55 protein-coding genes and 1 tRNA gene (2 of these 56 cut by a window edge) are annotated in these 57054 nt (G+C 63.0%); 38 read left to right on the top strand and 18 right to left on the bottom strand.

The features are described 5' to 3' along the window. The 10 genes from G7025_RS07315 to G7025_RS07360 form a co-directional block, all read left to right on the top strand. Positions 1-96: the 3' portion of a hypothetical protein gene (locus G7025_RS07315; protein ID WP_181077731.1), read on the top strand. Its footprint begins 72 nt before the window's first position; 96 of the gene's 168 nt are visible here — the last part of the coding sequence; its start codon lies beyond the left edge, outside the window; the stop codon is at positions 94-96. A 4-nt stretch (positions 97-100) separates the two neighbouring features. After that, on the top strand, positions 101-766 hold the full coding sequence (gene alkB / locus G7025_RS07320) for a DNA oxidative demethylase AlkB (RefSeq protein ID WP_181077733.1): 666 nt from the start codon (positions 101-103) through the stop codon (positions 764-766). Between the two features lie 75 nt (positions 767-841). After that, positions 842-1894, top strand: coding sequence for a bifunctional DNA-binding transcriptional regulator/O6-methylguanine-DNA methyltransferase Ada (gene ada / locus G7025_RS07325; RefSeq protein WP_181077736.1), 1053 nt, complete (start codon positions 842-844; stop codon positions 1892-1894). 109 nt (positions 1895-2003) lie between these two features. After that, a complete protein-coding gene (locus G7025_RS07330) occupies positions 2004-3062 on the top strand; it encodes an NAD(P)H-dependent flavin oxidoreductase (RefSeq protein ID WP_181077738.1) in 1059 nt (352 codons plus the stop codon). Positions 3063-3166: 104 nt separating this feature from the next. Next, positions 3167-3919, top strand: coding sequence for a molybdate ABC transporter substrate-binding protein (modA, locus tag G7025_RS07335; RefSeq protein WP_181077740.1), 753 nt, complete (start codon positions 3167-3169; stop codon positions 3917-3919). Continuing rightward, the gene (modB, locus tag G7025_RS07340) at positions 3920-4600 is read left to right on the top strand and encodes a molybdate ABC transporter permease subunit (RefSeq protein ID WP_181077742.1); all 681 of its coding nucleotides are present in this window, start codon (positions 3920-3922) and stop codon (positions 4598-4600) included. It begins immediately after the preceding gene. Between the two features lie 5 nt (positions 4601-4605). Beyond that, positions 4606-5685 carry a molybdenum ABC transporter ATP-binding protein gene (gene modC / locus G7025_RS07345; protein WP_181077744.1) on the top strand — a complete coding sequence of 360 codons (1080 nt, stop codon included), beginning with the start codon at positions 4606-4608 and terminating at the stop codon, positions 5683-5685. 78 nt (positions 5686-5763) lie between these two features. Continuing rightward, complete coding sequence (locus G7025_RS07350) at positions 5764-6813, top strand: DNA topoisomerase IB (RefSeq protein ID WP_181077746.1); 1050 nt, start codon at positions 5764-5766, stop codon at positions 6811-6813. Between the two features lie 123 nt (positions 6814-6936). Beyond that, positions 6937-8559: an ABC-F family ATP-binding cassette domain-containing protein gene (locus G7025_RS07355; protein ID WP_181077747.1), complete on the top strand. Its 1623-nt coding sequence runs from the start codon at positions 6937-6939 to the stop codon at positions 8557-8559. Positions 8560-8625: 66 nt separating this feature from the next. Continuing rightward, positions 8626-9330, top strand: a complete 705-nt coding sequence (locus G7025_RS07360; RefSeq protein ID WP_181077749.1) for a YoaK family protein — start codon at positions 8626-8628, stop codon at positions 9328-9330. A gap of 145 nt (positions 9331-9475) precedes the next feature. Here G7025_RS07360 and G7025_RS07365 read toward each other — a convergent pair whose 3' ends face one another. The 4 genes from G7025_RS07365 to G7025_RS07380 all read right to left on the bottom strand — a co-directional run bounded on the left by G7025_RS07365 (position 9476) and on the right by G7025_RS07380 (position 11292). Continuing rightward, a complete protein-coding gene (locus tag G7025_RS07365; RefSeq protein ID WP_181077751.1) occupies positions 9476-9829 on the bottom strand; it encodes a hypothetical protein in 354 nt (117 codons plus the stop codon). A gap of 172 nt (positions 9830-10001) precedes the next feature. Next, complete coding sequence (locus G7025_RS07370) at positions 10002-10313, bottom strand: AzlD domain-containing protein (protein WP_181077752.1); 312 nt, start codon at positions 10311-10313, stop codon at positions 10002-10004. After that, the gene (locus G7025_RS07375; protein WP_181077753.1) at positions 10310-11005 is read right to left on the bottom strand and encodes an AzlC family ABC transporter permease; all 696 of its coding nucleotides are present in this window, start codon (positions 11003-11005) and stop codon (positions 10310-10312) included. Before G7025_RS07375 ends, G7025_RS07370 begins: the two co-directional genes overlap by 4 nt. Before the next feature lie 71 nt (positions 11006-11076). After that, a complete protein-coding gene (locus G7025_RS07380) occupies positions 11077-11292 on the bottom strand; it encodes a hypothetical protein (protein ID WP_005788169.1) in 216 nt (71 codons plus the stop codon). A gap of 175 nt (positions 11293-11467) precedes the next feature. Here G7025_RS07380 and G7025_RS07385 point away from each other — a divergent pair, with 175 nt between their 5' ends. From G7025_RS07385 to G7025_RS07400, 4 genes are all read left to right on the top strand, one after another. Beyond that, a complete protein-coding gene (locus tag G7025_RS07385; protein WP_181077754.1) occupies positions 11468-11824 on the top strand; it encodes a metalloregulator ArsR/SmtB family transcription factor in 357 nt (118 codons plus the stop codon). Between the two features lie 19 nt (positions 11825-11843). Then, on the top strand, positions 11844-13127 hold the full coding sequence (locus G7025_RS07390) for an arsenic transporter (protein WP_181077755.1): 1284 nt from the start codon (positions 11844-11846) through the stop codon (positions 13125-13127). 12 nt (positions 13128-13139) lie between these two features. Next, positions 13140-13610 (top strand): arsenate reductase ArsC, encoded by a 471-nt coding sequence (locus G7025_RS07395; protein WP_181077756.1) that lies wholly within the window; start codon positions 13140-13142, stop codon positions 13608-13610. Positions 13611-13685: 75 nt separating this feature from the next. After that, positions 13686-14297, top strand: a complete 612-nt coding sequence (locus G7025_RS07400) for a LysE family transporter (protein WP_181077757.1) — start codon at positions 13686-13688, stop codon at positions 14295-14297. On the opposite strand, the gene G7025_RS07405 is transcribed toward G7025_RS07400, so the two are convergent. The 4 genes from G7025_RS07405 to G7025_RS07420 are packed head-to-tail and all read right to left on the bottom strand — an operon-like array spanning position 14264 to position 16730. Continuing rightward, entirely contained in the window at positions 14264-14656 is a 393-nt protein-coding gene (locus G7025_RS07405; RefSeq protein WP_181077759.1) for a hypothetical protein, read from the bottom strand. The genes G7025_RS07400 and G7025_RS07405 overlap by 34 nt on opposite strands. Before the next feature lie 20 nt (positions 14657-14676). Continuing rightward, the gene (locus G7025_RS07410) at positions 14677-14886 is read right to left on the bottom strand and encodes a hypothetical protein (RefSeq protein WP_181077760.1); all 210 of its coding nucleotides are present in this window, start codon (positions 14884-14886) and stop codon (positions 14677-14679) included. A 24-nt stretch (positions 14887-14910) separates the two neighbouring features. Beyond that, a complete protein-coding gene (locus G7025_RS07415; RefSeq protein WP_181077762.1) occupies positions 14911-15987 on the bottom strand; it encodes an ATP-binding protein in 1077 nt (358 codons plus the stop codon). Then, complete coding sequence (locus tag G7025_RS07420; protein ID WP_181077763.1) at positions 15984-16730, bottom strand: response regulator; 747 nt, start codon at positions 16728-16730, stop codon at positions 15984-15986. Before G7025_RS07420 ends, G7025_RS07415 begins: the two co-directional genes overlap by 4 nt. 532 nt (positions 16731-17262) lie before the next feature. Here G7025_RS07420 and G7025_RS07425 point away from each other — a divergent pair. After that, positions 17263-18819 (top strand): methyl-accepting chemotaxis protein, encoded by a 1557-nt coding sequence (locus G7025_RS07425; RefSeq protein WP_409521095.1) that lies wholly within the window; start codon positions 17263-17265, stop codon positions 18817-18819. 244 nt (positions 18820-19063) lie between these two features. Here the strand turns inward: G7025_RS07425 and treS are convergent, their stop codons facing one another. Further along, complete coding sequence (gene treS / locus G7025_RS07430; protein WP_181077766.1) at positions 19064-21127, bottom strand: maltose alpha-D-glucosyltransferase; 2064 nt, start codon at positions 21125-21127, stop codon at positions 19064-19066. A gap of 75 nt (positions 21128-21202) precedes the next feature. Then, entirely contained in the window at positions 21203-21991 is a 789-nt protein-coding gene (locus tag G7025_RS07435; protein WP_181077768.1) for an AraC family transcriptional regulator, read from the bottom strand. A gap of 184 nt (positions 21992-22175) precedes the next feature. On the opposite strand from G7025_RS07435, the gene G7025_RS07440 reads away from it, so the two are divergent. The 5 genes from G7025_RS07440 to G7025_RS07460 are packed head-to-tail and all read left to right on the top strand — an operon-like array spanning position 22176 to position 28602. Further along, positions 22176-23801, top strand: coding sequence for an APC family permease (locus tag G7025_RS07440; RefSeq protein WP_181077770.1), 1626 nt, complete (start codon positions 22176-22178; stop codon positions 23799-23801). A 12-nt stretch (positions 23802-23813) separates the two neighbouring features. Continuing rightward, positions 23814-24740: a 4-hydroxyproline epimerase gene (locus tag G7025_RS07445; RefSeq protein WP_181077772.1), complete on the top strand. Its 927-nt coding sequence runs from the start codon at positions 23814-23816 to the stop codon at positions 24738-24740. A gap of 30 nt (positions 24741-24770) precedes the next feature. Next, positions 24771-25718 carry a dihydrodipicolinate synthase family protein gene (locus G7025_RS07450; RefSeq protein ID WP_181077774.1) on the top strand — a complete coding sequence of 316 codons (948 nt, stop codon included), beginning with the start codon at positions 24771-24773 and terminating at the stop codon, positions 25716-25718. A 58-nt stretch (positions 25719-25776) separates the two neighbouring features. Then, a complete protein-coding gene (locus tag G7025_RS07455) occupies positions 25777-27348 on the top strand; it encodes an aldehyde dehydrogenase (NADP(+)) (protein ID WP_181077776.1) in 1572 nt (523 codons plus the stop codon). Positions 27349-27351: 3 nt separating this feature from the next. Next, entirely contained in the window at positions 27352-28602 is a 1251-nt protein-coding gene (locus tag G7025_RS07460) for an NAD(P)/FAD-dependent oxidoreductase (RefSeq protein WP_181077777.1), read from the top strand. A 9-nt stretch (positions 28603-28611) separates the two neighbouring features. Here G7025_RS07460 and G7025_RS07465 read toward each other — a convergent pair whose 3' ends face one another. The 3 genes from G7025_RS07465 to G7025_RS07475 form a co-directional block, all read right to left on the bottom strand. Further along, positions 28612-29526 carry an ADP-ribosylglycohydrolase family protein gene (locus G7025_RS07465; RefSeq protein ID WP_181077779.1) on the bottom strand — a complete coding sequence of 305 codons (915 nt, stop codon included), beginning with the start codon at positions 29524-29526 and terminating at the stop codon, positions 28612-28614. A gap of 36 nt (positions 29527-29562) precedes the next feature. Beyond that, on the bottom strand, positions 29563-30546 hold the full coding sequence (locus G7025_RS07470) for a GlxA family transcriptional regulator (RefSeq protein WP_181077969.1): 984 nt from the start codon (positions 30544-30546) through the stop codon (positions 29563-29565). 345 nt (positions 30547-30891) lie between these two features. After that, positions 30892-31500 carry a LysE family translocator gene (locus tag G7025_RS07475; protein WP_181077781.1) on the bottom strand — a complete coding sequence of 203 codons (609 nt, stop codon included), beginning with the start codon at positions 31498-31500 and terminating at the stop codon, positions 30892-30894. A 258-nt stretch (positions 31501-31758) separates the two neighbouring features. On the opposite strand from G7025_RS07475, the gene G7025_RS07480 reads away from it, so the two are divergent. Further along, positions 31759-32019: a hypothetical protein gene (locus G7025_RS07480; RefSeq protein ID WP_181077783.1), complete on the top strand. Its 261-nt coding sequence runs from the start codon at positions 31759-31761 to the stop codon at positions 32017-32019. A 157-nt stretch (positions 32020-32176) separates the two neighbouring features. Beyond that, on the top strand, positions 32177-32557 hold the full coding sequence (locus tag G7025_RS07485) for a DUF1090 family protein (RefSeq protein WP_181077785.1): 381 nt from the start codon (positions 32177-32179) through the stop codon (positions 32555-32557). An 86-nt stretch (positions 32558-32643) separates the two neighbouring features. Here the strand turns inward: G7025_RS07485 and G7025_RS07490 are convergent, their stop codons facing one another. From G7025_RS07490 to pvdQ, 3 genes are all read right to left on the bottom strand, one after another. Further along, a complete protein-coding gene (locus G7025_RS07490; protein WP_308811960.1) occupies positions 32644-32910 on the bottom strand; it encodes a hypothetical protein in 267 nt (88 codons plus the stop codon). A 151-nt stretch (positions 32911-33061) separates the two neighbouring features. Beyond that, a tRNA-Cys gene (locus G7025_RS07495) sits at positions 33062-33135 on the bottom strand. Positions 33136-33327: 192 nt separating this feature from the next. Then, on the bottom strand, positions 33328-35631 hold the full coding sequence (gene pvdQ / locus G7025_RS07500) for a bifunctional acylase PvdQ (protein WP_181077786.1): 2304 nt from the start codon (positions 35629-35631) through the stop codon (positions 33328-33330). A 213-nt stretch (positions 35632-35844) separates the two neighbouring features. Between pvdQ and G7025_RS07505 the strand changes: the two genes are divergently transcribed. Further along, the gene (locus G7025_RS07505) at positions 35845-36225 is read left to right on the top strand and encodes a fe2+ zn2+ uptake regulation protein (RefSeq protein WP_181077788.1); all 381 of its coding nucleotides are present in this window, start codon (positions 35845-35847) and stop codon (positions 36223-36225) included. Position 36226: 1 nt separating this feature from the next. Here G7025_RS07505 and G7025_RS07510 read toward each other — a convergent pair whose 3' ends face one another. Next, a complete protein-coding gene (locus G7025_RS07510; protein ID WP_181077789.1) occupies positions 36227-36415 on the bottom strand; it encodes a hypothetical protein in 189 nt (62 codons plus the stop codon). A gap of 65 nt (positions 36416-36480) precedes the next feature. After that, complete coding sequence (locus G7025_RS07515) at positions 36481-37428, bottom strand: LysR family transcriptional regulator (RefSeq protein WP_181077791.1); 948 nt, start codon at positions 37426-37428, stop codon at positions 36481-36483. A gap of 115 nt (positions 37429-37543) precedes the next feature. Here G7025_RS07515 and G7025_RS07520 point away from each other — a divergent pair, with 115 nt between their 5' ends. The 15 genes from G7025_RS07520 to G7025_RS07590 form a co-directional block, all read left to right on the top strand. Continuing rightward, the gene (locus G7025_RS07520) at positions 37544-38539 is read left to right on the top strand and encodes an aldo/keto reductase (RefSeq protein ID WP_181077793.1); all 996 of its coding nucleotides are present in this window, start codon (positions 37544-37546) and stop codon (positions 38537-38539) included. 146 nt (positions 38540-38685) lie between these two features. Further along, positions 38686-40680 carry a methyl-accepting chemotaxis protein gene (locus G7025_RS07525; protein ID WP_181077794.1) on the top strand — a complete coding sequence of 665 codons (1995 nt, stop codon included), beginning with the start codon at positions 38686-38688 and terminating at the stop codon, positions 40678-40680. Positions 40681-40769: 89 nt separating this feature from the next. After that, positions 40770-41228 (top strand): SRPBCC family protein, encoded by a 459-nt coding sequence (locus G7025_RS07530; protein WP_181077796.1) that lies wholly within the window; start codon positions 40770-40772, stop codon positions 41226-41228. A gap of 103 nt (positions 41229-41331) precedes the next feature. Beyond that, positions 41332-41778 carry a DUF411 domain-containing protein gene (locus tag G7025_RS07535; protein WP_181077798.1) on the top strand — a complete coding sequence of 149 codons (447 nt, stop codon included), beginning with the start codon at positions 41332-41334 and terminating at the stop codon, positions 41776-41778. Between the two features lie 3 nt (positions 41779-41781). Next, on the top strand, positions 41782-42225 hold the full coding sequence (locus tag G7025_RS07540) for a YqaA family protein (RefSeq protein WP_181077800.1): 444 nt from the start codon (positions 41782-41784) through the stop codon (positions 42223-42225). 44 nt (positions 42226-42269) lie between these two features. After that, a complete protein-coding gene (locus tag G7025_RS07545) occupies positions 42270-43271 on the top strand; it encodes an alpha/beta fold hydrolase (RefSeq protein ID WP_181077802.1) in 1002 nt (333 codons plus the stop codon). Between the two features lie 26 nt (positions 43272-43297). Continuing rightward, complete coding sequence (locus tag G7025_RS07550) at positions 43298-44251, top strand: D-2-hydroxyacid dehydrogenase family protein (RefSeq protein ID WP_181077804.1); 954 nt, start codon at positions 43298-43300, stop codon at positions 44249-44251. Between the two features lie 516 nt (positions 44252-44767). Then, the gene (gene glgA / locus G7025_RS07555; protein WP_181077806.1) at positions 44768-46321 is read left to right on the top strand and encodes a glycogen synthase GlgA; all 1554 of its coding nucleotides are present in this window, start codon (positions 44768-44770) and stop codon (positions 46319-46321) included. Between the two features lie 19 nt (positions 46322-46340). Continuing rightward, entirely contained in the window at positions 46341-48086 is a 1746-nt protein-coding gene (treZ, locus tag G7025_RS07560) for a malto-oligosyltrehalose trehalohydrolase (protein WP_181077808.1), read from the top strand. Continuing rightward, entirely contained in the window at positions 48083-50167 is a 2085-nt protein-coding gene (malQ, locus tag G7025_RS07565; RefSeq protein ID WP_181077810.1) for a 4-alpha-glucanotransferase, read from the top strand. The genes treZ and malQ overlap by 4 nt, the downstream gene beginning before the upstream one ends. Continuing rightward, positions 50164-52920: a malto-oligosyltrehalose synthase gene (locus G7025_RS07570; protein WP_181077812.1), complete on the top strand. Its 2757-nt coding sequence runs from the start codon at positions 50164-50166 to the stop codon at positions 52918-52920. The genes malQ and G7025_RS07570 overlap by 4 nt, the downstream gene beginning before the upstream one ends. A 24-nt stretch (positions 52921-52944) precedes the next feature. Beyond that, complete coding sequence (locus tag G7025_RS07575; protein ID WP_181077814.1) at positions 52945-53211, top strand: DUF2934 domain-containing protein; 267 nt, start codon at positions 52945-52947, stop codon at positions 53209-53211. A gap of 134 nt (positions 53212-53345) precedes the next feature. Continuing rightward, positions 53346-55505 (top strand): glycogen debranching protein GlgX, encoded by a 2160-nt coding sequence (glgX, locus tag G7025_RS07580; RefSeq protein ID WP_181077816.1) that lies wholly within the window; start codon positions 53346-53348, stop codon positions 55503-55505. Position 55506: 1 nt separating this feature from the next. Beyond that, positions 55507-56505 (top strand): acyl-CoA dehydrogenase family protein, encoded by a 999-nt coding sequence (locus G7025_RS07585; RefSeq protein WP_181077818.1) that lies wholly within the window; start codon positions 55507-55509, stop codon positions 56503-56505. Next, on the top strand, positions 56502-57054 hold the 5' portion of the coding sequence (locus tag G7025_RS07590) for a PIG-L deacetylase family protein (protein WP_181077820.1). Its footprint extends 206 nt past the window's final position; 553 of the gene's 759 nt are visible here — the first part of the coding sequence; the start codon lies at positions 56502-56504; the stop codon falls past the right edge of the window. The genes G7025_RS07585 and G7025_RS07590 overlap by 4 nt, the downstream gene beginning before the upstream one ends.

A 57054-nucleotide genomic window follows, 5' to 3' on the forward strand; every position in this document is an offset into this window, starting at 1 on the left:
CACAGCGACGACGTGGAAGAAGCCAAGCAAGCCTTGGCGAAAATTCACGATGAGAATGATCGCATCACCGACATCAGCGTGAGCAAGGCGCTGTAAGACCATGTCCGGTCCCACTTCTGACCTGTTCGCCGAAGACGCGCTGCAACAGCCCAGCGGGCGCGAGCAGATCGGTGAACAGTCCTACGTGCTAAGGGGCTATGCCCTGCCCTGGATTGAGCGCCTTCTGCCCGAACTGCGGCACGTGCTGGCCCAAGCCCCCTTTCGGCAAATGGTCACGCCGGGGGGCTTTACCATGTCGGCGGCGTTGACCAGTTGCGGCGAGTTGGGCTGGACCACGGACGCCTCCGGCTATCGGTACTCGCACCTGGACCCGCGCAGCCAGCAACCCTGGCCGGCCTTGCCCGATGCCTTGCGCGAATTGGCGGTCCAGGCAGCGGCAGACGCCGGTTTCGCCGACTTTGCTCCGGACGCTTGCCTGATCAACCGCTATGTCCCCGGAGCCAAGATGTCGCTGCATCAGGACAAAAACGAGCGCGACTACGGCGCACCGGTGGTATCGGTATCGTTGGGCCTGCCGGCGATCTTCCTGTTCGGCGGCCACGCTCGATCGGACAAGCCGCAGAAAATCTCGCTGTTCCATGGCGATGTGGTGGTCTGGGGTGGGGTGGACCGCCTGCGCTTTCACGGGGTTATGCCGGTCAAGGAAGGCGTGCACCCGGTGATGGGCCCGCAACGCATCAACCTGACCCTGCGCACCGCCGGATGATTTGACCGCAAGCTTCGGGGTGTCAGGCCGTCGCGGCACGGCTAATCTGCCATAAAGCCGTCAAGAGTGCCGACCATGCTGACTGAACAAGACCCTCGTTGGGCCGCTGTCCTGGCCCGCGATGCCAGCGCCGACGGACTGTTTGTCTACGGTGTCAAAACCACCGGCGTGTATTGCCGCCCCAGCAGCGCGTCACGACTGCCGCGCCTGGAAAATATCGAGTTCTTTGACACCCCGGCGCAGGCCGAGGCCGCCGGTTATCGTGCCAGCCGGCGCGCGGCCGGCGACCAGACGCAACGCGCCGCGCACCATGCGCAATTGGTGGCCGATGCGTGTCGCCTCATCGAACAGAGCGTTGCGCCGCCGTCCCTGGCCACCCTCGCGGCCCAGTCCGGCCTGAGCCCTTATCATTTTCACCGGGTGTTCAAGGCGGTGACCGGCCTGACGCCCAAGGGCTACGCCACCGCGCATCGCTCTCGCAAAGTGCGCAATGGGCTCAAAGATCAACACTCGGTCACGGCGGCCCTTTATGACGCGGGCTTCAATTCCAGCAGTCGCTTTTACGAGTCAGCCGACCAACTGCTCGGCATGACCGCCAGCGACTATAAAGCCGGCGGCGCCCACAACGTCATTCGGTTCGCGGTAGGTCAGTGTTCGCTGGGCGCGATCCTGGTCGCGCGCAGCAACCGTGGCGTGTGTGCGATCCTGCTCGGGGACGACCCGGACACCCTGGTGCGCAACCTGCAGGACCAGTTTCCCAAGGCCGAGCTGGTCGGCGCCGACTCGAGTTTCGAGCAGTGGGTTGCCCAGGTCGTCGGCTTTATCGAAGCGCCCGCGCTGGGCCTCGACCTGCCGCTGGATGTGCGCGGCACTGCATTCGAGCAGCGCGTGTGGCAAGCCTTGCGCGATATCCCCGTGGGCAGCACGGCCAGCTATGCACAGATCGCCGAGCGGATCGGGGCACCCAAGTCATATCGCGCGGTGGCCCAGGCGTGCGGCGCTAACCGTCTGGCGGTGGCAATCCCCTGCCATCGCGTGGTGCGCAGCGATGGTGAGCTGTCAGGCTATCGTTGGGGCGTTGCGCGCAAGCAGGCGTTGCTGGAGCGCGAGCGTAACAACGAAGGCTGACAGAGCTGCACGAAATGTCCGCTGCGTCCAGTGAATAAAACAGACTGGCCGCGTGCCATACGCCCTGCTAAAAACAGCGAAACCCCTGACCTTCGCTGGAGACCCTCCCATGAGCACCTGGCCTGACACCCGTATTCTCGACTTGCTCGGCATCGAGTTACCCATCATCCAGGCGCCCATGGCCGTAGGCACCACACCCGCCATGGTCATTGCCGCTAACCAGGCGGGAGCGTTGGGCTCATTGCCCGCCGCCACGCTGAGCATCGAACAACTGCGCGAAGACCTGCGCACCCTGCGCGCGGCCAGCAGCCGTCCGATCAACGTGAATTTCTTCTGCCATCAGCCACCGGTCCCGGACGACGCCCGCGACCACCACTGGAAGGCATTGCTGCAACCCTATTACCGCGAACTGGGTGTCGATTTCGAGGCGCCGACTCCGGTGTCCAACCGCGCGCCGTTCAACGACGAGGCCTGCCAGGTGGTGGAAGCGTTCCGCCCCGAGGTCGTCAGCTTTCACTTCGGGCTGCCGGAAAAAGCACTGCTGGATCGGGTCAAGGCCACCGGAGCCAAGGTGCTGTCGTCGGCCACCACGGTCGAAGAAGCCATCTGGCTGCAGGCCAACGGCTGCGATGCAATCATCGCCATGGGCATCGAGGCTGGCGGTCATCGTGGCATGTTCCTCAGTGATGACCTCAACACCCAGATCGGCCTGATGGCGCTGGTGCCGCAGATCGTCGACGCGGTCACCGTGCCGGTGATCGCCGCCGGCGGTATTGGCGATGCGCGAGGTATCGTCGCGGCGTTCGCCCTCGGCGCCTCGGCGGTGCAGATCGGCACGGCGTACCTGTCTACCCCCGAAGCCAACGTGAGCGCGGCTCATCACCACGCGCTGCGCCATGCCCAGGCCAGCGAAACTGCGTTGACCAACCTGTTCACCGGACGCCCGGCGCGGGGCATCGTCAACCGAGTCATGCGCGAACTGGGCGCAATGAACCCGGCAGCGCCTGCGTTTCCCCGGGCCGGCGGCGCGCTGATGCCGCTCAAGGCCAAGGATGAGGGCGGTTTCAGCAACCTGTGGTCGGGCCAGGCGTTACGGCTGGGCCGCGACATTGGCACTTACGAGCTGACGCGCCAATTGGCCCAGCAGGCGCTGGCCAGGCTCAGATAACCCTGGCTGTTGCGGCAACGTTGCACTGTACCGGCAGTGGTGGAGCGCTATATATTCGCGTACATAGCGATTAACCCATGCCGTGCATTCCAAGGAGCTGCTTCATGCTGATTCATGCCTCACGTCTGGCCGTCCTGGCTAGCGCCCTCGTTTTCGGCGCGGCCCACGCCGATGAAGTGCAGGTGGCGGTGGCCGCCAACTTCACCGCGCCGATCCAGGCGATTGCCACCGATTTCGAGCAGGACACCGGGCATAAACTGGTCGCATCCTACGGTGCCACCGGGCAGTTCTACACTCAGATCAAGAACGGCGCGCCATTCCAAGTATTCCTCAGCGCCGACGACACCACCCCGCAGAAGCTCGAAAACGAAGGCGATACCGTCAAAGGTTCGCGCTTCACTTACGCCGTGGGCACCCTCGCGCTGTGGTCGGCCCAGGCCGGTTATGTCGACGCAGGCGGTGAGGTGTTAAAGCGCAACCAGTTCAAACATTTGTCCATCGCCAACCCGAAAGCCGCGCCTTATGGCCTGGCCGCCACCCAGGTCCTGGCCAAGCAGGGTCTGAGCGAACAGCTCAAGAGCAAGCTCGTCGAAGGCCAGAACATTACCCAGGCCTATCAGTTCGTTTCCACCGGCAACGCCGAGCTGGGTTTCGTGGCCTTGTCGCAGATCTATAAAGACGGCAAAGTCGCCAGCGGTTCGGCCTGGATTGTCCCCGCGTCCTTGCACGACCCCATCAAGCAGGACGCGGTGATCCTTAACAAAGGCAAAGACAGCGCCGCAGCCAAAGCGCTGGTCGAATACCTCAAAGGGCCGAAAGCCGCTGCCGTTATCAAATCCTACGGTTACGAGCTGTAAATGCCCTTATCGAGTGCCGATTTTTCCGCGATCTGGTTGACCGTCAAACTCGCGACACTGACCACCGTGATCCTGCTGGTCATCGGCACTCCGATTGCCCTGTGGCTGTCGCGCACGCGCTCCTGGTGGCGCGGCCCCGTGGGCGCGATCGTCGCCCTGCCGCTGGTGCTGCCGCCGACGGTCATTGGTTTCTACCTGCTGCTGACCATGGGTCCCAACGGCTATTTCGGCCAGCTCACGCAGTGGTTGGGCCTGGGCACCCTCACGTTCAGCTTCACCGGCCTGGTCATCGGTTCGGTGATCTACTCCATGCCATTTGTGGTGCAGCCATTGCAGAACGCCTTTTCGGCCATCGGTACGCGGCCTTTGGAAGTCGCGGCGACACTGCGCGCCGGACCTTGGGACACGTTCTTCAGCGTGATCCTGCCCCTGGCGCGCCCGGGTTTTATCACCGCGTCCATCCTGGGCTTTGCCCACACTGTCGGTGAGTTCGGCGTGGTGCTGATGATCGGCGGCAATATCCCGGACAAGACCCGCGTGGTCTCGGTGCAGATCTACGACCATGTCGAAGCCATGGAATATGCCCAGGCCCATTGGCTGGCGGGCGCCATGGTAGTGTTCGCGTTTTTTGTGTTGCTGGCGCTCTACTCCAGCCGTAAAACCAGACTGGGCTGGAGCTGATGTCGATGATGGAGATACGCCTGCACCTGCAATATTCCGGCTTTGCCCTCGATGTGGACCTGCAACTGCCCGGCCGTGGCGTCACCGCGTTGTACGGGCATTCAGGCTCCGGCAAGACCACCTGCCTGCGCTGCATCGCCGGTCTGGAACGGGCCAGGCATGGCTTAATCCGGATCAACGACGAGGTCTGGCAGGACAGCCGCAGCGGGGTGTTCATGCCGCCGCACCAACGCGCGTTAGGGTACGTGTTCCAGGAAGCTAGCCTGTTCGCGCATTTATCGGTGCGCGCCAATCTGGAATTCGGCCTCAAGCGCACGCCGCGCGCGCAACGGCAGGTGGACATGGCCCAGGCCACCGAGCTGCTGGGCATCGGCCATCTGCTCGAACGCCGGCCCCAGCACCTGTCCGGCGGCGAGCGCCAGCGCATCGGCATCGCCCGCGCACTGCTCACCAGCCCCCGCTTACTGTTGATGGACGAGCCCCTCGCGGCCCTCGACAGCCAGCGCAAAAGCGAGATACTGCCGTACCTGGAACGCCTGCACGACGAGCTGGAGATTCCGGTGCTGTATGTCAGCCATGCACAGGACGAAGTCGCGCGCCTGGCTGACCACATCGTGCTGCTCAGCGAAGGCAAAGCCTTGGCCTGCGGCCCCATTGGCGACACACTGGCGCGCCTGGACCTGCCGCTGGCGCGCGGTGATGACGCCGGCGTGGTGATCAATGGTGTGGTCAATGCCTACGATGCCCACTACCAGTTGCTCACGCTGCAGTTGCCGGGCAGCGCGTTGACCGTGCGCGTGGCCCACGCGCCGCTGGACATTGGCAAGGCGCTGCGGGTCAAGGTGCAGGCGCGGGACGTCAGCCTCAGCCTGCAGGCCGAGGAACCCAGCAGCATCCTCAACCGTCTGCCGGTCACTGTGATCGAGGAGGTCGCTGCGGATAACAGTGCCCACGTGCTGGTGCGCCTGGACGCTGACGGCACGCCGCTGTTGGCGCGCATCACGCGTTTTTCCCGCGACCAGTTGCAGCTGCATCCCGGAAAAGGGCTGTGGGCGCAGATCAAAGCCGTGGCGGTGCTGGCCTAGCAAACCTTTTGGCACGTCCGCACACGGCTGCGGTCAATCAGACATACCGGCCTGACTGATTGCCAAGGAACCTGAGCCATGCCCGACTCCGCGCTGCCCGCCGACCTGCCCCGCGACCTGCATTACGTTGATGACACCCAGCCCGGCATCCGCCGCAAAAAAGTGCGCGGCAAATTCCAGTACTTCAACCCCAAGGGCGAGCGCATCACCGATGCCGACGAGATCAAGCGTCTCAACGCCCTGGCGGTGCCACCGGCCTACACCGATGTATGGATCTGCGCCGATCCGCGCGGTCATCTGCAAGCCACCGGCCGCGATGCCCGCGGACGCAAGCAATACCGCTACCACACGCGCTGGCGCGAAGTGCGCGACAGCGACAAATATGCGCGTCTGCAGGCCTTCGGCAACGCCTTGCCAAAACTGCGCAAGCAATTGGAAGCGCAACTGGCCGAACCCGGATTCACCCGCGAAAAAGTCCTGGCTACCGTGGTGATGCTGCTGGACGCCACGCTGATCCGCGTCGGCAATACTCAGTACGCGCGCGATAATAAATCCTACGGCCTGACCACGCTGCGCAACCGACATGTGGACGTCAAGGGCAGCGAGATTCAGTTCCAGTTTCGCGGCAAGAGCGGCGTGGAGCATCAGGTGAGCGTCAAGGATCGACGCCTGGCCAGCGTGGTGAAACGCTGCATGGAATTGCCGGGGCAGAATCTGTTCCAGTACCTGGACGAGGACGGTGAGCGCCACACGGTCAGTTCTCATGATGTGAATGCCTACCTGCACAGCCTCACGGGTGAGGATTTTACTGCCAAGGATTATCGCACGTGGGCTGGCACCGCCATGGCGCTGGCAGTGCTGCGCGAATTGCAGTGGCAGCCCGAATCCGATGCCAAGCGGCATGTCGTGTCGATGGTCAAGGATGTCGCCAAGCAGTTGGGTAATACCCCGGCGGTGTGCCGCAAGTGCTACATCCACCCGGCCGTACTTGAGCATTTCAGCCTGGGGGAATTGTCGAAGCTGCCCAAGCCGCGGGTGCGCAAGGGCCTGAAAGCCGAAGAAGTCGCTCTGGCGATGTTCCTCGAACGCCTGGCCGCTGACTTGCCGCAGAACGCCAAGGCGGGTTAGGCTCTGTCTCCCTTCTGACCCTCGGGACGACCGCCGACGTGAGCCACTAAGCCTTCCAAAATGTATCCGCAACCAGCGCCTGGCGCGCTTGTTGGCCTGTTCGACATTTTTATGGAGGTGCTGATGACTCACGTCACACGGCTGCCCGCATTGATCTCCCTGCAACACGTAACCTTCCAGTTCGCCAATGGCGAAACCCTGCTGGACGACCTGAACCTGTCCATCGATCACACGCCCACCGGCATTGTGGGCCGCAACGGCAGCGGCAAAAGCCTCCTCGCCCAACTGATCGCCGGAGTGCTCGCGCCGTCATCCGGCGCCATCACACGATCGGCCAGCGTGGCCTTCGTTCCGCAAAACGTGGTGGTTACGCCCGGCGCCAGCGTCGCCGATCTCACCGGCAGCGCCCCGGCCCTGGAAGCATTGCAACGCATGGCCGCAGGCGCGGCGCGTGTCGACGACCTTGAGCTGATCGACGACCGCTGGGATCTTGCCGAGCGCCTGCGTACGGCGCTGGATGAGGCGGGCCTGGCATCACTGACGCTCGAATCGCCGGCCGATCAACTCAGTGGCGGCCAACTGGCGCGGGTGGCGTTGATCAGCGCGTTCCTGACCACGCCCGAGTTGCTGGTGCTCGACGAACCCACCAACCACCTCGACAGCAGCGGGCGCGCCTGGCTGCTCCAGGCCCTGGGCCAGTGGCGCGGCGGCTTGGTGGTCGTCAGTCATGACCGGGCGCTGCTCAATACCCTGGCACGAATCATCGAACTGTCCCCTCTGGGCCCCAAGGTCTACGGTGGTAACTACGAAGCCTATCGACGACAGCGCGACATCGAGCAGCACGCTGCGATTGCCGCTTTGGACCATTCGCGCCTGGAGCGCACGCGCGAGCGCCGTCGCCTGCAAAAGGACCACGACACGCTGCAACGCAAGGCTGCCCGTGCCCACAAACACGCGCAAAGCGCCAATGTGGACCGGTTTACCCAGGCCCGCTGGAAAAGCACAGCCCGTGAAGTGGTCAGCAGCGTGCGCAGCGATCAACATGCGCGTAAACAGCAACTGGACCATCAGGTGCGCCAGGCCCATGAGGGCGTGGCGCAACAGCCCCCGACCTTACTGGCCTTGCCGGATTCGGCGGTGCCCAAGGGGCGCCTGGTGCTGAAGCTGGTCGATGTGTGCTTACCGTGGCTGGATACCCCGGCGCTGACCCTCAGCTTGATGGGCCCGGCGCGGGTGGCCGTGCAAGGGCCTAACGGTTGCGGTAAATCCACCTTGCTCAAAGTGCTGGCGGGCCAGTGGCAACCGGTCAGCGGAGAGTGTCGCGTGCCGCTGCCTGCGGCCTGCATCGACCAGCACCTGGGCTTTCTGGACGAACAACGCTCGGTAATCGAGCACCTCAACCTGCTCGACACGCCACTGGTCGAAGGCGAACTGCGCACGCGCCTGGCCTTGCTGCAGTTGGACGCGGTGCGCGTGACCCAACCGGTCGCACAGCTCAGCGGTGGTGAGCGTTTGAAGGCCGCGATGGCGATTGCCTTGTGGGGTGACGTCCCGGCGCAATTGCTGTTGCTGGACGAGCCTACCAACCACCTGGACCTGGCGTCGGTCATTGCCTTCGAGCAGGCGTTGCAGGGGTTTGCCGGAGCGATGGTGGTGGTGTCCCATGATCAGGCGTTTATCCAGGCTATCGGCCCCACCCATCATCTGAGTTGGACGCCTTCGGGCTGGCGCCTGCAAACTGCCTGACGTCATTGCGCGCGGGCGCAAAGCGCCCTACCGTAGTGGCCGGATAATCTCACCGAGGCCCCGCCCATGCTGCCGCTGCCCCGCAAGCCTTACGCCAATGCCGCTTTGGCCCAACGACGCCGATGGCGCGGGCGCGTCGGCATGACGCTGGTGGCCAGCCTTTCGGTGCTGGCGGGGATGACCGATGCCATAGGCTTTATGGCCAGCGGCGATTTTGTTTCGTTCATGAGCGGCAATACCACGCGCCTGGCAGTGGCCATCGGCGCGGGCGACCACAGCCTGACCGGGCGTCTGCTGTTGCTGGTTGCCACGTTCATTCTGGGGAACGCGCTGGGCATTGTGGTCAGCCGACTGAGCCGGCGCCACGCCCTGCCCCTCCTGCTGTATATCGCCGCGCTGTTGTGCTGCGGCGCGTTCTGGCCCTTCGAGGACCTGTTACCCGCGCTGTTGGCGGCAATCGTGGCCATGGGCATGCTCAATGCGGCGGTCGAAGAAGTGAACGGCTTGCCGGTGGGCTTGACCTACGTGACCGGTGCGCTGTCGCGGTTCGGTCGCGGCCTGGGCCGCTGGTTACTGGGCGAGCGCCGCGACGGCTGGCGCGTGCAACTGGTGCCGTGGGCCGGCATGTTTGTCGGTGCGGTGATCGGGGCGGTACTGGAGCACCATATGGGGTTGCGCGCGCTGTGGGTCAGCGGCGCCCTGGCGGCCGTGTTGGGTTTGGTGTCGCTGAAGATTCCACGGCGTTGGCACTTGGGCTACATGCCGCGTTGAACAGAAAAGGATGCTCGCCCGGCGTGTCGACCTCGACGTCCGTGTACTGGTAAAGAGCCATCACCCCGGACGAGCGAGGTGAATCATAAGGCAATGCCCGAGCGCTGTCCCGCCGGGCATTTCCGAAGATCGCTAAGGCAAGGGATTACAGACAGGTCGCCAGCGCAGCCAGACGACGCTTGGCCAGCATGTTGTCTTCGGCGGCGTAGTACTTGATGCTGGAACCGGCGCCCGCACTCTGGATGTCGACGAAGTAATCGCCCGCCGTGGTGTACACGGTGAAGCCACCCGACCCGGTCGGTTCCTTGAAGCCGCCGGCGTCGACACCGAACACGCTTTCATCCTGCCAGCCGAACTGCACGCATTCAGCCACCACCAGCGTGGCTTTGTCAGACGCCAGGGTCTTGTAAGGCGTGCCGGCGCGCGCCTCTTTCATCTTCGAGCCCGCGCAGCCGGCCAGTACCGCCAGCGCCAATGCGCCAATCACCACGTTCCGCATGCCATCACTTCCTTGAAAAAAACGCGACTCTACCATTGCCGCGCACCTGCCTGACGCTTGCATGAACTTTGTTTCACGGTAAAACCTGCTTTCGCCGCCTACACTGGCCGTGCTCATTTTTTTGAAGTCTTCCTTCCGCCCGCCCTCCCGCGGGCTTTTTTTCGACTGCGTTTCAGAGCCACCAGCGAAACAGATAGAACACCGCCATGCTCAGCAGCACTGTGATCAACACGTTGCGCGTCCAGAACATCAACCCCACCGCGCAGAGGCCGGCGAGCAGATACGGGTTGGTCGGGCTGAGGTTGAGCTGATGGTCGGTCAGGAAAATAATCGGTCCGCAGATCGCCGTGAGCATGCCGGGCACCGCAAATCCCAGGAACTCCCGCGCGCCACGGTTAAGGCGTACCGGCAGGCGCGGTTCGATAAACAGGTTGCGGTTGAAGAACACCGCCAGGCCCATGGTCACAATCATCAGGTAAATCATGGTTGCCCGACTCCCAATCGCTTGCAGATAAACCCAGCGCTCATGCCCAGCAGGCCCGACACCACCACCGCCGATTCCCAGTGTAGAAAACTCAGCCACACCGAACACAGCAATGCTACCGCCACGCACACCACCGTCGGTACGTCGCGCACCACCGGGGTAATCAACGCGATGAAGGTGGCAGCGATCGAAAATTCCAGCCCCAGTTGATCAAGCCCCGGAATGCTTTTGCCGAGCACAATGCCGGCCAGGGTGAACAGGTTCCAGATGATGTAAAAGCTCAGCCCCACGCCGAGGGCGTACCAGCGATTGAACGTCTGGCGGTCGTAGTGGCTGACCAGCGCGAAAAATTCATCGGTGAGCAAAAAACCCAGGCTCAAACGCCAGCGGGTATTCAACGGTGAAAGCACCGGCCGCAGGTGCATGCCGTAGAGCAAATGTTGCGAAGTCAACAGCAAGGTAGTGAGCACAATCGATATCAGGCTGGCGCCACTTTTGACCATCCCGATAGCCACCAGCTGCGCGGCACCGGCGAACACAATGGCCGACAGGCCCTGGGCTTGCAGTGGGGTCAATTGCGCGTCGATGGCCATGGAGCCGGCGAGCAGCCCCCAGGGAGCGCAGGCCAGGGATAACGGCAGAACGGCGATCGCACCGCGGGCAAAGGCGTGATAAGGCAAGGCGGCAGGCATGGAAACGGCTCATCGACAGACAGTCGCCAAGCATGCCTGAACGAGTTGAAGCGTGTCTTGAACGATCTTGCTCAGGCGAGCCTGACCGAAACCTGCTCCACCGAGTCGCGCGCTTCGCGCAATTCGTAGGCGTCCTGGTTGAGGCGATGAATGGTGTTGAGCAAACGCTGACGCAGCACCTCGTCGCCGAGTTTTTCAACGGCGCGCATCAGATCAAACGCTGCGGTTTCGTTATTTTCCGCGACGGAATCCAGGGTCTTGCGCAGGTTGCGGGTTGCTCGGGTCACGCGGGGTCTTCCTTCATCAGCAATGGGCAGGCACTTTAGGACATTCATGTTTCATTTTAATTTCAGACACTTGTGGCGGATTTCCAGGTCTTTGATCCAGGTCAATCAATACAAATTTTGACAGAAATATATGGAAATACGTATATTCGCATAACCCTATACAGGAGACGGAACCATGTCCGACCTCTTTTCGCCGCCAGCGCTGTTCAAATGCCTGGCCGACCCTACCCGTGTACGCCTGACGCTGTTGATCCTGCGCGAAGGCGAACTTTGCGTGTGCGAACTGATCCATGCTCTGGGCGACAGCCAGCCGAAAATCTCCCGCCACCTCGCACAACTGCGCAGTTGCGGCGTATTGGTGGATCGTCGTCAGGGTCAATGGATCTATTACCGCATCAACCCGGCATTGCCCGATTGGGCACATCAGGTACTGGACATCACTTTGCAAGCCAACCAGCCATGGTTGCACAGCGACGCGCTGCGTCTGGGTGCAATGGGCGACAGACCACAACGGGCCAGCACCTGCTGCTGAGCCATCGGAGCGTTTATTCATGCTTGTCGCAATTGCCATTTTTCTGGTCACGATTGTTTTGGTTATCTGGCAGCCCAAGGGCCTGGGCGTCGGCTGGAGCGCCAGCCTCGGTGCGATCCTGGCGCTGGCCTGCGGCGTCATCAGCCTGGCGGATATTCCGGTGGTGTGGCACATCATCTGGAATGCGACCGGCACGTTTGTCGCCTTGATCATCATCAGCCTGCTGCTCGATGAGGCCGGTTTCTTCGCCTGGGCCGCCCTGCATGTGGCGCGCTGGGGGCGTGGCCGCGGACGGCGGCTGTTTGCCTATATGGTGCTGCTCGGCGCGCTGGTGTCGGCGCTGTTTGCCAATGACGGCGCGGCGCTGATCCTGACGCCCATCGTGATGTCGATGTTGCTGGCGCTGCGCTTTTCGCCGGCGGCCACCCTGGCGTTCGTGATGGGCGCGGGTTTTATTGCCGACACGGCGAGCCTGCCGCTGGTGGTCTCGAACCTGGTGAATATCGTCTCGGCCGACTATTTCAAGATCGGCTTCAACCAATACGCAGCGGTGATGGTGCCGGTCAACCTGGTCAGTGTGGCAGCCACCCTGGCGGTGCTGCTGTGGTTTTTCCGCCGCGATATCCCAAAGGCCTACGACCCGGCCGACCTGGATGAACCCGCCAGTGCGATCCACGACCGCGCCACGTTCCGCGCCGGCTGGTGGGTACTGGGAATTCTGCTGATCGGCTGCTTCGCCCTGGAACCGCTGGGCATTCCCATCAGTGCAATTTCCGCCGTGTGCGCCGTGCTCCTGCTGGTGATCGCCGCCAAGGGCCATAAAATTTCCACGCGCAAAGTACTCAAAGAAGCGCCCTGGCAGATCGTGATCTTTTCCTTGGGCATGTACCTGGTGGTGTACGGCCTGCGTAACGCGGGCCTCACCACCTACCTGGCGACCTGGCTCGATACCTTCGCCACCTACGGTATCTGGGGCGCGAGCATGGGCACCGGGCTGCTGACCGCGCTGCTGTCGTCGGTGATGAATAACCTGCCGACAGTACTGATCGGCGCGCTGTCCATCGAATCGAGCCATGCGGTGGGCGTGGTCAAGGACGCCATGGTCTATGCCAATGTGATCGGCAGTGACCTGGGCCCTAAAATTACGCCTATCGGCAGCCTCGCCACGTTGTTGTGGCTGCATATCCTGGCGCGCAAAGGCATCACCATCACCTGGGGTTATTACTTCAAGGTCGGCATCGTGCTGACCCTGCCGGTGCTGTTGATCACCCTCGCCGCCCTCGCCCTGCGCCTGAGTGTCTGAAGGAAGCATTTGATGAAAGTCCTGTTCATGTGTACCGCCAACAGCTGTCGCAGCATCCTGTCCGAAGCGGTGTTCAACCACCTGGCGCCGCAAGGCTTCGAAGCGGTCAGCTCCGGCAGCTTTCCCAAGGGCCAGGTGCTGCCCCGCAGCCTCAGTACCCTGCAGGCCGCCGGAATCAGCACCGAGGGGTCGTACAGCAAAGGTAACGACGCCTTCGAAGGGAGCCCGCCGGACCTGGTGATCACCGTGTGCGACAAGGCGGCCGGTGAAGCCTGCCCGGTGTACTTCGGCCCGGCGATGAAAGCGCATTGGGGCCTGGAGGATCCGTCCGACGTCGAAGGTGACGACGCGCGCCTCGACGCCGCCTTCAACGCCACCCTGGAAACCATCGAAAGTCGCTGCCGGGCGTTTTTTGCATTGCCGTTCGAACGCCTGTGCCCGGCTGAGTTAAAGGTTGAACTGGAACGCATCGGGCAGTTATAAACGCGTGGCACATCGGTCGGTCCGGGCTTTTCGCTCCGCGCCCGACCTGACAGACATGGAAGAGGCTGGGCACGCATGTTGACGATTTTTTTCTCCGCGCTGGTATTTGGTTTTGTGTTCTGCCTGTCTCCTGGCGCCGTGCTGGCCGAGACCCTGCGCCGAGGTTTGCTGCACGGCTTCAGGCCGGCGCTGCTGGTGCAGGTAGGTTCACTGGTGGGCGATGCGGTATGGGCAGTCATTGGCCTCACCGGCATCGCCCTGCTGATGCAGCACGATGCCGTGCGCGTGCCATTGACGGCGGTCTGCGCGCTGTACCTGGCCTGGCTCGGTGCGCGCAGCCTGCTGGATGCCTGGCGCTTGCCGGCAGCAGACAATGCCCCTGCCGGCTCCGGGCAGAATGCGCTGGCGGTGGGCGCGGCAATCTCGTTGGCCAACCCGAAAAACATTGTGTACTGGGGTGCGCTGGGCAGCGCCTTGTCGGGCATCGTCGGCGCCACGCCGAGCCATGGCCAGACGCTGATGTTTTTTGCCGGTTTCATGCTCGCCTCGGTGCTGTCGTGTTTCCTCACCGCCGCGTTGGTCAATCTGCTGCGCCAGAATGCTTCACCGGTCTGGCAGCGCGTCAGTTACGCTGCCTGCGGCCTGGTACTGATCTATCTGGCGATACTCGCCGCCCGGGGCCTATGAGTTTTCGCCGTGGCTGGCGCGCCGGCAGCTTGGCCGGCATACAGGCCGCGCGCGAGGTCAATCAAGTAGCGCGTCTCGGCGGTCATCAATAACAGGTCGGTCTGCACTTCTTCGATCACCATCTCCAGGACGATCAACACGCAAATGGCCGGCGCCATGAACAGCCAGTGGTAGTAGCACTGGGTAAACAGCGAAGCCACAACCCCGATGATCCACAGCGACAACACCAGGCGCGGTGCGTGTTTTTGCAGGGGAATCCAGAAGCGCTGCAGCTTCCTGAGTTTGGCGCTGCAGCGCTTTATGGAGTCTTCCAACTGCGTCAGGTCGAGCGCGTTGCGGTGGCGAATAGAGGTAGACATGCGTGCAGTCCGTACGTGACTTACAAAGGTGATGTCGCGGGCTCGGCCAGCGCCCGCGCAGGCAGCACGCGGTTCAGCCAGGCCGGATTGATGGCGTTGACTTGCACCCAATCGCCATTGCGCGGCATCCCTTCGCAGCTCTTCAAAGCGATACAGCGCCCTTGTGTGTCCAGCAAGGCGAAGTGGCGATAGCGTTGAACGCCCTTGAATCCGAAAACGGAGAAGCGCATGCCTGCACCTGAAGCGGTTGGGTTTCAGATAGCGACCAGTTGCTCTGGCCACGTCAGTTCGAACAGGCTGCCGCCCTGCGTCAGGTTGCGGCAGGTCACGCGGCCTTCATGGGCCAGGGCAATCGCCCGCACCACGGCCAGCCCCAGGCCGCTGCCGCCCTGGGCACGGGAGCGTGAACTTTCCCCGCGCTGGAACGGCTCAAAGATATGCGCGGCGAATGTTTCATCAATGCCTGGGCCCTCATCCGCGACGCTCAAGGTATTGATGCCGTCCTGACTGCTCAGGCGCACCGTGACGATGCCCGGGTTCGCATGCCGCTTGAGGTTGTCGAGCATGGCCAGCAACGCCTGGCGAATACGGGCCGGGTCGCAGTGCACCGGTTGCCTGAGCAACTCCATGTGCAGGGTGAATCCGCAGGCTTGCAGGCCCGGTTCGAACAGGCGAGCGTCTGCTTCGATCTCATCGGCCAGGTCGGCCCGTTGGATGTGCACGTCGAGGTAGCCGTTGTCGGCCAGGCCTACGACCCGCAGGTCTTCGATCAGCCGCGTCAAGCCTTCCACTTGGCCGAGCAGGCTGTAGAACTGCGCTTGGTCCGGGGGGAAGACACCTTCGGCCAACCCTTGCAGACGGCCACGCAGGATGGTCAACGGGGTGCGCAGTTCATGGGCAATCGCGGCGTTCCAGAACGACTGTTCCTGCGCCATGCGCTTGAGCCGTGCGGCCATGCTGTTGAAGTCATCCACCAGCAAGGTGGCCTCGGCCAATGAGCGGTCGGATGCCGTCGCGCGGGCGTCCAGGTCGCCATCGGCGAGGCGGCGAAGGCTGGCCGCCACCGAGTTCAGGGGCATCAGAATGCGCCGGGACAATTTGATCGCTACCACCGCACCCACGGCCAGGCCAATCGCCGTGATCAATGCCATCCAGGCCCATTCCACGCCAGTGGGCAGCCACTCATCCACATCAATGTCGGTGGGTGGCCAGAACGTCCACAGCAGCGCGTAAAACACATAGGAGCCGACGACCGCCAGGGCAATCACACAGAGCACCACGGCGGACATCGACAGAATGATCTGCCGGCTCAAGCTGTTGGCGATTCTCATGCATGGCTCCCGAAGCGGTAACCCACACCACGAATGCTCGCCGGAACGCCTTGCAGGCCCAGGTCTTCGATTTTGCGCCGCAGTTTGCTGATATGGCTGTCGACCGTACGTTCCAGACTATCGCTCTCGGGCGAACACGAAGCGAGCAACTCGGCACGACTGAACACGCGCCTGGGCGCTTTGGCCAACTGCGCCAGCAACCGGAATTCTGTCGCTGTCAGGCTCAGCGCGTGATTTTGGGTGCCGATCCGCACGCTGACTTCATGGCTGTCGACATCGATTTCAAAGGCGTCCACGCGCAGTACGCTTTGCCCGCTGCCGTAGCCCTGGTCGCGGGAACGGCGCAGGACCGCCTGGGTCCTGGCGACCACTTCGGCCGGGTTGAATGGTTTGACGATGTAGTCGTCGGCACCGATGCGCAGCCCCATCAGCTTGTCCATGTCCTGGTCCTGGGCGGTCAGCATGATCACCGGGGTATTGCCACGGTGACGGATCTCGGCCAGTACCATCCAGCCATCGAGTTTCGGCATCAGCACGTCCAGCAGCACCAGGTCGGGCTTGAGGGATTGATGCAGTTCAAGCGCACGCCGCCCATCCAGCGCATGCACGGTCTGAAAGCCGCTGCGCTTGAGGTAGGCCGTCAGGATATCGGCGATTTCGGGTTCGTCTTCGGCGATCAATATCAGGGCCTGGGGTTTATCGGCGAACCCAGGTGGCGTCGAAATCAGGTGTGCTTCAGTCATGGTCGGCTCGGGGGTGCTGTTCGGTCGTCGCAGTATGGCTAATTAGCAAGGGCGACGAAGGCTACTGTGCACCACGAGCATGCGCTTTCATGGGAGGTTTTATGGAGAAACGATGGAGAGGCGGGTTTATTTGCGCACTGGGTTCAGTCGATCAGTGCCAACAGATCGGTGTCGCCGACATCCTGCCCGGCCTGGGCCAGCAAGGTTCCACTGGTTGTACGTCGCCAAGCGTGTGAAATGCTCAATGTGGTTCATGGTGCCGTGTCCTGGTGCGGCGGCTGACGCCATCATAGAACGTGACGGCGATACCTGCACCCGCCACCTGGGATCGCGCGCCGGTGGTGGGTTGATCGCTCGATTTCCCGACTACACTCCCCCTTCTACCGATCGTCTCCTTGCCTTCAACTTTGTATCGCGTGGCCGATACGGTTTATGACCTGCCTGCTTTCCATCTCTATGAGTACGCCCCATGCGCCTGAGAAACCTGAATCTCGCTCCCCGTGCCGCGCTGTTTTTTTCCGCGATCATCGTCCTGGTCCTGGTACTTGGCGTGATCGCCATTCTGCAGATGGGCAAGTTGCGCGACGCAGAGAAGGATGTGGAGCTCAATTGGATGGCGAGCATCCGGCAAACCGCGATGATGAACGCCACAGTGCTGCGCCTGCGTCTGGAAACCCAGCGAGCCGTGGCCGACCCTCAGACAATCCAGAAAACCGTGGCTGACTTCCCTGGCTACCGTAAGGCCTTCGCCGATGCGTTCTCCGGCTATGAACCGCTTATTTCCGGCGATCAGGAACGGACGCTCTTTCAAACCGCCAAGGCCTCGGCTGACGCTTACTCCAAACAGCTGGACGCCCTTGAACCGTTGCTCAAGCAAGGTGACACGGGCGCCATCGTCCAATTGGTCGCCAATGGCATTCGCCCACTGACCAACGCCATGGAAGGCGAGATCAAGGCCCTCACCGACTACAACAACGAGGGTGCAGAGAAAGCCGGGCAAGCCGCCACGGACACCTTCACCACCGGCACCTGGCTGGTGATTGCGCTGATCGTGCTGGTGATGGCGATGACCGCCGGCCTCGCGTTCCTGCTGACCCGCAGCATCACCTCGCCCATTGGCGATGCGCTGTCGGTGGCCGAGCGTATCGCCAACAGCGACCTGTCCAAGGAGGTCAGCGTGCACGGTACGGACGAAGCGGGCCGGCTGTTGAAAGCGTTGTCGCAGATGCAGACCAACCTGCGCAACACCATCCTGCAGATTTCCGATTCGTCCGCTCAGTTGGCCTCGGCTTCCGAAGAGATGACCGCCGTCACCGAACAGTCCAGTCGCGGCCTGGTGTCGCAGAACGATGAAGTGAACCAGGCCGCCACGGCGGTCACCGAAATGAGCGCGGCGGTGGATGAAGTGGCGCGCAACGCCGAATCCGCCGCCCAGGAATCCAAGCGCAGCCAGGGCTTTACCGAAGTCGGCCTGCAGCGCGTCACGCAGACGCTGCGCTCCATCGAGAAACTCTCCGGCAACGTGGACAACACCAGCGAGCAGATTCAGGGCCTGTCGAACCGCGCCCAAGGCATCAGCAAAGTGGTGGAAGTGATCCGCGCAATTGCCGAGCAGACCAACCTGCTGGCCCTTAACGCCGCCATCGAGGCTGCACGAGCCGGTGAGCAAGGCCGCGGTTTTGCCGTGGTTGCCGATGAAGTCCGCGCGCTGGCGCACCGCACCCAGGTGTCGACTCAGGAGATCGAGCAGATGATCGCGGCGATCCAGAACGAATCCGACGACGCGGTCAAGGCCATGGGCACCAGCAAGGAACTGGCCACCGAATCCCTCGGCGTGGCCCAGGAAGCCAGCAGCTCGCTGGACCAGATTGCGGCGGCAATCATCCAGATCAACGAACGCAACATGTTGATCGCCACCGCCTCGGAAGAACAGTCCCATGTGGCGCGTGAGGTGGACCGTAACCTGGTGAGCATCCGCGAGCTCGCGACCCAAAGCGCCGCCGGCGCCAGCCAGACCGCCAGCGCTTGCGGCGAAATGTCGAAGCTGGCGGCGAACCTGAATCAGCTGGTCAATCGCTTCGTGGTCTGATGCCGTCAGGAAGATCCCAACGGCCCGGCGCCTGCGGGCCTATTGGGCATTTTTTGTGGTGAGCGGGAATGTGGGAGGGGCTTGCCCTAATGCCATTCAGTTAAGGACTCAGATGATCCAGCCCAGGCGATGACTATCAACAGTGGGAGGGGGCTTGCCCCCGATGACGGTGTGTCAGTGGCAAATAGGCTGACTGACCCACTGCTATCGGGGGCAAGTCGAATCGTCGCACCGCCCCTCTCCCCTACATCGGCGTGCTGCTGACCACCCGGAGCGCCAGGCCCTCGTAAGCATCCAGGGTGATGGTAAACGCGCCGTCCTCGGTCAGATCGCCTTCGACCCGTTCATTGATGATGTCCACCACCGGGCCGGGTGCGATGTTGGGCAGGTGCAGGGTTTCGGTGATGGGCGTGGCGCCGAAGTTCAGCGCGGTGATCTGCGTGCCCTTACCGGCAGGCAGTTCGTGGACCATGATCAAAAGGCCAGGGTGTTCTACGTCCGGCACCAGGATCTGGCGGCTGGCGGCAATGTCATAGGCGCGGCGCACCGCGAGGATTTTCTGCAGTTGCGAGGCGAACGATTGCGGGTCCTGCAACTGGTGATTCAGGCTGCCATACAGGCTTCTCGAACGCGGCATCTGGCCTGCGGACAGTTGCGCTTCCGGGTTCAATTCCACCAGATCGTAAGCACCGCGATGAATCCAGCGGGTATCGCCGTCCTGCATCAGGTGCGCAGCCTCATCGGCCGCCAGCGGCAGCGCGCCCACCAGATCCCAGCCGGACAACGCAAACACCCCAGGCTGCATCGCGTTGTACATCACCAGCAACAGATGGATCTGCTGGATCTGCTGAATATCCGCCGCCGTGATGGCCTCCAGGTCACGAATGCCCAGTGCCGCCGTGATGATACTGACGGTGGTGCAGGACACGCCGTTGGTGACGAACTTGAGGTTGTAGGGCGCGTGCTCGCCGGTCAGGCGCTCGTACATCTGCTCACGGATGTGCTCGCGCAGAATGTTGCCGGGGAAGGTCTGGCCCTGGTAGAGGAAGCTGTCGTGGGCATGCAGGGTCCAGAAGTGCACCAGTTCCAGGGTCAATTCATCGTGGTTCTGCAACGCGTGGATCAACGAACCGGGGTCGATGCCCTGGCGGTGCATTTCCCGCAGCATCAGGCGCAGGAATTCGGCATCGCCCATCAACAGCGCGTGCTGGTAAGCCGGCCGGGTGATGAAGTCATAGGACAGGTCGGCGCCGCCGTGGGACATGGAAGCGATGTCATCCACGGTGAGGTTCAGCTCCTGGAAGCTGAAGCCGCCGGCCTTGCGAATCGCGCCGCCGATCAGCTGGTTACCGGTAATCGACAGCGGGTGGCTCTCGGACCACGCGCCGCCCTCAAGCTTGCGCTCCACACCGAGAAAACCGTTGGCGTCCAGGCGCAGGATCTTGGCGCCCATCACGTCGATAGCGTGCAACGCATCACCGATGATCATCTGCTGCGCGGCAAACGATGGGTCCAGCCAGTTGAGCGACGGCTGGCCTTCCTTGAAGTAATGCAGGTACACCCAGCGGCGTGGCTTGCCGTCGACGCCCACCACCACCGGCGTAGCGCTCCAGTCGGTTTCCTTGACGCCGGGCTCAAAGAAGATCACCCGTTGTAACTGGCCGACGATGTAGTGTTTGTCGCGCAGAGCATCCACCTGCAACGGGCTGAGGTTCTGCGCATCACGCCCCGCCGCCACCTCGGGCAGCAGCGGCCAGTCTTCTTCGCGGATTTCTACCATGTGGTAGAGGCCGGGGTAGTCTTCGTAAGCCATCTCGGCCAGGCGAAAGTCCGCGCCCTTACCGGTGTGGGACGGGATGACGTCATCGATGATCACCGCGTTATGCGCCGCGGCCATGCGCGTCAGCGCCTGCAACTGCGCCTCGGTGCCCAATTGCGGGTCGATCTCGAAACTGATGCGGTCGAAGTTGCCGTCGATGGTCGGCGTGTGCTGCGTACCGTTCAGGCCTCCGGATTTTTTCAGCGGGCCATTGTGGATGCCCTGGATACCGATTTTCGACAGTGCATGCCACAGGCTCTCATCCCCCAGTGCCTCCAGCACCGTACCGCCTTCGCGGGTGACGATCGAGGCCGGGTATGCGGTGAACCAGACCGATGAGAGGGCTGAGGCATCGCGCGGCCGGGTCTGTGCATAGGGCTGTTGCCACAACCGACCTTGCCCCGAATAGAGCTTGGCGCGCTGACGCGCCGCGTGCAGCATCGATTGTTCTACCAGCCAGTTCACATGGGTGTTGTCCGCCGCCGTCATAAGCTTGATACCTGTCGTCGTAAAAAGTGGCTCGTAAGCATATGAGGGGCACGGGCGCCATTCGTTGCATCGCAATCACGCCAACGCGGGCCCTCCCCCCGTCGCCTGTCGATACTGGCGTGGCGTAAACCCGGTGGACGCCTTGAACTGCCGCGTGAATGCGCTGTGGTCGGTATAGCCGCACTGCAAGGCCACCTCAGTAATGGGCAGCTCGCTGTGCAGCAGGCGGTGTGCGTGTTCCAGGCGGACTTTCTGGATCATCTGGCGCGGCGTCAGGTTGAACACCCGCTTGCAGTAGCGCTCCAGCTGGGCCACGGAGATGCCGGCGATGCGCGTCAGTTCGCCCAGGGTGACACGTCGGCTGAAGTGGCGGCGGATATGCTCATCGACGGCGGCCAGGCGCTGGTAGGCCGGATGGGTTTCGCTGGCCGATTGCAGGTCAACCGAAATGCCGGCCAGGCCGATGATCGCACCGGCCCGGTTGTACAGCGGCCATTTATGAGTCAGGCACCAGCCCGGTTCGCGACTGCCGTACAGGTGCAGCTCCAGCTGGTCTTCCAGCACCAAACCGTCTTCCAGCACCCGTCGATCCTGTTCGGTATACCCCGGTCCCAGCTGCGCGGGGAACACTTCGGCGCTGGTCTTGCCCAGCAGCGGTCGCAGCTGCCTGAGGCCGCAGCGCTGCACCAGCGTGCGGTTGGCCAGGGCATAGCGCGCCTGAACATCCTTGATAAAGATCGCGGCGTTGGGGATCACGTCGAGCATCGGCAACAGCTGTGCGGCAGCGCTCACCAATTGTTCGAGGCTGTCGGGGCGACTGGCCGCCTCGCCCTGGCAAAGGCTCGCAAATGCACTGTGCAGCATGGTCATCTCTCCGGCGGCGCCTTGGACGCGTAGCAGATTGCCCGATGCCCGACGCACTGTCGAGCCAGGCAAATTATGCCGATTTCGTCATCGATGGCGGCGCAAAACATCAATCCCCGGCGCGCCGGTGAGTTCACTGTAGACCCCTGCATGCCTCTCCAATAACTCACAAGAAGGCGCCGCTATGTCAGGCCAAGGCAAGTTCAAGAAACAGCTCTCACTGATGGACCTTACCTTTATCGGGTTGGGGGCCATCTTCGGTTCGGGCTGGCTGTTCGCAGCCAGCCATGTGTCCGCGATCGCGGGCCCGGCGGGCATTATTTCCTGGTTGATCGGCGGTTTCGCCGTATTGCTGCTGGGCATCGTCTACTGCGAACTGGGCGCCGCCCTGCCCCGCGCCGGCGGCGTGGTGCGCTACCCGGTGTACTCCCACGGCCCGCTGCTGGGCTACCTGATGGGGTTTATCACGCTGATCGCATTCTCCAGCCTGGTCGCGATTGAAGTGGTCGCGTCGCGTCAATATGCGGCGGCGTGGTTTCCGGAACTGACCCAGGCCGGCTCCAGCAACCCCACCACCCTGGGCTGGCTGGTGCAGTTCGCGCTGCTGTGTCTGTTCTTCGTGCTCAACTACCGCAGCGTCAAAACCTTCGCCATCGCCAACAACCTGGTGAGCGTGTTCAAGTTCATCGTGCCGCTGCTGGTGATCGGCGTGTTGTTCAGTTTCTTCAAACCGGGGAATTTCCAGGTGCATGGTTTTGCGCCATTCGGCCTGTCGGGCATCGAGATGGCGGTGTCGGCCGGCGGGGTGATCTTTGCGTACCTGGGCCTCACGCCGATCATCTCGGTGGCCAGTGAAGTGAAAAACCCGCAGCGCACCATCCCGATCGCGTTGATCCTTTCGGTGCTGTTATCGACCGCCATCTATGTGCTGCTGCAAACCGCATTCCTGGGCGGCGTGCCCACAGAGATGCTTGCCGATGGCTGGGCCGGGATCAGCCGGCAACTGGCGTTGCCCTATCGCGACATTGCCCTGGCCTTGGGCGTGGGTTGGCTGGCGTACCTGGTGGTGGCCGATGCGGTGATCTCCCCCAGCGGCTGCGGCAATATCTACATGAACGCCACGCCGCGCGTGGTGTATGGCTGGGCGCAGACCGGCACGTTCTTCAGGATTTTCACGCGTATCGATGAAAAATCCGGCATCCCGCGCCCGGCGCTGTGGCTGACCTTTGGCCTGTCGGTGTTCTGGACCTTGCCGTTTCCGTCCTGGGAGGCGCTGATCAATGTGGTGTCGGCCGCGCTGATCCTCAGCTACGCCGTGGCCCCGGTGACCGTCGCCGCACTGCGCCGCAACGCACCGCAAATGGCCCGGCCGTTCCGGGTCAAGGGCATGGCTTTGCTCGGCCCGGTGTCGTTCATCATCGCCGCGCTGATCGTGTACTGGTCGGGCTGGAGCACCGTGTCGTGGCTGCTCGGCCTGCAAATCCTGATGTTTGCGATCTACCTGCTCTGCGCGCGCTGGGTGCCGACCGCGCACCTCAATCTGGCGCAACAAGTGCGTTCGTCAGCGTGGCTGATCGGTTTCTACGCGGTGATGATCCTGCTCTCCAAACTCGGCACCTTCGGCGGCATCGGCGCCATCGGTCACCCGCTCGATACGCTGGTGGTCGCGGCGTGCGCGCTGGGTATCTATTACTGGGGCGCCGCCACCGGCGTGCCGGCGCACCGGGTGCGGCTGGAACAAGAAGCCGATGAAAGCGAAACGATCGACGAGCACCAAGGCCGACCCGCAATGGCCCCGGCCACGCACTGATTGGAGCGACTGATGAAACGATTGCATGTGATCGACTCCCACACCGGCGGCGAACCTACGCGCCTGGTACTCAGCGGCTTCCCGTCGCTGACCGGCGCCAGTATCGCCGCGCAGCTGGAGTGCTTACGCAGCGAGCATGACCAATGGCGCCGCGCCTGCCTGCTGGAGCCGCGTGGTAACGATGTACTGGTCGGCGCGCTGTATTGCGAGCCGGTTACGCCAGGCGCCACCTGCGGCGTGATCTTCTTCAACAACGCCGGCTACCTGGGCATGTGCGGCCACGGCACCATCGGCCTGGTCAACTCGCTGCACCACCTGGGGCGTATCGCACCGGGGGTGCACACCATCGACACGCCGGTAGGCCCGGTAGCGGCGACATTGCACGAAGACGGCGCGGTGACCCTGCGCAATGTGCCGGCTTATCGCTTTCGCCAACAGGTGCCGGTGGACGTGCCGGGCCACGGCGTGGTCAAGGGCGATATCGCCTGGGGTGGCAATTGGTTTTTCCTGGTCAGCGAACATGGCAAGGCCTTGGAGATGGATAACGTCGACGCTATCACCGAGTACACCTGGGCGATGCTCAAGGCCCTGGAAAACCAGGGTATCCACGGTGCCGACGGCGCATTGATCGACCATGTCGAGCTGTTCGCCGACGACGCCCACGCCGACAGTCGCAACTTCGTGATGTGCCCCGGCAAGGCCTACGACCGCTCGCCCTGCGGCACCGGCACCAGCGCCAAACTCGCTTGCCTGGCCGCCGATGGAACACTCAGGCCCGGCCAGGTATGGACCCAGGCCAGCATCACCGGCAGCCAATTCAATGGCCAGTACGAGTGGGAGGGCGAGCGCGTCATCCCCTTTATCACCGGTCGCGCCTATATGACCGCCGACAGCGTGCTGCTGATCGACGAGCAAGACCCTTTCGCCTGGGGCATTTGAGCCCCCCATTTGACTTGAAGGAGTACAACCATGAGCGACAACATTTTTACCGGCTGCATCCCTGCCCTGATGACCCCGTGCACCGCCCAGCGCCAACCTGACTTCGACGCACTGGTCGCTAAAGGCCGCGAACTGATCGAAGCCGGCATGAGCGCAGTGGTGTACTGCGGCTCCATGGGCGACTGGCCGTTGCTCACCGAAGCCCAGCGCCAGGAAGGCGTGGCGCGGCTAGTGGCGGCTGGAGTGCCGACCATTGTCGGTACGGGTGCGGTCAATAGCCGCGAAGCGGTGGCTCACGCCGCCCACGCCGCCCACGTCGGCGCCCACGGCCTGATGGTGATTCCCCGCGTGTTGTCGCGTGGCGCATCCGCCACCGCACAGAAGGCGCACTTCTCGGCAATCCTCAAGGCTGCGCCCGAGTTGCCGGCCGTGATCTATAACAGCCCTTACTACGGCTTCGCCACCCGCGCCGAGCTGTTCTTCGAACTGCGCCGCGAACACCCGAACCTGATCGGCTTCAAGGAATTCGGCGGTGGCGCGGACCTGCGCTATGCCGCCGAACACATCACTTCCCAGGACGACCGCGTAACCCTGATGGTGGGCGTGGACACCCAGGTGGTGCATGGCTTCGTCAACTGTAACGCCACCGGCGCCATCACCGGCATCGGCAACGCGCTGCCACGAGAAGTGCTGCACCTGGTGGCGCTGAGCAAACAGGCGGCCAAGGGCGATGCCAAGGCCCGGCGCCTGGCCCGCGAACTGGAAAGCGCCCTGGCGGTGTTGTCGTCGTTTGATGAGGGCTGCGACCTGGTGCTGTATTACAAGCACCTGATGGTGCTCAACGGCGACAAGGGCTACGACCTGCACTTCAATGAGACCGACGTGCTCAGCGAGGCTCAGCGGCGTTACGCCGAGCAGCAGTTCGCACTGTTTCGCCAGTGGTACGCCAACTGGTCGGCCGAGCAGAACCGCGCCTGAGTGCGCACGCGCCGCCGTGATCGGCACGGCGGCCCTTCCTATTTTCCAGGACGATCCTATGACTTTGACGGGCCAAATGCTGATCGGTCAGCATCCTCTGCGCGGCAGCGGCACCGCATTCCGCGCCATCAACCCCGCCACCGACACGCCGCTGGAGCCAGCCTACGCGGGCGGCGATGCTGCGCATGTCGAGCAGGCCTGCGCCTTGGCGTGGGCAGCGTTCGATACCTATCGAGAAACGTCGCTGATGGCTCGCGCGGCATTTCTTGAAGCCATCGCCGAGCAAATCGAAGCCTTGGGCGACGTGTTGATCGAGCGCGCCGCTGCCGAAACCGGCCTGCCACGCCCGCGTCTTCAAGGTGAGCGCGGCCGCACCTGCGCCCAGCTGCGTACCTTCGCGCGCACCGTGCGTGCCGGCGAGTGGCTGGATGTGCGGGTCGACAGCGCCCAGCCCGAACGCGAGCCCTTGCCGCGCCCGGACCTGCGTCAGCGCCACATCGCACTGGGCCCGGTGGCCGTGTTCGGCGCGAGTAATTTCCCCCTTGCCTTTTCCGTGGCCGGCGGCGATACCGCCTCAGCGCTCGCCGCCGGTTGCCCGGTGATCGTCAAGGCGCACAACGCACACCCCGGCACCAGCGAGCTGGTGGGCCGCGCCATTGCCAGGGCGGTGGCGGCGTGCAGTCTGCCGGAGGGGGTATTTTCGCTGCTCTACGACAGCGGTTATGACCTGGGCATTGCGCTGGTCAGCGACTCACGCATCAAGGCCGTGGGCTTTACCGGTTCGCGCAGTGGCGGTATGGCGTTGTGTCGTGCCGCCCAGGCACGCCCGGAGCCGATTCCGGTGTATGCGGAAATGAGTTCGATCAACCCGGTGTACCTGTTTCCAGCGGCACTGGCGGCGCGCGGTGACGCGCTGGCCCAGGGGTTTGTTGCCTCACTGACCCAGGGCGCCGGGCAGTTCTGCACCAACCCCGGAGTGGTAGTCGCCATTCAAGGGCCGGCATTGCAGCGCTTTGTTCAGGTGGCGAGCGACTCACTGCAGCACTGCGCCGCGCAGACGATGCTCAGCCCTGGAATCTTCCAGGCCTATCAGCGAGGCGCGAGCGCATTGGCCGACCATGCCGAGGTCGCCGCCACCGGCAAAGCCGCGCAGGGCCCCAACCAGGGCCAGGCGCGTATGTGTGTTACCCAGGCCGACGCTTTCCTGGCCAACCCGGCACTCCAGGCCGAAGTGTTCGGCGCGACTTCATTGGTGATCGCCTGCACTGACAGCGCGCAAGTGCGTCAGGTCAGCGAGCACCTCGAAGGCCAGCTCACAGCCACGCTGCATCTGGACGAAGCCGACCTGGCTGACGCCCGCTCATTGTTGCCGTTGCTGGAGCGCAAGGCCGGTCGCCTGCTGGTGAACGGCTGGCCGACCGGCGTGGAAGTGTGCGACGCCATGGTGCATGGCGGGCCGTTCCCAGCCACGTCGGACTCGCGCACCACCTCAGTGGGCACGGCGGCGATCCAGCGCTTCCTGCGGCCGGTGTGCTACCAGGACTTCCCTGACGCCTTGCTGCCTGCAGCACTGCGGCATGACAACCCGCTGCTGCTGCGGCGGCTGCTCGACGGGCAGAGAGAGGCCTAGCCGATGAACCGTACGGATATCGTGGTGGTCGGCGCCGGCATTATCGGCGTGGCCTGCGCGTTGCAAATGGCGCGTCAGGGCCGCCAGGTAGTAATCGTCGACCCGCAGGCGCCAGGCATGGGCGCCTCCTATGGCAACGCCGGGCACCTGGCGACCGAGCAGGTGTTTCCGATTGCCGACCGCTCGATTCTCAAGCGCTTGCCCGCCATGCTGCTGGACCCCATGGGCCCGCTGCGTCTGGACTGGCGCTACCTGCCCCGCGCCCTGCCCTGGTTTACGCGCCTGTTGCTCAACCTGCGCCCGGCGCCTTACCAGCGCACGGTGGCCGGCCTTCGTGCGCTCAACGAGCATAGCCTGGGCGCCTGGCAGCGCTTGCTGGCCAGCCTGGAGCGGACGCGGCTGATGCGCCAGGACGGCTCACTGTTGGTGTTCGAACGGGCTGAGTCGCGGGCGGATATCCAAGCGTTGCAGCATCGAATGCAGCAACAAAACGTGCCGGTGGAATTCTGGCCTGCCGAGGCGATTCGCGAAGCGGCGCCGCAGTTGAGCGAACGCCTGCTAGGGGGACTGTTTTTCCCGGCCACCGGGCATTTTCTCGACCCGTTCCAGGTGGTGGGCGAACTGGTCAGCGCCGCCGAGGCTGCGGGCGTGCAGTTTCTCCAGCGCCGTGTGGTCAGCGGGCAAGTCGATGCCGAAGGCGTCTGCCTGTTCACCGACCAGGCGCCGCTGCTGGCGCGTCAGGCGCTGATTGCCTGCGGTGCGCATTCGGCCAGCCTGACGGCGGCGCTGACCGGCAAACAGGTGCCGTTGGACACCGAGCGCGGCTACCACCTGATGCTGCCCCATGAGCATCAGCGCCTGCCGTTCGCCGTGACCTCCCTGGAGCGTAAATTTATCATGACCCCCATGGCCGGCGGCCTGCGGCTGGCCGGTACGGTGGAGTTCGCCGGGCTTGAACGCCCCGCCAATATGCAGCGCGCCTGGCAGTTACAACGGTTGAGCCACGGCCTGTTCCGTGAGGAATTGGACGTCAAGGGTGCGACCCCGTGGATGGGCTTTCGGCCGTCGCTGCCCGACTCGCTGCCGATCATCGATCGGGTGGCTGACGGCAAGGTACTGTTGGCGTTCGGGCATCAGCACCTGGGCTTGACCCAGGCGGCGGTGACGGCGGAGCTGGTGGCCGGGCTGGCGGCAGGCACGCCGATGCCAGCGGGGTTGCCGGCCCTGGCGCCTTATCGGCTGGAGCGTTTTTAGCGGCGAGTGTCAGGCCGGATGACCTGCGGCGTTGAACAATCCGTCGGCCATCGCCTGGATTTCATCCGCCATCCATAACCTTCCTAGCCATTCGGACGGGATCGCCGTGAGCCCGTAATAGGCGCCGGCCAATTGACCGACTATGGCGGCGGTGGTATCGGCATCATCGCCCAGGTTGGCCGCCGCCAGCACTGCATCGGCATAGCTGTCGGTGTGATGAAAGCACCACAAGGCAGCTTCCAGGGAAGCCACCGAATAGCCCGAGCCGACAATCTCCGCGCCGGGTTTGTCACGGTACTCTCCCGCCGCAATAGCCTTCACCTTGGGCGTCATCAACGGTACTTCGGCCAACTGCAACACCTTCGCTTTCGACGCGCCGCCGAGGGCATTACAGATGGTCTGCGCCAGCACCAGACAGCAGTCAATCGCTTCCTGGGCGGCGTGGGTGGTGCGGGAACTGTCGGCGCTGAAGGTGTGCACGTTTTGCAGGTCCGGGTAATAAAACAACACCACAGGCGCCAGGCGCATCATCGAGCCGTTGCCGGCCGAATAGGGATCGGTTGAGCCGGCGAAAGGGTTGCCGGTGTTCTGGAACAGCGTCAGCGCCTCGCGTACGGTCATGCCGATATCGAAACAGTCTCCGGTTGAACTAAGGTAGCCCCACTGCCACCAATTGAGGTAGCGCGCCATCTGGTCACGGGCATCGAACCCGTCTTTGTGCAACAGGCTCTCGGCCAGGCACAGGGCCATGGAGGTATCGTCCGTCCACTGCCCCGGCTTGAGATTGAACGGCCCGCCGCCGACCATATCGGTGATCGGCGTAAAACTGCCCCGGCGCTTGAACTCCAGGGTGGTCCCCACAGCATCGCCGCAGGCCAGGCCCAGCAAGCTGCCACGGTAGCGGTCCTTCAGGGTTAACGACATCGGCACTCCTCGGGAAAATTCCTGACGGTGGTCATGCTACTTGATCAGGCGTTTCTCTTTCGAGGGGCGGTATCCGAAGTAGGCGCTGTAACACTTGCTGAAATGGCTCGGCGAGACAAACCCACACGCTACCAGCACTTCCACTTGCGACAGCTCGGTGTGCTGCAGCAAACGCCGCGCTTCGGTTACGCGCAGTTCCATGTAGTAGCGCTGCGGCGTGGTGCCCAATTGCTCCTTGAACAGGCGTTCGAGCTGACGTCGCGAGCGGCCGGCGTAGACTGCCAACTGGTCGAGTTCCAGCGGTTCTTCGAGGTTGGCGTCCATCAGCTTGACCACTTCGCGCAGCGGCGCGCTGACGCTGATGTTTTCAGTCGGTTTGATGCGCCGGTAACGCGACTCTTCAAACGCCAGGATGTCTTCAATGCCTTCGACCAGCGCCTTGCCGTGCAGGCTCTTGATCCAGTCCAACGCCATATGGAACGCACCGGAGGGGCTCGACGCGGTGAGGCGGTCGCGGTCGATCACAAAGGGTTCGCTGGTGACCTTGGCGGCCTTGGACACCTCGGCCAGCGCCGGGCGGTGCTCCGGGTGAATGGCACACTGATAGCCCTGCAACAGCCCGGCACGGCCGAGAAACCAAGAGCCGTTCCACAACCCGGCCAGGCTCACGCCCATCTCGGCGGCGCTGCGCAGCAGGTGGATGAAGTCGTCACTGGCCTTGAGTTCGGTACGAAAGCCGCCGCAGATCACCAACAGGTCGAGGTCGTGCAGCACAGCGGCGTCAAGGCGGGCGTCCGGTCGAATCACCAGGCCGAGGTCGCTGATGACCTCGCCCTCGTCGCAGCCGAACGTGCGTGAGGCGAACAGCTCGGGGCGCAGCAGGTTGGCGGTGACCAGGGTATCGAGAGTCTGGGTGAATGCGGGCAGGGAGAAATGTTCGAGCAACAGAAACCCGACGCGGGTGACCGACGCCGGCTGCTGGGAGGTTTCGTTGAGGTAGCGCAGGTTCTTGCCCTTCATGCCACCGCTGAATTGACGTCTTTCCATCGAGGGTTGGCCCACTCTTATTGTGTTGATGCCGTGGGCGCCATCTTAGGGGCAAATGCCCCGGCTGTCTCAAGCACTGATATGGAAAATTCCGGCGGCACTCAACGCCCTCCACCATGGGGTGGCAGCCATATCTGATACGGTTTTTTCTTTGTTATCTGCGTCTGTATCGAAAAACCACCCAGGCGGACAATAGCCACCGTTTCCACTTCCCTTCCCTTCGGAGGTCCTATGACCAAGATGGCACTCTTCCTGTTCGGTTTTCTGGTATTGACCATCGGCATCGGCCTGCTGGCGACCATCTCACCGGTCTGACACCTAGCCGGCCAGGAACATCGGGTACAGCGACAAAACCAGCAAGCCGGCCATTATCCCGTTGAACAGGCGCACCCAACGCGGCTCACGCAACAGGTTGCGCAGCCCGGTGCCGCAGCCCAACCAGACGCACACGCTGGGCAGGTTGACCACCGCGAACACCAAGGCAATGACCAGCACATTGGTCACGTAGCCTTCGGCGGGCGTGTAGGTGGTGATGGCGCCCAACGCCATGATCCAGGCCTTGGGGTTGACCCACTGGAACGCGGCGGCGCCGAGAAACGTCATGGGTTTGCCGCGCTCGTCAGCGCTGTCGGTCATGCCGCCCGCCGTGGCGATCTTCCACGCCAGATACAGCAGATACGCGGCCCCCACGTAACGCAGCAACGTATACGCCCAGGGAAACACCTTGAACACCTCGCCCAACCCCAACCCGACTGCAATCACCAGCAGCATAAAACCGATGCTGATGCCCAGCGCATGAGGTATGGAGCGGCGAAAACCGAAATTCACCCCCGAGGCCAGCAACATGGTGTTGTTGGGGCCGGGGGTGATCGAAGAGACAAAGGCAAACAGCACAAAGGCCGACAGCAGACTGGAAGACATGACCATCGCAAAGCATCCGAACAGGGTGGAAGGCTTACGACAGTAGTGATTTATCCCGACGAACACCCCGTACAGCCAGGCGCGGATCGAGGCATACACTTTTCCCGCACATTCCCATGCAGTTTCACAAAGCTTTCACAGATGCACGCTTAAGGTGACTCCAGTAGCTCCTAGTGAACACCCCTTTTAGCCCGCACCCCCCATCGCGGGCTTTTCTTTGCCCGGCATTTACCCACGGCATGACGCGCAACGGCGGAGACACGCATGCAGGAATTGATACACGACCTGAATGGACCCCGAACAGCTCAGCAGGAACTGTTCTACGACCTGGAAGACGCAGCGGCGATGATCGGCTGGTCGGTGGTGGAACTCAAGGCTATGGCGGCGAGCGGCGCAGCACAGGCACTCACTCTGACAAAGATAGGTGACTTGCTGGCGGCCCAGCAGGACAAGCTCAACGGCTACGCCGCAGAGGTGAAACAGCAGCGCATCAAACGCTCCGACAGCGATGGCCCGCCCGAATGAAAACCGTGAATTCGTTCACAGTTCTGCGGACGTCGCGTTGATGGTCAAAATGCGAGCCCATACCATTTGGCTCCACTCGGGCGCTCATCCATAGGGACATTGCCATGCGCCTGCCCGGGACTGCTGACGCGCAGGCAATCAAACATTGAGGTTTGCCATGCGCCTGTCCACACTTGCACCTGCCGCCGCCCTGCTCAGCCTGTTCACCCTGCCCGCCCACGCCGCCGATCTCTCGGCCCTGACCGGCGCGCTGTCCACCGCACTGGGAGGCGCGAACACGACCAACACCGCCAACACCAACAACGCTGGCTCCTGCCAGCAACAAATCCGCGACCTGCAAGCCAACATCAACGCCGCCAACGCCAAGGGCGATACCTTGCGCGCCAGCGCATTCCAGGCGGCGCTGACGCAAACCAATAAAAGCTGCAGTAACGCCACTTACAACACTCAAGCTCAAGTGGACACCAGCTCGCAACGCCAACAGAACGTAAACAAGGCGGCGGACGCGATCAACGCGATTGGTGGGTTGTTTAAATAAATAAGTACAGAGAAGCCTGCTCCCGAGCAGGCTTTCTCGTTACACCGGCTCAATTGCGCAGAGCTCTGCAAACACTGAAACGCCGTTCATTTGTCCAGGTTCAGCAGCTCGTACATCCGCTCGCCGATCATTCCTCGCAACCAGGCAGCATGAAACTCCATTTCTTCCAAAGACGTCCCCTCGGCAAACTGGTATTCGTACACCCTGTCCTTCGGTCCCTGAAACACAACACTGAAATAGCCATTTCGGTCATAGGCAGCGAGCACATAGGGCCGCATGGAAAAGATGTCGCTGAATGGCACGCTTAATTCGGTGGGTTTACGCCCGCGACGGCTGACGATAAGGGTGAGCACGCGCTGGTTTTCGCCAGGCTCCAGTGCGCCGCGAGGACAGTACCACCGTTGAATGATCTCAGTGTTCCAGGATCGCCCACATTAACGGCCCTGACAAAATCAACAGGCACAAAAAAACCCCGCAGCCTAATGGCTGCGGGGCTTTTGAGAGTGGAGGCCGAGGTCGGAATCGAACCGGCGTAGGCGGATTTGCAATCCGCTGCATAACCATTTTGCTACTCGGCCTCAAACGATCAATGCCCTTAATGCTGGCACTCACCGCATGCAAACTTGAGTGGGCTACGTGAAGCCTGCCTCTACTCTAACTCATTGAATACATTGAAGTTTTTAAAGCTTCTATGCGTTCGATGGGCGCCATTATGTACTCATTTGCCGGGGCCTGCAACCCCTTGATTTCAAAAATATTTCGTCCTGGCATCAAGGAGTTGCGGGGCTGGAGGACTCCTGAATGACCTGCTGGCGGTACTGCGGGTCGGCGTGGATCTGGGCCTCGGTGAACGGTAGCGGGCTGAGGGTTTTGCCGGAGAATGCCTGGGTCTGGTCCTTGAAATAGGGAGAGGCCGGATTGCTGGATTGGGAGAACGCCAGCAGGCCTTCGGCATGGGGCCCCTGGTCGTCGAAGGTGACGATTTGCAGGTAGCTGCTGCCGCTGACCACTTCACGCTTGCCGTCGGCGCGAGGCACGCTTTGCATGGCGTTGTAGATCCCCAGTTCCTGCGGGCCGCCGTGGATCGGGGTTTGCCCGGAGAGTTGCACATCCCCCCAGGTGCTGGTGGCGCTCAGCCCGCGCTTGGCGACATCGGCAGTGGAGGCCAGCATGGCGGCGCGCAGCGCGTTGGCTACCGGTGCGCGATCAATGGCCAGGCCGCGTGGGGTGGTGAGCGGTTGGGCCGGGTCGAATGCCACGCGCCAGGCGTCGGGCATCGGCTGCAGGTGGTTCATCAGGTTGATGAAGTGCACCAGGCCCACGCCGCTGTCTAGATTGGCGTGGCGGTCCCAATTCTTCAGGCTGGTACACAGGGGTTGCAAGGCCTGCGCATCTGCCGCGAGGCGCTTGGCGCAGAACTCAAGCAGATCCGGCATGACCTGGCCGGCCAGGTACACCTCGTTATCCATCACCATGTTGCGCAGGTCGGCCACGCCTATCGGGCGATTACCCAGGCTGTGCAGACGCTGCAGGGCGAAGCGCGCACGCGGACCGAGGCCGATGCGGTCCTGGCTGATCAGCGGCGAGAAGCCCGTCAACGGCGCCTGCGGGTTGGCCAGCCAGGCTGAGTCATTGGAATGCTGGACGTAGTCGCTGCGTTGCAACTGCGGCAGTTGGTCGGCGGGGAATATTCCCGGCTGGGCGGCATCCGGGTCGACCTCCCAGGCGCAGGCGCTGTGGGCGCCGTCCAGCACAATCATCTGCAAACCGGCGCGTGGGTCACTGCAGCTGGCCAACTTGGCCGCGCTGACGTTAGGCACCACCGACAGGTTCATGTACAGGCTCTGGCCCTGGTCATCGGCGGCCACGGTGTTGACCCACGGGATGCCTTGCAAGGTCTGCACCGACGTTTGCAGCGCCTTGAGGCTGGTGGCGCGGTTCATGGCGTACCACTGCTGCAGCACGCGGTCGTTGCCCAGGTTGGCGTCGCGCAGGCTGAAGGCGTAATGCGCATCCCAGTCGAGCTTGCCGGGCCATTGCACCACCGGGCCGAATTGCGAGCTGTAGAGGGTGTGACTCACCTCTTTGACGCTGCCGTCGGCCTGCTTGACCTTGACCGTCACTGCGGTTTTATCCAGGGGGATCGATTGACCGTCGAGCAGATAGCGCGTGGCGTCCTTGGGGTCCAGGGTCAAGCGGTAGAGGGTAAAGTGCTTGGACGTGTCGACCGTATGGGTCCATGCCACATGCTGGTTGAAACCGATATTGATCACCGGCAACCCCGGCAACGCGGCCCCCATGACATCAAGCTGGCCGGGGATGGTCAGGTGCATCTCATAAAAGCGCATACCGCCGACCCACGGGAAATGCGGGTTGGCCAACAACATGCCGCGCCCGTTGAACGATCGGTCGCGCCCCACCGCTACCGCGTTGCTGCCGCGATCCAGGCTGAAACGTTGTTGTTGCGCAGCGGCCACTGCAAAGGCCTTGGCGTCGGGCTGTACTGCGGCGCTGGCGTTGGGCGGCGTCGCGCCCACCAGCGCCTCGGCGAATTGGCCGACACCGCCTTCGACCAACAGACGCCGCGTCAACTTGACCAGATCGCCGGCCACCAATGGCCTGACCCACTCGCCGTGGCATTGGGCCGGCGCGCCGTGTTCTTGCAGGTAACGGTTATAGCCCGCGACATAACCTTCAATGCGCTGCTGGATCTGTGGGCTCTGCGCCGTCCAGAACGCGGTCACGGCGGCCGGTGTGTTCAACCAGTTGAAGAACACATCGCTGGCCAGGTTGTTGCGTTCTTCCAGGGTCGACTGGTCCGGGCCGAAGTAGCGCGCGCGCTCACCGTTGACCGTCACCACCTCGTTGGCCAACAGGCACAGGTTGTCCTGGGCATAGGCGTAACCGATGCCGTAGCCCAGGCCACGCTCATCGCTGGCGCGGATATGCGGCACGCCGAAACCGGTCCGCTGGATCTGCGCCTGCGTCACCTGCTCGCGCGCCGATACGGCCAGGCTGGCGCCCAGCAACACTGCGAGCGCACATACCCTGGACAACTTGTTGTTAATAATCACACCGACTCCGCCGTCAAATGAACGTCTTCACGCGGGGCAACCACCCCACCGTAAGAACGCACATCAACGCGCGGAATTTAGCCCGCAGAGTGTGACAAAACCGATACCGACGAAATTTCTACATCCCGCGCTTCATGATTTCACCGGCTCGTTCGTCTTATTGAATAAGAGCGCCATCATTTTCCTGATCAGGCTCTGATAAGGAGTTTTTGCATGTACAACCCGCAAGTGCCCACGGACGGACATCTCTCGGCCGCCGACGCCAAGTTCGGCAATGGCACCCCGGCCTACGACAAGACGCCGGAGCAGCAAGGCAACCAACGAATTCGTTATCTGCTCAAGTGTTTCGGCCTGCGCACCAGCCTGATTCGGCTGAAGGTCATCGACGCCCTGCTCACCGCCGCCGACAACCAGCGCAGCCTCGGCGTACGCGGAGTGCACAGCCATTTGCTGGCGCTGGGCATTCCGTTGTCGTTTCTCAGCGTGCGTGAAGTGCTCAAGCGGCTATGCAGCGAGGGCGTGATCACCCTCAATGCGGATAAAAGCTACAGCCTCCATGAAGAAGCCGCCAAGGTGCTCGACAGCCGCACCTGATTCAGGGCTTGACCTTGCGCCGCATGATGCCGTTGAGCACCACCACAACCACCGCGACTACGATGGCGATGGTCTGGAACGCCTTCTCGCTGATCACGCCGGTGCTCTGCAGGTACGACAGGCCAAACATGGTCGCCAGTACCGCCAGAACGATCAGAATCGAGTATTTCAAACGTTGCTTGTGAGTCATGACAAGTTCCTGGACCTGAAAAATGAAAGGCGCTGACCGGCCACGATCGGCGCAGGCCGGCTATGTTACAGGCGATGCAACGCTTTGGCTTGCCCCGGCGGCTCGCGCAGCAGGCCGGTGCCCGGCCCGGCACACAGTTCAACCAGCCAGTCGACGAACACCCGCACCCGCAACGATAACTGGCGATGGGGCGGGTACAGCGCCGTCAGGGCCATCTTTGGCACAGCCACCTGGGGCAGGACTTCCACCAGGCGGCCCTCGGCCAGTTGCCGCACCGCGTGGTAATACGGGGCCTGTATCAAGCCGTAGCCGGCTTCGCACGCGGCGAAGTAACCGTCGGAGCTATTGACCGCCACCCGCTTGGGCAGATCCAGCGCACGCACATCGTTGCCAACCTGAAACTCCAGGCCGAAGCGCTTGCCACTGGCGCTGGAGACATACTCGACCATGTGATGACCGGCCAGGTCGTCAAGATCGGCGGGCATGCCGGTACGTTCCAGGTACGCCGGGCTCGCCAGGGTCAACTGGTCCATCAGCGCCAGCGGCCGCGCCACCAACGACTCATCCAGCGCCGCGCCGCCGCGCAACACGCAGTCCACGCCTTCGCGGATCAAATCCACGGGGCGGTCGTTCAAGCCGATATCCAGCTCGATCTGCGGGTAGCGCGCGGTGAAGGCCGGCAGCGCCGGGATCACAATCAAGCGGCCGATGCCGGAGGGCATGTCCACACTTAAAATGCCGCGAGGGTTCTGTCGGCGTGTGGAGAACACCGCCTCGGTTTCCTCCAGGTCCGTCAGCAATTGCACGCAGCGCTGGTAGTACGCCTTGCCGTCCGGGGTCGGACTGACCTGCCGCGTGGTGCGTTGCAGCAGCTGCACGCCCAGGTGCGCTTCCAACTGCTTGATCAGGATGGTCACCGACGCGCGCGGCAGTTGCAGGCTATCGGCGGCTTTGGCGAAGCCGCCCAGTTCGACGATTCGCGTGAATACGCGCATGGCATTGAAGCGATCCAAGGAAATTCCTCGCCGATTATTTAGAAATTACAAACAGTGATAGCGCTTTTAGCCTGTTTATCTTGTTTTTGTCGAGGATAACAATGGCGCCCTACCCCATCCAGGAGCAGCACCGATGCAAACCCGTCAACTTGGCACCCACGGCCCCCTCGTCTCCGCTATTGGCCTGGGCTGCATGGGCATGAGCGATTTCTACAGCCCCGGCAGCGACACCCGCGAAGCCACCGCCACCCTGCACCGCGCCCTGGAACTGGGCATCAACTTCTTCGACACGGCGGACATGTATGGCCCGCATACCAATGAGCAGTTGCTCGGCAAAGCGTTCGCCGGCAAACGCGACCAGGTGTTCCTGGCCAGCAAATTCGGCATCATCCGCGACCCGGCCACCCCCGCCTCGCGCGGCGTGGACGGCAGCCCCGAATACATCCGGGCCTCCATCGACGGCACCTTGCAACGCCTGGGCGTGGAAACCCTCGACCTCTATTACCAGCACCGCATTGACCCACAGGTGACCATCGAAGAAAGCGTCGGCGCCATGGCCGAGCTGGTCAAACAGGGCAAGGTGCGTTACCTCGGCCTCAGCGAAGCCTCCGCCGCCACTTTGGAGCGGGCCCATAAAGTCCATCCGATCAGCGCGCTGCAAAGCGAATATTCACTCTGGAGCCGCGACCAGGAAAGCAACGGCTGCCTGCAGGCCTGCCAGCGCCTGGGGATCGCATTCGTGCCCTACAGCCCGCTGGGGCGCGGCTTTCTGACCGGCGCACTGCGCAGTCCGGACGACTTCAGCGCCGACGACTATCGCCGCTCCAACCCACGATTCCAGGGCGACAACTTCACGAAAAACCTGCAATTGGTCGAACACGTGCGCAGCCTGGCCGCGGACAAGGGCGTGAGCGCCGGGCAACTGGCCTTGGCCTGGGTGCTGGCCCAAGGCGATTTCATCATTCCGATCCCCGGTACCAAGCAGCGGCGCTATCTGGAAGAAAATGCGGCAGCGGTGGCCGTTGTGCTGAGCCCGTCAGAGCTGGCGACGCTGGATGCGATTTTCCCGGCCGATGCAACCGCCGGCCTGCGCTACCCCGAGGCCGTGATGGCGATGCTGGATATCTGACACCGCCGGCCAGGAAGCACCGTCGCTGAGCGGTGCTTCGACTTTTCTTGCACCATCGTACCTAAAGCTCCTACCCGCCTCGCCGATACCCCTACGAAGCTCCAAGAAAGCCGCGTCGACAATAAACGCTTCGTAAGGACGATCCCATGCCCCCACTGCGCTCCATTCAAGCCCGATATACCCTGTTTCTGGTGTTGTTCGTCCTGGTGTTATTCGTGTTGACGATCGTCGGCATCGGCCAATTGGTCGCGCCCACGTTGCGCCATACCGAAGAACAGGTGGTCCTCAACCGCATCGACGAAGTGGCGAAAACCATCCAGGGCGAACTGAACAAGGTTCAGGCCCAGCAACGCAGCATTACCCAGACCATTGCGCTGCTGGACAGCGATGCCATCGACAAAGTCCTGCCTGGCCTGGTTGACCAGTACGGCGAGCTCAAAGTGTTCGGCGGCGGCATCTGGCCGCTGCCCAACCAGCGTACGCCGGGGCGCAATAAGCACAGCACGTTCTGGCACCGCGATGCCTCCGGCAAGTTGGCGGTCAACACCTTCTGGAACAGCGACCCTGCCCCTAACTATTACGACCAAAGCTGGTACAAAGGCGGCCTGGCCTCGCCGCGCGGTCAATGCGCCTGGGCCGCCGCTTATAAAGACGATGCCAGCCAGGAGCCGCGCACCAACTGCGCCATGGCGATCCAGCGCGATGGCGCGGCCTACGGCGTGGCCACCATCGACGTGACACTCGGCTTCTTCAACGAGCTGGTGGCCAGCAAGGAAAAAGACATCAGCGGGCAAATGCTGATTGTGGAAGGCGACGGCAAGATCATCAGCAACAGCACGCGACTGAACAGCCCAGTGGTGTTGAAGAACATCAGCGAACTCACCGCCACCTCGGCGTTCGCCAGCCAGGTCAGCAAGGCGCTCGCACATCGCGACCAGGGTTTGCAGCGCAGTGAGTTCGACAACGGCGGCGTCGCCAGCACCTTCTATATGCGCCCCATCGAAGGCACCCCGTGGTTCCTCGCCACGGCCCTGCCCACTTCCTTGATCACCGCCCAGCGTGACGACGTACTCGGCACCCTGGCGCTGCTGCAGATCCCCATGGTGTTGCTGCTGGTGCTGCTGGCCGCGTATGCGATCCGCAAGCTGGTGCAGCGCATGAAGACGCTCAAAGCCAACATAGACGCGCTGTCCACCGGCGATGCCGACCTGACGCGGCGCATCACCATTCGCGCCGAAGACGAACTGGGCGCCATTGGCCATTCGGTCAATCGTTTCATCGTGTACCTGCAAAACATGATTGGCGAAGTCACCCAGGCCACGGCGGCCATGTCCACCGGCCTTGAGCAACTGCAGCGCACGTCGGCGCAGACCAACCAGATCCTGGTACGGCATGCCTCGGAAACCGATCAGACCGTCACCGCCATTACCGAGATGAGTTCCACCGCCGACACCGTTGCGCAGAACGCTGCCGAAACGGCCGCGTTCACCCAGCGCGCCAACGAACATGCCGACCGCTCGCGCGTGGTGGTGGGCGAAGCGTCCAGCAGCGTCGGTGCCCTGATTGGTGAAGTCGCCAGCGCCACGCACACCGTGGAAAACATGCGCCAGGACGCCGCGCGTATCACCGAGACCCTTGAGGTGATCGGCGCAATCGCCGGCCAGACCAACCTGCTGGCCCTCAACGCCGCCATCGAAGCCGCGCGGGCCGGCGAGCAGGGCCGTGGCTTCGCGGTGGTAGCAGACGAAGTACGCGCCCTCGCCGCACGCACCCAGGCCAGTACCTCGCAGATCAACGAGATGCTTACGCGCCTGACTACCGGGGTAAACTCGTCGGTCGCCGCCATGGAAAACACCCAGGCCAGTTGCCAATCAGCGGCGGATGCCACCGCGCGGGTTAACACCGGACTGGATGAGATGGCCGGCTCGGTCAGCCATATCAACAACCTCAGCACCCAGATCGCCACGGCCGCCGAGCAGCAAAGCGCGGTGACCGAAGAGATCAACCGCAGCATGGTGCAGATCCGACAAATGGTTGAGGCCTTAGTGCAAAGCGGCCATGCCACCGAAAACAATACCCAGAGCCTGCTGGAGGCCAATGGTCGAGTCATCAGCCTGATGAGTCGTTTCAAGGTGCGTTGATCCTGCCCTGAACACTCCCGTGCAAAGCGCGGGAGTCAGACTATTCTGACAGTTCAAGATGCTTCTTCCCGCCACACAGGAGGTGTGTCATGCGCGCTGTCGAGCAGTCGGTCCGCTTGGAGCGGATCAGTCAGGAACGCTTTATCCGGGCCTCCGTCGAGGCCGTCTACGCCTACGTCACCCAGCCCGACCGCTGGCACGAATGGCATCCCACCTCCCTCGGCGCAGAGACCGGCACCACCGGCTCTCTGGGAGTCGGCGCGCGTTTTACCGAGATGATCGACCTGCTTGGCGTACGCGTTCCCATGAGCTACCGCGTACAAATTGCCCGGCCTTGCGAGGAGTTCAAGAGCGTCTTCACCTCCCTGGCCGTGGACGGTTCGATTCATTTTTTCCTGCAGCCCTTTCGCGACGGCACGCTGTTCAAGCGGGTGCTGAGCTATGAAACCGAGTTGCAGTTGGTGAGCTTGCATGACCGCATGATCGAACTCTCGGACGTGGCCCTGGACCGCCTCAAGCAGCATCTGGAACAACCAGCTTCGGAATAATTTGAAACATCTCAGCGCAGCCAACCGGCTGCGGGCACTGGCTTGCCGGCGAGGACGTCGTCATGATCGCCGCCATTCCAGTGCACCTCCTGCGAGAGCCCCCATGAAAAAACCATTGCGCCTGTTGCTGCTGAGCGCCCTGTTGGCCACCCCCCTGGCCCAGGCCGCCGACCTGATCCCCATCGACGTGCACCGCGACGCCAACTGCGGTTGCTGCAAAAAATGGATCAGCCACCTGGAGAGCAACGGTTTCAAGGTTAATGACCATGTCGAAGCCGATATGAGCGCCGTCAAGCAGCGCCTGGGCGTGGCGCCGCGCCTGCGTTCGTGCCACACCGCCGTGATCGACGGCAAGTTCGTTGAAGGCCACGTGCCTGCCGAGCAAGTGCTGGCATTGCGCAAGCGCGACGATCTGCTGGGCATTGCCGCGCCGGGCATGCCCATGGGTTCACCGGGCATGGAAATGGATGGCCACGCCGATGCGTATCAGGTCATTGGCGTGAGCCGCGAGGGCAACGATGCAGTGGTGGCCGACTACCCGGCACACTGATCGGTGTCGATGGGTTACCTGGGGCTGTTCTTCGCGGCGTTCGGCGCCGCAACCCTATTGCCATTGCAGTCGGAAGCCGTGCTGGTGGGGTTGCTGCTCAGCGAGCATTACAACCTGTGGTTGCTGCTGGGCATCGCCACCCTGGGCAATGTGCTCGGTTCGCTGGTCAACTGGTGGCTGGGCCGTTGGGTAGAACATTTCAAACAGCGGCGCTGGTTCCCGGTCAATCCGCGGCAGCTGGACACAGCCGGTAAACATTACGCACGCTGGGGCCATTGGACACTGTTGCTCAGTTGGGTGCCGATCATCGGCGACCCGCTGACCCTGGTGGCTGGGGTCATGCGTGAACCTTTGTGGCGTTTTCTGCTGCTGGTGACGCTGGCCAAAAGCGCGCGTTATGGCGTGTTGGCGGCCGTGACCCGGCAGTGGCTGTTAATTCCCACTTAATCGTGCGCCAACAGCATCCGGACACCCTTTTTCGGAGCCCGTCCATGCGTTTATTTCGTGAATTCTGCGTCGCCGGCCTGTTGACGGCCACTGCGACAACGGCGTTTGCCGCCACCTACGGCCCTGAGCTGCAGGGTTTTGAATACCCGTATCCTATCGAACGTTTCAACTTCCAGTCCCAGGGCAAGACCCTGCAGATGGGCTACATGGACGTGCCGGCCAATGGCAAAGCCAACGGGCGCAGCGTCGTGCTGCTGCATGGCAAGAACTTCTGCGCGGCCACCTGGGAAGGCACGATCAAGGCCCTCAGCGACGCCGGTTATCGCGTTATCGCCCCGGACCAGATTGGCTTTTGCACCTCCAGCAAGCCCGACAGCTACCAGTACAGCTTCCAGCAATTGGCCCTGAACACCCACCAATTGCTGGAAAAGCTCGGCATTCAAAAGGCCACGCTCCTCGGCCACTCCACCGGCGGCATGCTCGCCACCCGCTACGCGCTGATGTACCCCAAGCAGACCGAACAACTGGCCATGGTCAACCCCATCGGTCTGGAGGATTGGAAAGCCCTGGGCGTGCCCACGCTCAGCGTCGACCAGTGGTATGAGCGCGAGCTCAACGTCAACGCCGAGGGCATTCGTAAATACCAGCTCGACACTTACTACGTCGGACGGTGGAAGCCGGAATACGAGCGTTGGGTGGATATGTACGCCGGCTTGAGCGATGGCCCCGGGCATAAACAGGTCGCATGGAACTCGGCGCTGATTTACGACATGATCTTCACCCAGCCGGTGTACTACGAGTTCAAGAACCTGCAGGTGCCGACGCTGCTGCTGATCGGCACGGCCGACACCACCGCGATCAACAAAGGCATCGCGCCGCCGCAGGTCAAGGCAACGCTCGGCAACTACGCGGTCCTGGGCAAGCAGGCGGCCAAGCTGATCCCCCATGCAACCCTGGTGGAATTCCCGGGCCTGGGGCACGCGCCGCAGATGGAAGAGCCGGCGCGCTTTCACCAGGCCTTGCTGCAGGGCTTGAATACCCTTTAACCCTTCCCTTGAAGAGGCGCGTGTAAATGTCGGTACAGATCGCAGTCATTGATGATTGGCAGAGGGTTGCCGGTGGTGTGGTGGATTGGTCAGTACTGGAGGCCATCGGCCACGTGCATTTTTTGCACGACTATCCGGCCGACACCGCCACCCTGATCGAGCGCTTGCAGGGCTTCGAGGTCATTTGTGTAATGCGCGAGCGCACCGTCTTCGATCAGGCCCTGCTGCGGGGGCTGCCGCGGCTCAAGCTGCTGGTGACCGGCGGCATGCGCAATGCCGCCATCGACCTGCCCGCCGCCACGGCACTGGGCATCCAGGTGTGCGGGACCGACAGCTACAAACACGCCGCACCGGAACTGACCTGGGCGCTGATCATGGCCAGCACCCGCAACCTGCTGGCCGAAGCCAACTCGTTGCGCGCCGGCGGCTGGCAGCTCGGCCTGGGCGGCGACCTGCATGGCAAGACCCTGGGCATCCTCGGGCTGGGCAGCATCGGCCAGAAGGTCGCGGCATTCGGGCAGGCATTCGGCATGCGCGTCATCGCCTGGAGCCAGAACCTCACGCCGGAGCGCGCCGCCGCTGCGGGTGTGACCTGGGTCAGCAAACAGCAATTGTTTGAACAGGCCGACATTGTGAGCATCCACCTGGTGCTCAGCGAGCGCAGCCGTGGCCTGGTGGACGCCCAGGCATTGGCGTGGATGAAACCCAGCGCACGGCTGGTGAACACTGCCCGCGGGCCGATCGTGGATGAACAGGCGCTGGTGCAGGCCCTGCAAAGCGGCCAACTGGCCGGCGCGGCGCTGGATGTCTACAGCCAGGAGCCATTGCCCGCCGACCACCCGTTTCGTCAGTTGCCCAACGTGCTGGCCACGCCCCACGTGGGCTACGTGAGCGAGCAGAACTATCGGCAGTTTTATGCACAAATGATCGAAGATATTCAGGCCTGGTCCCGTGGCGCTCCGGTTAGGGTGCTGGGCTGAATGGGCGGGCCTGGCTTGTCGAATCGTCGCACCTCCCGCGCTGGGCTGCGCAGCAGCCCCAAATAAGCACACGCAAACCGACTCATGCATCGAACGCACCCTTTGGGAGCGCTGCGCTTTCCAATGCAGTGCAATCCCGCGAGCAAACAGGCCAAACGCCACTACCGCCCCCGGTTTACCCGCATCGCATAAGGTTACAAGATTTTTGTCCTACAAAAATCTCGTATAAACCCTACGGGCTCTGGGATCTGTCCTAGACTGGTGACCGATGGGTCCCTTCCAAAACAAAAACCCCGCGAAAAAATTCTAAACTTTCCAACTCTGCTGTTGGTCAGGTTTAGGGTAAGGCGCGCCTGAGCTGTTCATGCCGGCGCCGTCTATCCAACTTTTTATTGCTAACCGTGCAACTGGCATAGGCCTTGCCAGTTTGTCATGCGCTTGTGCGCCTGACCGCAGGATGCGGTCACCGTAGTTAATGGCAGCGGGCCATTAGCCGACCAACACGTGGAGAGAATCATGATCAGTGCCGCAGTAAATATTCAGGGAGAGCGTGTTAGTCAGCCAGTTGGCGGGTCGACCTCTTTGGTCGACCTCAACACGGTGCGGCCGGTGTCCAGTTACAACCCCAATCGCAAGAAAGTGCTGTTTGTCACTTCGGAGTTCGCCGACCTGGTGAAGACCGGCGGCCTGGGCGACGTGTCCGCCGCCCTGCCCCGCGCCATGGCGCATCTGCATGATGTACGCGTGCTGATTCCCGGTTACCCGCAAGTGATGGAAAGCGACAACCCGATCCACATCATCGGCGAACTGGGCGGCCATGCGGCGTTGCCGCCCTGCAAGATCGGGCGCATGGATCTCAAGGACGGCCTGGTCATCTACGTTTTGATCTGCCCCGAGCTGTACGAGCGCGAAGGCACACCCTACGGCGCCAATAACGGTCGCGACTGGCCGGACAACCATATCCGCTTCGCCCGCCTGGGCCTGGCCGCCGCCGATATCGCCGCCAACCTGGCGCAGATCCACTGGTGCCCGGACCTGGTGCACGCCCATGACTGGCCCGCTGGCCTGGCACCGGCGTATATGCACTGGCGCGGGTCACGCACGCCGACGCTGTTCACCATTCACAACCTGGCCTATCAGGGCGTGGTGAGTCTGGCGTCCACCCCGGAGCTGGGTATTCCGCCGCACGCGCTGCAGCAGGAAGGCATGGAGTTTTACGGCAAGATGTCGTTCCTCAAGGCCGGCATGGCGTATTCCAGCCATATCACGACGGTCAGCGCAACCTATGCCCAGGAAATCACCACCCCCGAATTCGGCTGCGGCCTCGACGGCTTCCTCGCCGCCAAGACCCAGCAAGGCTTGCTCAGCGGTATTCCCAACGGCATTGACGAAAGCTGGGAAACCTCCACCGACACCCACCTGACCCACAACTTCAACATCGGTGACTGGGAAGGCAAGGCCATCAACGCCGCGCACGTGCGTAACCTGTTCGGCCTGCACGACTCTACCGGCCCGCTGTTTGCCGTCGTATCGCGTCTGGTCTACCAGAAAGGCCTGGACCTCACCGAAGCGGTCGCCAGCTTTATCGTCGAGAACGGCGGCCAGATCGCCATTATCGGTCGCGGCGAACCGGAAGAAGAACAGGCCATGCGCGAGCTGGCCCTGCGCTTCCCCGGTCAGATCGGCGTGCGTATCGGCTTCAACGAGACCGACGCCCGGCGCATGTTCGCCGGCAGCGATTTCCTGCTGATGCCGTCGCGCTACGAGCCTTGCGGTTTGAGCCAGATGTACGCTCAGCGTTTCGGCTCACTGCCGGTGGCACGCAACACCGGCGGCTTGGCCGACACCATCGAAGACGGCGTGACCGGGTTCCTGTTCAACGAATCCACGGTGGACAGCTACAAAGCCGCCCTCACCCGCGCTTTCAATGTGTTCGCCTTCCCTGGCCTGCTCAATGCCATGCGCTGCCGCGCCATGACCCAGCCATTCAACTGGACCCAGGCAGTCGAACCCTACGCAGAACTCTACGAACAACTGGTGGCCAAGGCCCTGGGGAAATCAGTCAAATAATCAAGGGAGGTCTCTATAGATGCCTTTACGGACTCTGGAAACCTGGCCCCACGGCGCAATTATGCTGGACGCGCAACACACGCGTTTCGCCTTGTGGGCGCCAGACGCGTTTTATGTCAGCGTTGAATTGGAAGACGGCAAATCCATCCCCATGCTGTCGCAGGCGGATGGCTGGTTCGAAGTGGAAATCAAGTGCCCGGCGGGCACGCGCTACCGCTTCAATATCGACGGCGAACGGGATGTTCCCGATCCAGCGTCCCGGGCCCAGGCCTCGGACGTTCACGGCTGGAGCCTGGTGGTCGACCCGCTCGCCTACCACTGGCGTCAGTCCAACTGGCAAGGCCGGCCCTGGCACGAGGCAGTCATCTACGAACTGCACGTCGGCGCACTGGGTGGCTACGCCGCTGTTGAGCAACACCTGCCGCGCCTGGCCGAACTGGGCGTAACCGCCATTGAACTGATGCCCCTGGCGCAGTTTCCCGGCGAACGCAACTGGGGCTACGACGGCGTACTGCCGTATGCCCCGCACACCTCGTACGGCACCCCCGAACAGCTCAAGCACCTGATCGACAGCGCCCATGAACACGGCCTGGCGGTCATTCTTGACGTGGTCTACAACCACTTCGGCCCCGACGGTAATTACCTGGGCCAATATGCCGCGAGCTTCTTCCAGGAAGACGTGCACACCCCTTGGGGCGCGGGCATTGATTTCGAGCGCCGCGAAGTGCGCGATTTCTTCCTCGACAACGCCCTGATGTGGCTGCTCGAATACCGTTTCGACGGCCTGCGCCTGGACGCGGTGCACGCGATCGACAACCCCGGTTTCCTGCAGGAACTGGCCCAGCGCGTACGTCAGCAGGTCGACAGCGGGCGCCATGTTTGGCTGATGCTGGAAAACGAACTGAACCAGGCCAGCCTGCTCAAGCATGATTTCGATGCGCAGTGGAACGACGATTTCCACAACGTGCTGCATGTGCTGCTCACCGGCGAAACCGACGCCTACTACAGCGACTTTGCCCAGGACCCCACCGCCAAGCTGGCGCGGTGCCTGGGCGAAGGGTTTATCTATCAGGGCGACACCACCCGCCACGGGCACACCCGTGGCGAGCCGAGCGCGCATCTGCCACCGAGCGCTTTTGTCGCGTTCTTGCAGAACCATGACCAGATCGGCAATCGCGCCCTCGGCGAGCGCCTGCACCAGCTGTGCTCGCCTCAAGCGCTTGAAGCCGCAACAGCCCTGCTGTTGCTGTCGCCGATGATTCCGTTGATGTTCATGGGCGACGAGGCCAATGCGCCCGAGCCGTTTCTGTTCTTCACCGATCACCATGGCGAGCTGGCCGAGGCCGTGCGCGAAGGCCGGCGCAATGAATTCGCCGACTTCGCCGCGTTCCACGACCCCGAACGACGTGAACGCATCCCCGATCCCAATGCGCTGTCGACCTTCGAACAGTCCAAGCCGACCCTGCCGGATGCGGCGCACCTGCAGCTTTACCGCGAGCTGCTGAGGCTGCGCCATCGCCACATCGTGCCCCACCTGCCCGGCAGTGTGGCGCTCGGCGCCAGCGTACTCGGCGATAGCGCCGTGAGCGCACGCTGGCGCCTGGGTAACGGCAGCGTGCTGCACATTGACTTGAACCTGAGTGCCACGGCGTTGCCACATCCTGCGTCGCCGCACGTGCTGTTCCAAACGCCGGCCAATCACGGCGCGCAACTGCCGCCGTACAGCGCACGCGTGACCCTATCCCCAGCTGGAGAACACCCTTGAGCGAAGCGAAACTGGAAATCCTCGCCAGCCGCGCGGGCCTGGCCGTCGATTGGATCGACGCCAACGGCCGCCCGCAACGCGTACAACCCGACGCCCTGCGCGCGGTGCTCAAAGGCCTTGGTCATCCGGCCGATAACGACGCCGAGATCGACGCCAGCCTGCATGACCTGGAGCAGGCACAGCAAGACAAACACCTGCCGCCATTGCTGACTGTCGACAGCGGCGACGGCCTGGACCTGGCACGGTATTTCGAGCCGGACACCCTGTGCCGCGTCCACCTGGAACAAGGCGAAACCCTGGAACTGCGCCTGGATAGCGATGCGGTGTTGCCCGGCGTCGTTGCCTTGGGCTACCACCAGGTGCAAATCAACGACCAGAGCTTCACTCTGGCCGTCGCCCCCGCCCACTGCTACAGCGTGGCCGAAGCGGTGGACAGCCGCCCCGCCCGCGCCTGGGGCATCAGCGCGCAGCTCTACGGCCTGCGGCGTCTCAACGATGGCGGTTTCGGTGACACTCTGGCCCTCGAACACCTGGCCCGCTCAGCCGCCGAGCGGGGCGCAGATGCCCTGGCCATCAGCCCGATGCATGCGATGTTCAGCGCCGACCCGCAACGCTACAGCCCCTACTCGCCATCGAGCAGACTGTTTCTCAACAGCCTGTACGCCTCGCCCGCCTGTATTCTGGGCGAGCGCGAAGTGCGCAATGCCATCGAGGCCCTGGGTATTGCCGATGAGCTGCACGACCTCGAACAGCTCGACCTGATCGACTGGCCCGCCGCCGCCCAGGCCAAGCAGCGCCTGCTACGTGCGCTGTATGAAGATTTCCGCCACGGTCACCACCCGCAGCACGCCGACTTCCTGAGCTTTCGCCAGGCCGGTGGCGAGGCGCTGGAAAACCATTGCCGCTTCGAAGCGGTCCAGGCCATGCGCGCCGCCGCCGGTGAAAGCCTGGACTGGCGCCACTGGCCGCAGGACTGGCGTACCCCGCAAAGTCCGGCGCTAGCGGCATTCGCCGACGAGCACCGCGACGAGATTGGCTACTACGCGTTCACCCAGTGGCTGATTGCACGTTGCCTGGAGCGCGCTCAACAGGCCGCGCGTGGCAGCGGCATGGGTGTCGGCTTGATTGCCGATCTGGCAGTGGGCGCCGACGGCGGCGGCAGCCAGGCCTGGAGTCGCCAGGACGAATTGCTCGCCGACCTCACCGTGGGCGCCCCGCCCGACATTCTTAACCGTGCCGGCCAGGGCTGGGGCATTTCCGCGTTTTCGCCCGAAGGCCTCAAGCGCCACGGTTTTCGCGCCTTTATCGAGATGCTGCGCGCCAACTTCGCCCATGCCGGCGGGCTGCGCATCGACCACGTGATGGGCTTGCAACGTCTGTGGGTAATCCCCATGGACGCCTCGCCCAAGGAAGGCGCGTACTTGTATTACCCGGTGGACGACATGCTGCGCCTGCTGGCGCTGGAGTCCCACCGTCACCAGGCCATTGTGCTCGGTGAAGACCTCGGCACGGTGCCCGACGGGCTGCGCGAAAAACTTATCGGCCGTTCCATACTCGGTATGCGCGTGCTGCTGTTCGAGCAAGGCCATGACGGCCAGTTCAAGCCGATCCTCGACTGGCCCGACAACGCCCTCGCCACCACCAGCACCCACGACCTGCCGACTCTCAACGGTTGGTGGCACAGCCGCGACATCGACTGGAATATCCAGCTTGGCCTGATCGACGCGCCGACCGTGGAGCAATGGAGCGAACACCGCCTGCGCGAACGCCAGGCACTGCGCCAGGCCTTGAGCCAGGACCCGCAGAACTTTGTCGATGAGATCCGCAACGAGACCGACCACATGATCGACGCCAGCGTGCGCTACTTGGGCCACACCCGTGCGCCGCTGGTGCTGCTGCCGCTGGAGGATGCCCTGGGTATTGAAGAACAGGCCAATCTCCCCGGCACCACCGACACCCATCCCAATTGGCGCCGCCGCCTGCCGGGCGAGGCCGCAAGCCTGCTCGACAACGCCGGCGCCGCGCGCCGCCTGGAACTGCTGGCCGTCGCGCGTAACCAAGCCTACGAGCGTGACCGATGAAAGCACTGCCCCTGCGCGCCACTCAGCGCCTGCAATTCCATAAAGGTTTCACCCTGGACGACGCGGTACCGCTGGTGCCGTATTTCGCCCAACTGGGCATCAGCCATTTGTACGCCTCGCCACTGCTCAGCGCGCGTGCCGGTTCCATGCACGGCTACGACGTCGTCGACCCGACGCGGGTCAACCCCGAACTGGGCGGTGAGGACGCGCTGCGCCGTCTGGTCGCGGCCCTGCGTGAGCACGACATGGGGCTGATCCTGGATATCGTCTCTAACCACATGGCCGTGGGTGGCGCCGACAACCCTTGGTGGCTGGACCTGCTGGAATGGGGCCGCTTGAGCCCCTACAGCGAGTTCTTCGATATCCAGTGGCACTCTCCCGACCCGCTGCTCAAAGGCCAATTGCTGATGCCGTTCCTGGGCAGCGACTACGGCGAAGCCTTGCAGAGCGGTACCTTGACGCTGCATTTCGATGCCGACCACGGAACGTTCTACGTCGAGCATTACGAGCATCGCTTCCCGATCTGCCCACGGGATTACGCACTGATTCTGGGCACCGACGAACCGCTCAAACCGCTGGCGGACCGTTTTGCCGCACTCGCCTACCAGGACGATGCCTACGCCGAAGCCGCGTGGCTCAAACAGGCCCTGGCCGAGCGGGCCACCGAGGTGCTGCCGGCCATCGAGCAGCGCTTGGCCCAGTTCGACGGGCGCGAGGCGGAAGGCTTTGAACGCCTGCATCAATTGTTGGAACAGCAAGCCTATCGCCTGGCCAGCTGGCGCACGGCGGCGGACGATATCAACTGGCGGCGCTTTTTCGACGTGAATGAGCTGGGTGGCCTGCGCGTGGAGCGCAGCGCGGTGTTCGAAGCCACGCACGGCAAGATTTTCGAACTGATCAGCGAAGGCCTGGTGGACGGCCTGCGCATCGACCATATCGACGGCCTGGCCGACCCACGCGGTTATTGCCGCAAGCTGCGGCGCCGGGTCGACACGTTGTCCCCCGAGCGGCACCTGCCGATCTTTGTCGAGAAGATCCTCGGCGAAGGCGAAACCCTGCGTGAAGACTGGCAAGTGGACGGCACCACCGGTTATGAGTTCATGAACCAGCTGTCCTTGCTGCAGCACCAGCCCGAAGGCTTCGAGCCGCTGGCCGAGCTGTGGACGCGCCTGAGTGAACGGCCTTCGGCCTTTATCGAAGAGGCTCGCCTGGCGCGCCAGCAGATTCTGAACGGCTCCCTGGGCGGCGATTTCGAAAGCGTGGCCCAGGCGCTGCTGCAGGTAGCGCGCGACGACGTAATGACCCGCGACCTGACCCTGGGCGCCATCCGCCGAGCGTTGCAGGAGTTGATCGTGCACTTCCCGGTGTACCGCACCTACATCAGCGCTCGCGGCCGCAGCGCCGCAGACGACAAGGTGTTCCAGCAAGCCATGGACGGCGCGCGCAGCACCTTGAGCGAGGGCGACTGGCCGGTGCTCGATCATTTGGAAAAATGGCTCGGTGGCCAGCCGTGGCGTAACCGCCCCGTGGGGCGTGAACGCAAGATCCTCAAGCATGCCTGCGTTCGCTTCCAGCAACTGACTTCGCCGGCCGCCGCCAAGGCGGTGGAAGACACCGCGTTCTATCGCTCGGCGGTGCTGCTGTCGCGCAACGATGTGGGCTTCAGTACCGAGCAATTCAGTGCGCCGCTGGCCGACTTCCATCAGGTCAACCAGCAGCGCCTGCAGGCGTTCCCGGACAATCTGCTGGCCACCGCGACCCACGACCACAAACGCGGCGAAGACACCCGCGCGCGCCTGGCGGTGCTGAGCGAATGCGCGCCGTGGTACGTGGCCCAAGTTGAAGAGTGGCGCAACCTGGCCGCGCCGCTGCGCGATGACGCCAGCGCGCCGTCGGCCGGTGATGAGCTGATTCTTTACCAAGTGCTGGTGGGCAGTTGGCCGCTGGACCTGGACCCAGGCGCATCGCTGGAGACCTACCAGCAACGCCTCTGGCAGTGGCAACAGAAAGCCCTGCGCGAAGCCAAGTTGCAAAGCAGTTGGAGCGCGCCCAACGAAGCCTATGAACAAGCGGTCGAGGCGTTCCTCTCGCGCCTGTTATTGACCGATGCCGGTCGACCGTTGCGCACCGCGATTGGCGCCGCCGCCCAGGCGATCGCCCCGGCCGGCGCCTTGAACGGCCTGGCGCAAACCTTGCTTCGCATGACCGTGCCGGGTGTGCCGGACCTGTACCAGGGCGCGGAGTTCTGGGACTTCAGCCTGGTGGACCCGGACAACCGTCGCCCGGTGGATTTCACTGCACGGCAACAGGCGCTGAATGCCTCGCCGGGCACCGATCAACTGCTGTCCAGCTGGCATGAAGGGCCTATCAAGCAGGCGCTGATCAGCCAGGTGCTGGGCCTGCGCAATGCCCATCCGGAGCTGTTCCGCCAGGGCAGCTACACGCCCCTGGAAGTGGTCGGTCAGCATGCCGAACGGGTGGTTGCGTTCAGCCGCGAGCATCAGGGCAAACAGCTGGTGGTGCTGGTCCCACGCTGGTCCCACGCGCTGCTTGAAAACAGTGTGCAGCCGCTGATCCCTGCGCAGGTTTGGGGCGATACCCGGGTGAAATTACCGTTCGCCGCGTCAACGCAAAACTGGAAGGGACTTTTTCAGACAGGCGCAGTCACACCAGACAAGGAGCTGTTGATCAGCACTGCGCTGGGGGAATTCCCGGTCAATGTCTTTATTAATTCTGATGATCAAGAAAGCTGAACATTTTCTGTGAGGAGCATTGCGATGAGTACTGAAGACAAACGCATCCGCGAATTGGCGCATCAGATCTGGGAGTCCGAGGGCAAGCCCCACGGTGAGGACGCGCGTCACTGGGAGATGGCGCGCAAGCTGGCCGAATCCGAAGCCTTGACGCCCAGCAAACCCAAGCCTGCGGCCAAGCCCAAGGCCACCGCCAAGCCGGCGCCCAAACCCAAGCCTGCCGCGGCCGCCAGTAAGCCCGCCGCCCCCGCGGCAAAGAAACCTGCGGCAGCGAAAAAGCCCAAGCCTTAACCAGCCTATCGATGCCCGACCCTCCTGCCGACCCAGTCGGTGGGAGTTCATCTTCACTCTCTACCGTATTCGCTGAAACTTTGTCAGCACGGCCGCACTCGGCCCGAAAAAAGCCCCCTTTCAGGAGCAACACCATGAGCAAACCGGATAAAACCCCATCGACGCCGGGCAATGAGCCGTCGCGGATTCGTGAAGGTTTGCCCTTCCCCCTCGGCGCTACGTGGGACGGCCTGGGCGTCAACTTTGCGCTGTTCTCGGCCAATGCCACCAAGGTCGAACTGTGCCTGTTCGACGACAGCGGTGAAGTGGAACTGGAGCGCATCGAGCTGCCGGAATACACCGATGAAATCTTCCACGGTTACCTGCCCGACGCCCACCCCGGGCTGATTTACGGCTACCGCGTATACGGCCCTTACGATCCAGCCAACGGCCACCGTTTCAACCATCACAAATTGCTGATCGACCCCTATGCCAAGCAGCTGGTGGGCGAACTCAAATGGTCCGAAGCGCTGTTCGGCTACACCATCGGCCACCCCGATGACGACCTCAGCTTCGACGAACGCGACAGCGCGCCATTCGTGCCCAAGTGCAAGGTCATCGACCCCGCCCACACCTGGGGCAACGACCAACCGGTGCGCGTGCCGTGGGATCGCACGATCATTTACGAAACCCACCTGCGCGGCATCAGCATGCGTCACCCGTCCGTAGGCGAATCGGTGCGTGGCACCTGCGCCGGCCTGATGGAAGACGATGTGCTCAAGCACATTCGCCAGTTAGGGGTTTCCTCAGTGGAACTGTTGCCGGTGCATGCCTTTGTCAACGACCAGCACCTGCTGGAAAAAGGCATGACCAACTACTGGGGCTACAACAGCATCGCGTTCTTCGCTCCGGACCCGCGCTACCTGGCCAGCGGCAAGATTGCCGAGTTCAAGGAGATGGTCGCCCATCTGCACGAACAGAAGCTGGAAGTGATTCTGGACGTGGTCTACAACCACACCGCCGAAGGCAATGAACGTGGCCCAACGCTGTCCATGCGCGGCATCGACAACGCCTCTTACTATCGTCTGATGCCCGATGACAAGCGCTTCTACATCAATGACTCCGGCACCGGCAACACCCTGGACCTGAGCCACCCGTGCGTGCTGCAAATGGTCACGGACTCCCTGCGCTACTGGGCCACGGAAATGCACGTGGACGGTTTCCGTTTTGACCTGGCCACCATCCTCGGGCGTTATCGCGACGGCTTCGACGAGCGCCACAGTTTCCTTGTGGCCTGCCGCCAGGACCCGGTCCTGCGCCAGCTGAAAATGATCGCCGAACCCTGGGACTGCGGCCCCGGCGGCTATCAGGTGGGCAACTTCCCGCCGGGCTGGGTGGAATGGAACGACCGCTTCCGCGACACCGTGCGTGCTTTCTGGAAAGGCGATGACGGCCAACTGGCGGACTTCGCCGGGCGCATGACCGCCTCCGGCGAGATGTTCAACCACCGTGGGCGCCGGCCGTACAGCTCGGTGAACTTCATCACCGCCCACGACGGTTTCACCTTGCACGACCTGGTGTCGTACAACGATAAGCACAACGAAGCCAACGACGAAAACAATCAGGACGGCAGCAATAACAATCTGTCCTGGAACCACGGCGTCGAAGGCCCTACCGACGATCCGGAAATCAACGCCCTGCGCCTGCGCCAGATGCGTAACTTTTTCGCCACCCTGCTGCTGGCCCAAGGCACGCCGATGATCGTCGCCGGTGACGAATTCGCCCGCACCCAGCACGGCAATAACAACGCCTATTGCCAGGACAGTGAGATTGGCTGGGTCAACTGGGACCTGGATGACGACGGCAAAGCCCTGCTCAAGTTCGTCAAGCGCTTGATCAAACTGCGCCTGGCCTACCCGATCCTGCGTCGTGGCCGCTTCCTGGTGGGCGATTACAACGAAGACATCGGCGTGAAAGACGTCACCTGGCTCGCGCCGGACGGCAACGAAATGAGCACTGAGCAGTGGCAGGACAGTAATGGCCGTTGCCTGGGCATGCTGATGGACGGCCGCGCTCAGGAAACCGGGATTCGCCGTGCCGGTGCCGACGCCACCTTGTTGCTGGTGGTCAACGCCCACCACGACATGGTCAATTTCCGTCTGCCACCGGTGCCCGAAGGCGAGTTCTGGACGTGCCTGCTGGACACCAACGACACGGCGATCAAGGCCCAGGAGCGCTTTGACTTCGATCACGAGTACGCCGTGACAGGCCGCTCACTCCTGCTGTTCGAATTGCAGCGCGACGACGAGGTGTGAAATGGCCTGGCAGGGAAGCCTTCACGGCTACCGCAGCTATGCGGACACTGAGGCGCTCGGCACAGCGCTGAGCGCCCTGGTGGCGCAGGGGGCGGATCAACTGCCCCTGCCCGGCAGCGGCCGCACCCTGGAGCGATTCAGGGCGCTGGCCGTCGTGGCCGGACACGACTTGCGCCTGTGCAAGTTGTTTGAAGGCCACACCGATGCCTTGGCAATCATGGCCGAACTCGACAGCCCGTCACCGCCCCGGGGAAGTACCTGGGGCACATGGGCCGCCGAGCCGCCCACGGCCAAGGTGCACGTTCAACACGACGGCCATCGTTTGCGGGTGCACGGGCGTAAAGCCTGGTGCTCCGGCGCGGCGGTGGTCAGTCATGGTTTATTGACCGCCTGGGATGAGCGAGGCCGCCAGCAATTGGTGGCGGTGCCTATGCAACAACCGGGCGTAAGCGTCACCCATGAAGGCTGGCACGCGGTGGGCATGGCCGCCACCGGCAGTGTCGAGGTGATCTTCGACAATGCCGGCGCTATGGCGGTGGGCGGTCCCGGTGACTACCTTGCCCGCCCCGGTTTCTGGCAAGGCGGAGTCGGCATCGCGGCGTGCTGGTACGGCGCGGCCCAACGCCTGGGCCAGGTGCTGCAACAGCACTGCGCCCGGCGCGCCGAGCCCCATGCCTTGGCGCACTTGGGCGCGGTGGACAGTGCGTTGCACGCCGCCGCCTGTGTATTGCGCGCGGCGGCCGAATGCATCGACCGCGAGCCCGGCGCCGATGCCAGGGAATTGGCCCGGCGCGCACGCGCCTGCATCGAAGACAGCGTCGAACAGGTGATGCGGCATGTCGGCCGCGCCGTGGGGGCCGGGCCGTACTGCCAGGACCTACACGTGGCGCAGTTGATGGCCGACCTGCCGGTCTACATCCGTCAGAGCCACGCCGAACGCGACCTGGCCGCCCTGGGCGAATGGGTCGCCGCCCAACCCACAGGCAGGTGGCAGCTATGAAAGCCAATCCTATCGTCGGCCAGGGCACGCCGCTGCAGCATTGGCAGACCTCACCGCGCATGGCGGCGCTGGCTACCATCAGCGTCGAAGCGTTGGTTCCCGAGGGGCATCGCGCGGTGATTATCGCGCCCCACCCCGATGACGAAGTGCTCGGCTGCGGCGGCCTGTTGCAAGGCCTGGCGGCGCTGGAGCGGCCCATCCTATTGATTTCGGTCACCGACGGCAGTGCCAGCCACCCCGGTTCCCAGCGCTGGCCGGTGGAGCGCCTGAGCGTGGTGCGCCCGCAGGAGTCGGCGCAGGCCCTGCATCGCCTGGGCGTGCCGCTGCACAGTCTCAAATGGTTGCGCGCCGGCTTCAGCGACAGCCAAGTGGCGGCGCGCGAGGACGAGCTGGCCGCGTTTATTCAGCGTTATGTGAAACCCACCGACGTGCTGTTCACCACTTGGCGCGAAGACGGCCATTGCGACCACGAAGCCGTCGGCCGTGCCAGCGCGCGGGCCGCCGAAGCGACTGGCGCGCGACTGTATGAACTGCCGGTGTGGACCTGGC

This window comes from Pseudomonas lurida (assembly GCF_013522705.1).
GTDB lineage: Bacteria > Pseudomonadota > Gammaproteobacteria > Pseudomonadales > Pseudomonadaceae > Aquipseudomonas > Aquipseudomonas quebecensis.

Coding starts and splice junctions, on each gene's coding strand:
- G7025_RS07530 (WP_181077796.1), top strand. CDS start 40,770: ATGCGCGCTGTCGAGCAGTCGGTCCGCTTGGAGCGGATCAGTCAGGAA.
- G7025_RS07450 (WP_181077774.1), top strand. CDS start 24,771: ATGAGCGACAACATTTTTACCGGCTGCATCCCTGCCCTGATGACCCCG.
- treS (WP_181077766.1), bottom strand. CDS start 21,127: ATGACGGCGGCGGACAACACCCATGTGAACTGGCTGGTAGAACAATCG.
- ada (WP_181077736.1), top strand. CDS start 842: ATGCTGACTGAACAAGACCCTCGTTGGGCCGCTGTCCTGGCCCGCGAT.
- G7025_RS07480 (WP_181077783.1), top strand. CDS start 31,759: ATGCAGGAATTGATACACGACCTGAATGGACCCCGAACAGCTCAGCAG.
- modA (WP_181077740.1), top strand. CDS start 3,167: ATGCTGATTCATGCCTCACGTCTGGCCGTCCTGGCTAGCGCCCTCGTT.
- G7025_RS07400 (WP_181077757.1), top strand. CDS start 13,686: ATGTTGACGATTTTTTTCTCCGCGCTGGTATTTGGTTTTGTGTTCTGC.
- G7025_RS07470 (WP_181077969.1), bottom strand. CDS start 30,546: ATGAAGGGCAAGAACCTGCGCTACCTCAACGAAACCTCCCAGCAGCCG.
- G7025_RS07435 (WP_181077768.1), bottom strand. CDS start 21,991: ATGCTGCACAGTGCATTTGCGAGCCTTTGCCAGGGCGAGGCGGCCAGT.
- G7025_RS07455 (WP_181077776.1), top strand. CDS start 25,777: ATGACTTTGACGGGCCAAATGCTGATCGGTCAGCATCCTCTGCGCGGC.
- G7025_RS07520 (WP_181077793.1), top strand. CDS start 37,544: ATGCAAACCCGTCAACTTGGCACCCACGGCCCCCTCGTCTCCGCTATT.
- glgA (WP_181077806.1), top strand. CDS start 44,768: ATGATCAGTGCCGCAGTAAATATTCAGGGAGAGCGTGTTAGTCAGCCA.
- G7025_RS07420 (WP_181077763.1), bottom strand. CDS start 16,730: ATGACTGAAGCACACCTGATTTCGACGCCACCTGGGTTCGCCGATAAA.
- G7025_RS07550 (WP_181077804.1), top strand. CDS start 43,298: ATGTCGGTACAGATCGCAGTCATTGATGATTGGCAGAGGGTTGCCGGT.
- G7025_RS07510 (WP_181077789.1), bottom strand. CDS start 36,415: ATGACTCACAAGCAACGTTTGAAATACTCGATTCTGATCGTTCTGGCG.
- alkB (WP_181077733.1), top strand. CDS start 101: ATGTCCGGTCCCACTTCTGACCTGTTCGCCGAAGACGCGCTGCAACAG.
- treZ (WP_181077808.1), top strand. CDS start 46,341: ATGCCTTTACGGACTCTGGAAACCTGGCCCCACGGCGCAATTATGCTG.
- G7025_RS07585 (WP_181077818.1), top strand. CDS start 55,507: ATGGCCTGGCAGGGAAGCCTTCACGGCTACCGCAGCTATGCGGACACT.
- G7025_RS07525 (WP_181077794.1), top strand. CDS start 38,686: ATGCCCCCACTGCGCTCCATTCAAGCCCGATATACCCTGTTTCTGGTG.
- G7025_RS07410 (WP_181077760.1), bottom strand. CDS start 14,886: ATGCGCTTCTCCGTTTTCGGATTCAAGGGCGTTCAACGCTATCGCCAC.
- G7025_RS07545 (WP_181077802.1), top strand. CDS start 42,270: ATGCGTTTATTTCGTGAATTCTGCGTCGCCGGCCTGTTGACGGCCACT.
- modB (WP_181077742.1), top strand. CDS start 3,920: ATGCCCTTATCGAGTGCCGATTTTTCCGCGATCTGGTTGACCGTCAAA.
- G7025_RS07365 (WP_181077751.1), bottom strand. CDS start 9,829: ATGCGGAACGTGGTGATTGGCGCATTGGCGCTGGCGGTACTGGCCGGC.
- G7025_RS07485 (WP_181077785.1), top strand. CDS start 32,177: ATGCGCCTGTCCACACTTGCACCTGCCGCCGCCCTGCTCAGCCTGTTC.
- G7025_RS07440 (WP_181077770.1), top strand. CDS start 22,176: ATGTCAGGCCAAGGCAAGTTCAAGAAACAGCTCTCACTGATGGACCTT.
- glgX (WP_181077816.1), top strand. CDS start 53,346: ATGAGCAAACCGGATAAAACCCCATCGACGCCGGGCAATGAGCCGTCG.
- G7025_RS07375 (WP_181077753.1), bottom strand. CDS start 11,005: ATGCCTGCCGCCTTGCCTTATCACGCCTTTGCCCGCGGTGCGATCGCC.
- modC (WP_181077744.1), top strand. CDS start 4,606: ATGATGGAGATACGCCTGCACCTGCAATATTCCGGCTTTGCCCTCGAT.
- G7025_RS07460 (WP_181077777.1), top strand. CDS start 27,352: ATGAACCGTACGGATATCGTGGTGGTCGGCGCCGGCATTATCGGCGTG.
- G7025_RS07360 (WP_181077749.1), top strand. CDS start 8,626: ATGCTGCCGCTGCCCCGCAAGCCTTACGCCAATGCCGCTTTGGCCCAA.
- G7025_RS07330 (WP_181077738.1), top strand. CDS start 2,004: ATGAGCACCTGGCCTGACACCCGTATTCTCGACTTGCTCGGCATCGAG.
- G7025_RS07385 (WP_181077754.1), top strand. CDS start 11,468: ATGTCCGACCTCTTTTCGCCGCCAGCGCTGTTCAAATGCCTGGCCGAC.
- G7025_RS07445 (WP_181077772.1), top strand. CDS start 23,814: ATGAAACGATTGCATGTGATCGACTCCCACACCGGCGGCGAACCTACG.
- G7025_RS07475 (WP_181077781.1), bottom strand. CDS start 31,500: ATGGTCATGTCTTCCAGTCTGCTGTCGGCCTTTGTGCTGTTTGCCTTT.
- G7025_RS07535 (WP_181077798.1), top strand. CDS start 41,332: ATGAAAAAACCATTGCGCCTGTTGCTGCTGAGCGCCCTGTTGGCCACC.
- G7025_RS07505 (WP_181077788.1), top strand. CDS start 35,845: ATGTACAACCCGCAAGTGCCCACGGACGGACATCTCTCGGCCGCCGAC.
- G7025_RS07465 (WP_181077779.1), bottom strand. CDS start 29,526: ATGTCGTTAACCCTGAAGGACCGCTACCGTGGCAGCTTGCTGGGCCTG.
- G7025_RS07405 (WP_181077759.1), bottom strand. CDS start 14,656: ATGTCTACCTCTATTCGCCACCGCAACGCGCTCGACCTGACGCAGTTG.
- G7025_RS07395 (WP_181077756.1), top strand. CDS start 13,140: ATGAAAGTCCTGTTCATGTGTACCGCCAACAGCTGTCGCAGCATCCTG.
- G7025_RS07575 (WP_181077814.1), top strand. CDS start 52,945: ATGAGTACTGAAGACAAACGCATCCGCGAATTGGCGCATCAGATCTGG.
- G7025_RS07350 (WP_181077746.1), top strand. CDS start 5,764: ATGCCCGACTCCGCGCTGCCCGCCGACCTGCCCCGCGACCTGCATTAC.
- G7025_RS07570 (WP_181077812.1), top strand. CDS start 50,164: ATGAAAGCACTGCCCCTGCGCGCCACTCAGCGCCTGCAATTCCATAAA.
- G7025_RS07390 (WP_181077755.1), top strand. CDS start 11,844: ATGCTTGTCGCAATTGCCATTTTTCTGGTCACGATTGTTTTGGTTATC.
- G7025_RS07355 (WP_181077747.1), top strand. CDS start 6,937: ATGACTCACGTCACACGGCTGCCCGCATTGATCTCCCTGCAACACGTA.
- G7025_RS07415 (WP_181077762.1), bottom strand. CDS start 15,987: ATGAGAATCGCCAACAGCTTGAGCCGGCAGATCATTCTGTCGATGTCC.
- G7025_RS07370 (WP_181077752.1), bottom strand. CDS start 10,313: ATGATTTACCTGATGATTGTGACCATGGGCCTGGCGGTGTTCTTCAAC.